60 protein-coding genes and 1 rRNA gene (1 of these 61 only partly in view) are annotated in these 54,069 nt (G+C 67.6%); 24 read left to right on the top strand and 37 right to left on the bottom strand.

The window, feature by feature from the left end:
- The 4 genes in view from fliP to E6A21_RS16610 are tightly spaced (each overlapping or abutting the next) and all read right to left on the bottom strand, a layout consistent with a single transcriptional unit that may run on beyond the window.
- Positions 1-69: the beginning of a flagellar type III secretion system pore protein FliP gene (gene fliP, locus E6A21_RS16625; RefSeq protein ID WP_138445279.1), read on the bottom strand. The gene continues 810 nt to the left of window position 1, outside the view; the window shows 69 of its 879 coding nt (coding positions 1-69); its start codon is at positions 67-69; the stop codon falls past the left edge of the window.
- Positions 66-557: a flagellar biosynthetic protein FliO gene (gene fliO, locus E6A21_RS16620; protein WP_138445278.1), complete on the bottom strand. Its 492-nt coding sequence runs from the start codon at positions 555-557 to the stop codon at positions 66-68. Before fliO ends, fliP begins: the two co-directional genes overlap by 4 nt.
- The gene (gene fliN / locus E6A21_RS16615; RefSeq protein WP_246036587.1) at positions 558-1,247 is read right to left on the bottom strand and encodes a flagellar motor switch protein FliN; all 690 of its coding nucleotides are present in this window, start codon (positions 1,245-1,247) and stop codon (positions 558-560) included.
- A complete protein-coding gene (locus E6A21_RS16610; protein ID WP_138445277.1) occupies positions 1,244-2,161 on the bottom strand; it encodes a flagellar motor switch protein FliM in 918 nt (305 codons plus the stop codon). Before E6A21_RS16610 ends, fliN begins: the two co-directional genes overlap by 4 nt.
- 183 nt (positions 2,162-2,344) lie before the next feature.
- On the opposite strand from E6A21_RS16610, the gene E6A21_RS16605 reads away from it, so the two are divergent.
- Positions 2,345-2,842 carry a DUF805 domain-containing protein gene (locus tag E6A21_RS16605; protein ID WP_138445276.1) on the top strand — a complete coding sequence of 166 codons (498 nt, stop codon included), beginning with the start codon at positions 2,345-2,347 and terminating at the stop codon, positions 2,840-2,842.
- An 88-nt stretch (positions 2,843-2,930) separates the two neighbouring features.
- On the opposite strand, the gene E6A21_RS16600 is transcribed toward E6A21_RS16605, so the two are convergent.
- The 5 genes from E6A21_RS16600 to E6A21_RS16580 all read right to left on the bottom strand — a co-directional run bounded on the left by E6A21_RS16600 (position 2,931) and on the right by E6A21_RS16580 (position 6,665).
- Positions 2,931-3,731: an OmpA/MotB family protein gene (locus E6A21_RS16600; RefSeq protein ID WP_138445275.1), complete on the bottom strand. Its 801-nt coding sequence runs from the start codon at positions 3,729-3,731 to the stop codon at positions 2,931-2,933.
- 10 nt (positions 3,732-3,741) lie between these two features.
- Positions 3,742-4,542, bottom strand: a complete 801-nt coding sequence (locus tag E6A21_RS16595) for a motility protein A (RefSeq protein WP_138445274.1) — start codon at positions 4,540-4,542, stop codon at positions 3,742-3,744.
- Between the two features lie 9 nt (positions 4,543-4,551).
- Positions 4,552-4,842 carry a flagellar FlbD family protein gene (locus E6A21_RS16590; RefSeq protein ID WP_138445273.1) on the bottom strand — a complete coding sequence of 97 codons (291 nt, stop codon included), beginning with the start codon at positions 4,840-4,842 and terminating at the stop codon, positions 4,552-4,554.
- Between the two features lie 114 nt (positions 4,843-4,956).
- A complete protein-coding gene (locus tag E6A21_RS16585; protein ID WP_138445272.1) occupies positions 4,957-5,199 on the bottom strand; it encodes a hypothetical protein in 243 nt (80 codons plus the stop codon).
- The gene (locus tag E6A21_RS16580) at positions 5,196-6,665 is read right to left on the bottom strand and encodes a glycosyltransferase family 2 protein (protein ID WP_138445271.1); all 1,470 of its coding nucleotides are present in this window, start codon (positions 6,663-6,665) and stop codon (positions 5,196-5,198) included. The genes E6A21_RS16585 and E6A21_RS16580 overlap by 4 nt, the downstream gene beginning before the upstream one ends.
- Before the next feature lie 69 nt (positions 6,666-6,734).
- Here E6A21_RS16580 and E6A21_RS16575 point away from each other — a divergent pair, with 69 nt between their 5' ends.
- From E6A21_RS16575 to E6A21_RS16560, 4 genes are all read left to right on the top strand, one after another.
- Positions 6,735-7,874: a GGDEF domain-containing protein gene (locus E6A21_RS16575; RefSeq protein WP_171041448.1), complete on the top strand. Its 1,140-nt coding sequence runs from the start codon at positions 6,735-6,737 to the stop codon at positions 7,872-7,874.
- The gene (locus tag E6A21_RS16570; protein ID WP_138445269.1) at positions 7,814-8,428 is read left to right on the top strand and encodes an EAL domain-containing protein; all 615 of its coding nucleotides are present in this window, start codon (positions 7,814-7,816) and stop codon (positions 8,426-8,428) included. Before E6A21_RS16575 ends, E6A21_RS16570 begins: the two co-directional genes overlap by 61 nt.
- An 84-nt stretch (positions 8,429-8,512) precedes the next feature.
- Positions 8,513-9,805, top strand: a complete 1,293-nt coding sequence (locus E6A21_RS16565; protein WP_138445268.1) for a putative bifunctional diguanylate cyclase/phosphodiesterase — start codon at positions 8,513-8,515, stop codon at positions 9,803-9,805.
- A gap of 74 nt (positions 9,806-9,879) precedes the next feature.
- Positions 9,880-11,766, top strand: coding sequence for a transketolase (locus E6A21_RS16560; RefSeq protein WP_212745968.1), 1,887 nt, complete (start codon positions 9,880-9,882; stop codon positions 11,764-11,766).
- Between the two features lie 25 nt (positions 11,767-11,791).
- Here E6A21_RS16560 and E6A21_RS16555 read toward each other — a convergent pair whose 3' ends face one another.
- Positions 11,792-12,673 (bottom strand): SDR family oxidoreductase, encoded by an 882-nt coding sequence (locus E6A21_RS16555; protein WP_138445267.1) that lies wholly within the window; start codon positions 12,671-12,673, stop codon positions 11,792-11,794.
- A gap of 86 nt (positions 12,674-12,759) precedes the next feature.
- Here E6A21_RS16555 and E6A21_RS16550 point away from each other — a divergent pair, with 86 nt between their 5' ends.
- Complete coding sequence (locus tag E6A21_RS16550) at positions 12,760-13,329, top strand: TetR family transcriptional regulator (protein WP_138445266.1); 570 nt, start codon at positions 12,760-12,762, stop codon at positions 13,327-13,329.
- A 20-nt stretch (positions 13,330-13,349) separates the two neighbouring features.
- Here the strand turns inward: E6A21_RS16550 and E6A21_RS16545 are convergent, their stop codons facing one another.
- A complete protein-coding gene (locus E6A21_RS16545) occupies positions 13,350-13,661 on the bottom strand; it encodes a sigma-70 family RNA polymerase sigma factor (protein ID WP_138445265.1) in 312 nt (103 codons plus the stop codon).
- Between the two features lie 772 nt (positions 13,662-14,433).
- Here E6A21_RS16545 and E6A21_RS16540 point away from each other — a divergent pair.
- Both E6A21_RS16540 and E6A21_RS16535 read left to right on the top strand, forming a co-directional pair.
- Complete coding sequence (locus E6A21_RS16540; RefSeq protein WP_138445264.1) at positions 14,434-16,503, top strand: MDR family MFS transporter; 2,070 nt, start codon at positions 14,434-14,436, stop codon at positions 16,501-16,503.
- Positions 16,504-16,568: 65 nt separating this feature from the next.
- Positions 16,569-17,165, top strand: coding sequence for a TetR/AcrR family transcriptional regulator (locus E6A21_RS16535; RefSeq protein ID WP_171041447.1), 597 nt, complete (start codon positions 16,569-16,571; stop codon positions 17,163-17,165).
- Here E6A21_RS16535 and E6A21_RS16530 read toward each other — a convergent pair.
- Positions 17,128-17,826, bottom strand: a complete 699-nt coding sequence (locus tag E6A21_RS16530) for a TetR/AcrR family transcriptional regulator (RefSeq protein WP_138445294.1) — start codon at positions 17,824-17,826, stop codon at positions 17,128-17,130. The two genes, E6A21_RS16535 and E6A21_RS16530, sit on opposite strands and share 38 nt — an antisense overlap.
- Before the next feature lie 197 nt (positions 17,827-18,023).
- Between E6A21_RS16530 and E6A21_RS16525 the strand changes: the two genes are divergently transcribed.
- Both E6A21_RS16525 and E6A21_RS16520 read left to right on the top strand, forming a co-directional pair.
- A complete protein-coding gene (locus E6A21_RS16525; protein WP_138445262.1) occupies positions 18,024-18,764 on the top strand; it encodes a sigma-70 family RNA polymerase sigma factor in 741 nt (246 codons plus the stop codon).
- Positions 18,765-18,828: 64 nt separating this feature from the next.
- Positions 18,829-19,131 (top strand): YciI family protein, encoded by a 303-nt coding sequence (locus tag E6A21_RS16520; protein ID WP_138445261.1) that lies wholly within the window; start codon positions 18,829-18,831, stop codon positions 19,129-19,131.
- Positions 19,132-19,852: 721 nt separating this feature from the next.
- Here E6A21_RS16520 and E6A21_RS16515 read toward each other — a convergent pair.
- Positions 19,853-21,628, bottom strand: coding sequence for an ATP-binding protein (locus E6A21_RS16515; RefSeq protein WP_138445260.1), 1,776 nt, complete (start codon positions 21,626-21,628; stop codon positions 19,853-19,855).
- A 728-nt stretch (positions 21,629-22,356) separates the two neighbouring features.
- Between E6A21_RS16515 and E6A21_RS16510 the strand changes: the two genes are divergently transcribed.
- From E6A21_RS16510 to E6A21_RS16500, 3 genes are all read left to right on the top strand, one after another.
- Positions 22,357-23,847, top strand: coding sequence for an AAA family ATPase (locus E6A21_RS16510; protein ID WP_138445259.1), 1,491 nt, complete (start codon positions 22,357-22,359; stop codon positions 23,845-23,847).
- 35 nt (positions 23,848-23,882) lie between these two features.
- Positions 23,883-24,488, top strand: coding sequence for an HNH endonuclease (locus tag E6A21_RS16505; RefSeq protein WP_138445258.1), 606 nt, complete (start codon positions 23,883-23,885; stop codon positions 24,486-24,488).
- A 640-nt stretch (positions 24,489-25,128) separates the two neighbouring features.
- Entirely contained in the window at positions 25,129-25,644 is a 516-nt protein-coding gene (locus tag E6A21_RS16500; RefSeq protein ID WP_138445257.1) for a hypothetical protein, read from the top strand.
- A gap of 111 nt (positions 25,645-25,755) precedes the next feature.
- Here E6A21_RS16500 and E6A21_RS16495 read toward each other — a convergent pair whose 3' ends face one another.
- The 14 genes from E6A21_RS16495 to E6A21_RS16430 form a co-directional block, all read right to left on the bottom strand.
- Positions 25,756-26,352 (bottom strand): recombinase family protein, encoded by a 597-nt coding sequence (locus tag E6A21_RS16495; protein ID WP_171041446.1) that lies wholly within the window; start codon positions 26,350-26,352, stop codon positions 25,756-25,758.
- A 698-nt stretch (positions 26,353-27,050) separates the two neighbouring features.
- Positions 27,051-27,674 (bottom strand): hypothetical protein, encoded by a 624-nt coding sequence (locus tag E6A21_RS16490; protein ID WP_138445256.1) that lies wholly within the window; start codon positions 27,672-27,674, stop codon positions 27,051-27,053.
- A gap of 222 nt (positions 27,675-27,896) precedes the next feature.
- Positions 27,897-29,072, bottom strand: coding sequence for a flagellar hook protein FlgE (locus E6A21_RS16485; protein ID WP_138445255.1), 1,176 nt, complete (start codon positions 29,070-29,072; stop codon positions 27,897-27,899).
- 42 nt (positions 29,073-29,114) lie between these two features.
- On the bottom strand, positions 29,115-29,561 hold the full coding sequence (locus E6A21_RS16480; protein ID WP_138445254.1) for a flagellar hook assembly protein FlgD: 447 nt from the start codon (positions 29,559-29,561) through the stop codon (positions 29,115-29,117).
- A gap of 12 nt (positions 29,562-29,573) precedes the next feature.
- Positions 29,574-30,794: a flagellar hook-length control protein FliK gene (locus tag E6A21_RS16475; protein WP_138445253.1), complete on the bottom strand. Its 1,221-nt coding sequence runs from the start codon at positions 30,792-30,794 to the stop codon at positions 29,574-29,576.
- Positions 30,794-31,924 carry a C40 family peptidase gene (locus E6A21_RS16470; protein WP_138445292.1) on the bottom strand — a complete coding sequence of 377 codons (1,131 nt, stop codon included), beginning with the start codon at positions 31,922-31,924 and terminating at the stop codon, positions 30,794-30,796. Before E6A21_RS16470 ends, E6A21_RS16475 begins: the two co-directional genes overlap by 1 nt.
- Positions 31,925-31,926: 2 nt before the next feature.
- Positions 31,927-32,382, bottom strand: a complete 456-nt coding sequence (locus E6A21_RS16465) for a flagellar export protein FliJ (protein WP_138445252.1) — start codon at positions 32,380-32,382, stop codon at positions 31,927-31,929.
- The gene (locus E6A21_RS16460) at positions 32,379-33,686 is read right to left on the bottom strand and encodes a FliI/YscN family ATPase (RefSeq protein ID WP_138445251.1); all 1,308 of its coding nucleotides are present in this window, start codon (positions 33,684-33,686) and stop codon (positions 32,379-32,381) included. Before E6A21_RS16460 ends, E6A21_RS16465 begins: the two co-directional genes overlap by 4 nt.
- Positions 33,683-34,393, bottom strand: coding sequence for a FliH/SctL family protein (locus tag E6A21_RS16455; protein ID WP_138445250.1), 711 nt, complete (start codon positions 34,391-34,393; stop codon positions 33,683-33,685). The genes E6A21_RS16460 and E6A21_RS16455 overlap by 4 nt, the downstream gene beginning before the upstream one ends.
- The gene (fliG, locus tag E6A21_RS16450) at positions 34,383-35,408 is read right to left on the bottom strand and encodes a flagellar motor switch protein FliG (RefSeq protein ID WP_138445249.1); all 1,026 of its coding nucleotides are present in this window, start codon (positions 35,406-35,408) and stop codon (positions 34,383-34,385) included. The genes E6A21_RS16455 and fliG overlap by 11 nt, the downstream gene beginning before the upstream one ends.
- A complete protein-coding gene (gene fliF, locus E6A21_RS16445) occupies positions 35,405-37,036 on the bottom strand; it encodes a flagellar basal-body MS-ring/collar protein FliF (protein ID WP_138445248.1) in 1,632 nt (543 codons plus the stop codon). The genes fliG and fliF overlap by 4 nt, the downstream gene beginning before the upstream one ends.
- Positions 37,036-37,332, bottom strand: a complete 297-nt coding sequence (fliE, locus tag E6A21_RS16440; protein WP_138445247.1) for a flagellar hook-basal body complex protein FliE — start codon at positions 37,330-37,332, stop codon at positions 37,036-37,038. Before fliE ends, fliF begins: the two co-directional genes overlap by 1 nt.
- Positions 37,329-37,724, bottom strand: coding sequence for a flagellar basal body rod protein FlgC (locus E6A21_RS16435; protein WP_138445246.1), 396 nt, complete (start codon positions 37,722-37,724; stop codon positions 37,329-37,331). Before E6A21_RS16435 ends, fliE begins: the two co-directional genes overlap by 4 nt.
- A gap of 11 nt (positions 37,725-37,735) precedes the next feature.
- Positions 37,736-38,077, bottom strand: a complete 342-nt coding sequence (locus E6A21_RS16430) for a flagellar basal body rod protein FlgB (protein WP_138445245.1) — start codon at positions 38,075-38,077, stop codon at positions 37,736-37,738.
- A gap of 217 nt (positions 38,078-38,294) precedes the next feature.
- On the opposite strand from E6A21_RS16430, the gene E6A21_RS16425 reads away from it, so the two are divergent.
- A complete protein-coding gene (locus E6A21_RS16425; RefSeq protein WP_138445244.1) occupies positions 38,295-39,941 on the top strand; it encodes a hypothetical protein in 1,647 nt (548 codons plus the stop codon).
- Positions 39,942-39,960: 19 nt separating this feature from the next.
- On the opposite strand, the gene E6A21_RS16420 is transcribed toward E6A21_RS16425, so the two are convergent.
- The 4 genes from E6A21_RS16420 to E6A21_RS16405 form a co-directional block, all read right to left on the bottom strand.
- A complete protein-coding gene (locus E6A21_RS16420; protein WP_138445243.1) occupies positions 39,961-40,257 on the bottom strand; it encodes a hypothetical protein in 297 nt (98 codons plus the stop codon).
- The gene (gene fliS / locus E6A21_RS16415) at positions 40,250-40,675 is read right to left on the bottom strand and encodes a flagellar export chaperone FliS (protein WP_138445242.1); all 426 of its coding nucleotides are present in this window, start codon (positions 40,673-40,675) and stop codon (positions 40,250-40,252) included. The genes E6A21_RS16420 and fliS overlap by 8 nt, the downstream gene beginning before the upstream one ends.
- Before the next feature lie 8 nt (positions 40,676-40,683).
- A complete protein-coding gene (gene fliD, locus E6A21_RS16410; protein ID WP_138445241.1) occupies positions 40,684-42,102 on the bottom strand; it encodes a flagellar filament capping protein FliD in 1,419 nt (472 codons plus the stop codon).
- A gap of 87 nt (positions 42,103-42,189) precedes the next feature.
- Complete coding sequence (locus E6A21_RS16405) at positions 42,190-43,053, bottom strand: flagellin N-terminal helical domain-containing protein (protein ID WP_138445240.1); 864 nt, start codon at positions 43,051-43,053, stop codon at positions 42,190-42,192.
- Positions 43,054-43,238: 185 nt separating this feature from the next.
- On the opposite strand from E6A21_RS16405, the gene E6A21_RS16400 reads away from it, so the two are divergent.
- The 6 genes from E6A21_RS16400 (at position 43,239) to E6A21_RS16375 (ending at position 47,597) form a co-directional block, all read left to right on the top strand.
- Entirely contained in the window at positions 43,239-43,679 is a 441-nt protein-coding gene (locus E6A21_RS16400; RefSeq protein WP_246036585.1) for a VOC family protein, read from the top strand.
- A gap of 39 nt (positions 43,680-43,718) precedes the next feature.
- Positions 43,719-44,282 carry a dihydrofolate reductase family protein gene (locus E6A21_RS16395; protein WP_138445239.1) on the top strand — a complete coding sequence of 188 codons (564 nt, stop codon included), beginning with the start codon at positions 43,719-43,721 and terminating at the stop codon, positions 44,280-44,282.
- A 146-nt stretch (positions 44,283-44,428) separates the two neighbouring features.
- The gene (locus tag E6A21_RS16390) at positions 44,429-44,911 is read left to right on the top strand and encodes a flagellar protein FlgN (protein ID WP_138445238.1); all 483 of its coding nucleotides are present in this window, start codon (positions 44,429-44,431) and stop codon (positions 44,909-44,911) included.
- A 13-nt stretch (positions 44,912-44,924) separates the two neighbouring features.
- Positions 44,925-46,349, top strand: a complete 1,425-nt coding sequence (gene flgK / locus E6A21_RS16385) for a flagellar hook-associated protein FlgK (protein WP_138445237.1) — start codon at positions 44,925-44,927, stop codon at positions 46,347-46,349.
- A 1-nt stretch (position 46,350) separates the two neighbouring features.
- A complete protein-coding gene (gene flgL, locus E6A21_RS16380; RefSeq protein ID WP_138445236.1) occupies positions 46,351-47,235 on the top strand; it encodes a flagellar hook-associated protein FlgL in 885 nt (294 codons plus the stop codon).
- On the top strand, positions 47,232-47,597 hold the full coding sequence (locus E6A21_RS16375; RefSeq protein WP_138445235.1) for a flagellar assembly protein FliW: 366 nt from the start codon (positions 47,232-47,234) through the stop codon (positions 47,595-47,597). The genes flgL and E6A21_RS16375 overlap by 4 nt, the downstream gene beginning before the upstream one ends.
- Here E6A21_RS16375 and E6A21_RS16370 read toward each other — a convergent pair whose 3' ends face one another.
- Positions 47,598-48,401, bottom strand: a complete 804-nt coding sequence (locus tag E6A21_RS16370; RefSeq protein WP_138445234.1) for a hypothetical protein — start codon at positions 48,399-48,401, stop codon at positions 47,598-47,600.
- 205 nt (positions 48,402-48,606) lie between these two features.
- Between E6A21_RS16370 and E6A21_RS16365 the strand changes: the two genes are divergently transcribed.
- From E6A21_RS16365 to E6A21_RS16355, 3 genes are read left to right on the top strand one after another with little or no spacing between them, the layout of a single operon-like run.
- A complete protein-coding gene (locus tag E6A21_RS16365) occupies positions 48,607-49,092 on the top strand; it encodes a hypothetical protein (protein WP_138445233.1) in 486 nt (161 codons plus the stop codon).
- Positions 49,089-50,075 carry a hypothetical protein gene (locus E6A21_RS16360; protein WP_138445232.1) on the top strand — a complete coding sequence of 329 codons (987 nt, stop codon included), beginning with the start codon at positions 49,089-49,091 and terminating at the stop codon, positions 50,073-50,075. The genes E6A21_RS16365 and E6A21_RS16360 overlap by 4 nt, the downstream gene beginning before the upstream one ends.
- Entirely contained in the window at positions 50,068-50,517 is a 450-nt protein-coding gene (locus E6A21_RS16355; protein ID WP_138445231.1) for a hypothetical protein, read from the top strand. Before E6A21_RS16360 ends, E6A21_RS16355 begins: the two co-directional genes overlap by 8 nt.
- 40 nt (positions 50,518-50,557) lie before the next feature.
- Here E6A21_RS16355 and E6A21_RS16350 read toward each other — a convergent pair whose 3' ends face one another.
- A complete protein-coding gene (locus E6A21_RS16350) occupies positions 50,558-51,019 on the bottom strand; it encodes a VOC family protein (RefSeq protein WP_138445230.1) in 462 nt (153 codons plus the stop codon).
- A gap of 90 nt (positions 51,020-51,109) precedes the next feature.
- On the bottom strand, positions 51,110-51,298 hold the full coding sequence (locus E6A21_RS16345; protein ID WP_138445229.1) for a YegP family protein: 189 nt from the start codon (positions 51,296-51,298) through the stop codon (positions 51,110-51,112).
- Between the two features lie 351 nt (positions 51,299-51,649).
- Between E6A21_RS16345 and E6A21_RS16340 the strand changes: the two genes are divergently transcribed.
- Positions 51,650-51,892: a hypothetical protein gene (locus E6A21_RS16340; RefSeq protein WP_138445228.1), complete on the top strand. Its 243-nt coding sequence runs from the start codon at positions 51,650-51,652 to the stop codon at positions 51,890-51,892.
- 2 nt (positions 51,893-51,894) lie between these two features.
- Here E6A21_RS16340 and E6A21_RS16335 read toward each other — a convergent pair whose 3' ends face one another.
- From E6A21_RS16335 to rrf, 3 genes are all read right to left on the bottom strand, one after another.
- On the bottom strand, positions 51,895-52,167 hold the full coding sequence (locus E6A21_RS16335; RefSeq protein WP_246036584.1) for a MoaD/ThiS family protein: 273 nt from the start codon (positions 52,165-52,167) through the stop codon (positions 51,895-51,897).
- A 7-nt stretch (positions 52,168-52,174) separates the two neighbouring features.
- On the bottom strand, positions 52,175-53,269 hold the full coding sequence (locus tag E6A21_RS16330) for a WD40/YVTN/BNR-like repeat-containing protein (RefSeq protein WP_138445226.1): 1,095 nt from the start codon (positions 53,267-53,269) through the stop codon (positions 52,175-52,177).
- 412 nt (positions 53,270-53,681) lie between these two features.
- Positions 53,682-53,798, bottom strand: a 5S ribosomal RNA gene (gene rrf, locus E6A21_RS16325).
- Between the last annotated feature and the right edge of the window lie 271 nt (positions 53,799-54,069).

Genomic DNA, 54,069 nt, shown 5'->3' with positions numbered 1-54,069 from the left:
CGTCACCGCGGCGAGGAGGACGACGACGGCGATCCGGCTGGCCCTGCGCGCGATGCCGCTGTGCGTCATGGCCTGCGACCGGCCCGGAGCACGCCGAGCGCTGCCCGCCACGTCGCCGGATCGAGGACCGAGCCCGCGAGCGGCTGCGCCGGAGCGCTCCCTGCCCCGAGCTGCCGCCGCAGCTCGCGGTCGAAGGCAGCGCCCCCTGCGGCCTGGCGTGCAGAGCGGCGCGTGAGCGGTTCCCCTGGCTCCGTGATGCCGAGGGGGGCGAGCGGCTCCCCGCGCCCCGAGATGACGAGGGGTTCGGCCGCGGGCGCGTCCCCGCTGTGCAGGACGCTGATCCCGTGCTCCGTGACGCCGAGCAGGAACCGGCGGCCGTCTGTGTCGACGAGCACGACCGAGGCCTTCGGCCCGACCGTCTGGCGCGAGACCACGGTCAGCGCCTTGGCCCTGCCGGGGGCCGACCCGCGCCGCAGCCGCCGGTGCAGGAGCCACATGAGACCGAGCACGGCGGCAAGCGAGACGAGGACCCGGAGCCCCAGGATGAGCGAGTCCATTCAGCGGGGAGCCTCGGCGACATCGAGGATGCGCGTGATCCGCACGCCATAGTCCTGGTCGACGACGACGACCTCGCCGAGGGCGATCTTCCGCCCGTTGAGCAGCACGTCGACCGGCGCTCCGGCGGATCGGTCCAGCTCGATGACCCGGCCGGGCTCCATCGCGAGCGCATCGCGGATGCTCATCCGCGTTCGGCCGATCTCCACCGTGAGGGCCATCTCGACGTCGTGGATTCGCCCCAGTCGCGCCACGAAGGAGGAATCGCTCTGATCGGACGGCGCCGCGACCCCTTCGTGCACGCGCACAGCGAACCACCCGAAGGGGGCCAGCCCGTCCGAGATCTCGTACACCGCCGTGGCGGGGTCCACGAAGAGCGCCGTGGCATCCCCCTCGAGGAGCTCGGAGAGGACTCCTCCCTCGAGTGCCTCGGCGGCGCGCTCGAAGGCAGGCCGCAGCACCGCCGTCGTCTGCGCCTCCGGGCCGCCGCCGGCCTCGGCGACGAAGTCAGTGCTGGCCAGGGCCAGCGCGAAGTCAGCGGTGAGCGCGCCTACGAACGACGCCGAGACCGCGAGCGCCGCGTGCGGAGCCGCGACGGCCGGCGCGACGGCTCCCGTGACCGCGAGACCCGGCACTGGGAGGGACGCGGCGAGACGGTCTGCGGCTGCGGCGTGGAGGGCCAGGTTGCTCAAAGGTGCTTCTCCTCAGCGGATAGGGGCGCGTTCTGGGGCGAGGGGACGATCCGGGCGGCGACGCGCGACCCTTTCCGCACGACCATCGCCTGGGCGAGGACCTTTCCGCCGACCGCGACATGGAAGGGGTGGTGCTCGGGGTGTGGAAGGGCGAGCGTGTCCCCGACCGCGAGGTTGAGGACCTGCGCCGGGGTGACGGCTGCGGGCTCGAGCCGGACCGCGACCTCGATCGGCACTTCGGCGATCTGGCCGCCGACGAGCTCGCGGGCGTTCGCGATGCTCGCCATGGGATTGACGGCGCCGAGCTGCGGGAGGAGCGCGTCCGCGGGGATCGCGAGCGTGACGGCGGCCGCCGAGTCGCCGACGTGCACCGTGAAGGCCACGACGATCATGAGGTCCGTGGTCGCAGCAGCCTGGGCGAACTGCGAGTTGTACTGGATGGCCTCGACCCGCGGGGGCACGGGAAGCAGCCCGCTCAGCGAGTAGGCCAGGACCTCGAGGGCTTCGTCGACCAGGCTCTTGATGAGCGCATATTCGAGCGGCGTGAATTTGCGCTCGACGCCGCTCCTGTCGCTGTGGCCGCCGAGCATCCGCGCGACCCACCCGAGCGCGGCCGGGGTCGGAAACTGGAGGACCGCCTTGGCGGGAGCGTCCTCGACAGCGCAGAGGACCATCGACGTCGTCGCGGGCAGCGATGCAACGTATTCGTCGTAGGTCTGCATGACGACCGATTCCGCGGTGACCGTCGACTTGGCGCGGACCTTCGCCGTCAGCTGCGTGCCCCATTGGCGGGAGAAGCTCTCGAAGCCCGCCTCGAGGATGCGGCTGTGCTCGCGTGCAAGGGTCGTGGGACGCCGGAAGTCGTAGGCCTCAACGAGTCTCGAGGCGATCGCTTCGCGGTCCTGCACCGTCACGGGGGCGACTATCGGCAGGGGCGGGCACGCGTTAAGCAAGGGCTTCGCCGTCCCCTGACCGCCGCGGCGACCGGCCCGAATTCGGTGGTTCGCGTCATAAACAAAAATTCATTCAGACGTCATGTTTTACATGTAAACCCGCCCATATGATGAGCGCGTCCGCAACCCGACCCTAGGGGAACCATGACCGCGCCGCAGTACCCCACATCTGCATCAACCACCACGACCGCTCCGCCGCTCGCGGCCCCCTACTACGGGGCCCCGTTCATGGAGGCCGTCAAGCGCTTCTTCAAGAAGTACGCGACCTTCTCGGGCCGCGCCAGCCGGAGCGAGTACTGGTGGTGGGTGCTGGCCAGCGTCATCATCACGCTTGTTCTTGAGATCCCGATCTGGACGGGCATGGTGACCACCACGGACGCCAACGGCGTCACGAGCACCGCCCCCGGCCCCCTCGCCGTGATCGGCTTCATCCTCATCGGAGTGTGGAGCCTGGCCATCATCGTCCCCACCCTCGCGCTGACCGTCCGTCGGCTTCACGATGTCAACCTGAGCGGTTGGATGATCCTCCTCGGGCTCGTCCCCTTCGTCGGAGGCATCATCGTCCTCATCATGACGCTTCTCGGCCCGAACCCGCAGGGGCAGCGCTTCGACCGTCCCACCGGTTCGGCCTACGGCGCCTGATACCGAGAACTGATCGGAAGGAACCCCCGGCCCGCTTCGGCGGCACCGGGGGTTCCTTCCGTCAGGGGGCGACGCCCCGCCGTCGGGCCTACTTCTGAGCCGCCCGCGCCTCGAGCGCCTCGGGAATGAGCGCCCGCACGGTCTCCGGCTGATCGGAGAGGACCACGATGTCCACGCGTCGGTTCTGCTCGTGCTCGGCCTCGGTCCTGTCGGCATTCACGGGACGGGACGAGCCGAATCCGGTCGCACCGACCCGGGGCCCAGGCAATCCGTCCTGCTCGACCATGTAGCGCAGGACCTTCGTGGCCCGCTCGGCTGAGAGCTCCCACACCGAGGGGTAGGCCGTGATGGCATTCGCGGCATGGCCTTCGATCGAGACGTCGAGGTTCGTCGGGACCATGACCGGTGTCAAGGCGTCGAGCACTTGGTGGGCGCGCTGGGTGAGCTCTGAACTGTCGGGCTGGAAGAAGGTCTCCGATCCCACGAGCTTGACGGTGAGGCCCCGCTGGTCGATCTGGAACTGCACGTCCTGCGCGAGTCCCCGAGCGGTCAGCCGGTCGTTCATCTGCTTCTCGAGCGCGCTCAGCCGATCGACCTCCTTCAACGCGAGGTCGAGGTTCGTGAAGCCCTGGGCATCCTTGTTCGCCTGGTCCGGCGGCACGACAGTGCCCGTTGCGGTGTCGATCTTCTGCGTGATGGTCGTCCCGAAGCCCGTCGCGAGCGAGTTCCGCAGTTTCTCGAACTTGTTCTGGTCGACCGTGGACATCGCGAACAGCACGACGAAAAGGCAGAAGAGGACCGTGATCATGTCCATGTAGGAGACGGCCCAGCGCTCGTCTGCGTGGAATTCGGCAGGCTTCCTGAGCGGACGACGGCGTCGGGGACTCATGCTGTCCCCCTCACGCCGCGGCCCTCACGTTCTCCTTCGCGTCCGCCTTCCCCTTGCCCTTGAAATGGTGGTCGGGGACCATCGCCCGGAGGCGGTCGGCGAGCAGCATCGGCTGGGCGCCTTCCTGCACCGCGAGAACGCCCTCCATGATGAGCGTCATCCGCTCGATCTCGAGTTCCGAGAGCCGCGTGATGCGGGAGGAGAAGGGCAGCCAGATGAAGTTGGCCGAGAGCAGGCCCCAGAGTGTCGCCACGAACGCACTCGCGATCATCGGGCCGAGGCTCGTCGGGTCCGAGAGGTTCTCGAGGACGTGGGTGAGCGAGACGACGGTGCCGATGATGCCGATCGTCGGGGCGTAGCCGCCGAGGGCCGCGAAGAACCGGGCGTTCGCGTGGTCGGCCCGCGAGCGCGTGCCGATCTCGTCCTCCATCATGACGCGGAGCTCCTCGCCGTCGGTGCCGTCCGCGACGTTCTGGAGTGCCCGTGCGAGGAACGGGTCGGTGGCATCTGTCGCCTCGGCTTCGAGCGAGAGGAGTCCCTCCGCACGGGCCTTCTCCGCAAGCCCGATGATCCGGTCGATGCTCTCCTGTGGTTTGGGAGCCTTGCCGAGGAGCGCTTTGGGCATGGCCTTGAACGCCTGCAGCGTGTCCTTGAGCGTGTTCCCTGCGAGGCCGACGGCGAGCGTTGCGCCGAACACGAGGATCATGGGCGGCGGCAGAAGGAGCGCCGAGACGCTCGCCCCCTCCATGGTCACGATCGCGACCACGGAGCCGAAGGCCAAGACCAGGCCGATGATGATTGAGGGATCCATGGGGCCTTCCTAGTGCTGTCCAGGCCGCAGGGGTGTGGCGGTCGAGGGGCCCGTCGCGCCGTCAGGAGGGGGCACGAGGCTCAGGTGCTGGCCTTCGACGGCGGGCAGGCCGCGGGCCGTCGCGAGAATGGTCGCGCGGTACCTCGCGACGAGGTCGATGACCTCGGCCAAGCTCTCCTGGACCACGTAGGTCGTCCCGCCGACCATCACGAGCGTGGTGTCGGGATTCTCCTGGACACGCTCGAGGAGGTCGGGGTTGACCGCGAAGCGGGACCCGTTGAGGCGGGTGACGACGATCATGTGGCCGTTTCTGGTGGGGCGGGTGGTGCAGTAGCGCTTTCCCCATCCCCTATCGGCCGGGACGGCCCCCCGGTAAGAGCTTCAAGGGAGCCCGGCCGGCGCACACGCGAACCGTCAGAGCGGCCCGTCGGGGTAGATGCTGCGGGTCTCCGAGCGCCGGTAGCGGCGGCGGAACGGGATCCGCACGCGCGGCAGCACCTTGAGGATCGAGAGCGCAACATACAGGAGCGTGTTGATCGCCACGAACGTCATGAGGACGTTGAACGTGTTCGTCTCGAGGATCGACTGCGGAAGGAGGACACCGAGCGGTGCTGTCACGCCCTGGGCGAGGGGCAGCTGCACGGGAGCAGTGATCATGCGATCTTCGCCTTCTCGTCTGTCGCCGTCGCGCGGGCGGCCGAGCCGGTCCCCTTGGCGAGGTGCTTCCACGTGGCCTGCCGCCCGCGGGTGATGTCCAGGATGCCCTTGACGTAGACGATGTTGAGGAACATGTCGAAGAGAAGTTCGGGCAGGATCGTCGCCGCGAGCAGGCGAGCGGCCCAGCCGCCCTTCCAGACGGTCACGACGCGCTCGACGATGAACAGCGATCCGAGTCCGATCCAGAACGGGAACCATACCCAGGAGTCCACGGCGAGGATCATGAGCGCGAACAGCACGAGGTACGCACCGAGCGCGATCACGCTGTAGCCGATCCCGACCTGCTGGGCCCAGTACCGGAGTGTCTGGGGCGTGACGCCGTACGCGCCGAGGTTCTCGAGTGCGCCGCGCTGCCACCGGAGCCGCTGCGCCCAGAGCATGCGCCACGTGGGCATGAGCTCGGTCGAGACGGTGCACTGCGACGGCGAGACCGTGAGGCCGCCGAGGGATTTGATAGCGAGCGTGAGCTCGTTGTCCTCCGTGAGGGCGGCGGTGTCGTAGACGTCGCCGTTGCGGCCGGGAAGCTGGACGCCCCGGCTCTCGGCCACGGCGCGCAGCGCGGCGGGACGGAAGACGGACGCCGTGCCGGTCAGCACGAAGACGCGCCCGCGCCGCCGCTGGATCTCCCTGCTGTACCGCGCGTACTCGTTGCGCTGGAACTGGCCGATGAGGCCGTGGCCGGGCTCCCCATAGAAGAGGCCGCCGACCGCCATGAGCGCACGATCGTCGGTGAAGTGACGCGATGCCTCGGCGAGGAAGCCGTCGTCGAGCGTGGTGTCGGCGTCCATGATCATGACGACGTCGTTGTCGCCCTGGGTGGGAAGCACCTCGCGGAGAGCCTGGTTCAGGGCCCCACCCTTCTTCGCAGTGTTGCCGGAAGTCTCGAAGACCTCCACGCCCGCGCTCCTCGCGACGTCGACCGTTCCGTCGGTGCAGTTGTCGGCGACGACGATGATGCGTTCAGGCGGCCGGTTCTGGGCGAGCAGCGATGCCAGGGTCGCCGGCAGCGACGCCTCTTCGTTGTGCGCCGGGATGAGGACCGTGAACGTCATGTGGCCTGCGAAGACCCCGCGGGTCGCAGCCATGATGGTCTTGGGCGCGATCGGGCGCGTCCTGACGTGGGCGGGAGTGCGCCGGGTGCGGTTCGCTATGAGGCGCTCCGTGAAGGCCACGGCGGCGCCGAGGAGGACGGCGACGGCGATCGCGGCGACGACGACGCGGGTGTCCGGCGCGTGGGCGTCGTACAGTATGGTCCAGGCTCCCGCGAGGGTGAGCTGAACGGGCGCCCAGAGGGTGGGTGGCTCGCTCGCGGCGACCCCCCACCAGAGGAGGGCGGCGGCGAGAGCCACGGCGGCCAGGATGAGAAGGCCGACGACGCGCTGGAACCATGGAGTGCGCACCACCATAATCTACCAGCGCGTAGCATTGAAGATGTACATGTCCAATTATCCGCCCAGTGGCAGGAGAGACGATACGTGGGCGCTGATCCCAGCGTTCCGAGCTGGCGAGCTACGCTCGAGAAGCGTCCTCCCGTCGATTGCATCGGGGAGCTCGGCGTACCGATCCCGGTCGTTCCGGCCGATGCCCCCGTCCAGTTCGTGGACGAGCTGTTCCGCCACGACCGGGGCCTCCGCGCGGTAGCCGTCTCGCGCTCCGAGGGAACTTGGGCGCTGCTCGCGCGGAGCCAAGTCGACTACCAGCTCTCGGGGCGCCTAGGCTACGGCCGGGCACTGAACGCGCGGAGCACCGTGGAGAAGCTCCTGCCGGAGTCCCAGCTCGTCGTGCAGGCCGACATCGGCCTCGATGCCGCAGCCGACCTCGCCCTCGCGCGCCCCGAGGCCGTCCGATACGACGACTTCCTGCTCGTGGACCAGGACGGCCCGCGCGCCGTCGCCGTATCCCGCGTCTTCGAAGAGCTCTCAGCGACGCTCCGCTACGCCGCCTGGCACGATGCGCTCACGGGTCTGCCGAACCGGCGCTGGCTCTCGGAGCAGGGGCCCTCGCTCCTGCAGATGTCCGATCCCGAGCGAACGGCCATCCTCTACGTCGACCTCGACAACTTCAAGACCGTCAACGACACCCACGGCCACGACGCGGGCAACGACATCCTGGTCCAGTTCAGCGAACGGCTGAAGGCCTCGCTGCGAACGAGTGACGTCGCGGTCCGGCTCGGCGGCGACGAGTTCATCGCCCTCCTGAGCGACATCTCCGAAGCCGACGCACAGAAGGTCGGCCAGAGGGTCCTCGACGCGATCCTCGAGCCGATGCCCTTCGGCGACCAGTCCCTCCAGCTCTCGGCCACCATCGGCTTGGCGATGGCGAAGGAGATCGACGACGACGACGAGCTCGGCCCACTCAACGCACTCCTGCGGCACGCGGACGGAGCCATGCTCGCCGGGAAGCAGCAGGGCAAGCAGCGCGTCCAGCGCCTCAATCGCCACGAGAGCGACCCCTTCGCGCGGCTCGCGCAGATCCGACGGCGCCTCGCCGAGGCGATCGAGGCCGACGCGTTCGACGTCTCCTTCGAACCGGTGCTCGACTTGGCCAGCGGCTCCTGCTCGAGCCTCCAGGCCCAGCTCAGCTGGGACGCCCCCGAGCTCGGCGCCCGAGCCTGATCGCGGTCAACGTCTCCCCCGCGTGGCTCTCAACCGGAAGCCTCGCGAAAGACGTCCTCGAGGCCCTCGAACGCCATGGCCTTCCCGGAACGTCCCTCCAGCTCTGCTTCGGCGGACGTGTCGCACTCGTGGACCCGGAGCATGCCGCTGCGCAGCTCAGGGAACTGCGCAGTGCGGGCGTCGCGATCGCCCTCGACTGCTACGGGAGCGAGCACGCCACGATGACGCTCCTCCGCAGCCTGCCCTTCAGCGTGCTCAACGCGGCCTCGTCGCTCACGGCCCGGATCGACGTCGATCCGACGGACGCCGTCATCCTGGGCGGCGTCGTCAACATGGGCCACGCCCTCGGAATGGCCGTGTGCGCGCCCGGGATCGAACGCCCGGGCCAGCTCGAGGTGCTCCGGGAGCTCGGCTGCGACAGGGCCCAGGGCACCCTCATCACGGACTCGCTCAACGTTTCCTTCACGCCGCTCACCCCCACGGACGGGCCCCAGACCCCTCTCGACACCGCCAGCGTTTGCATCGCTGGCGAGGACGCACCTAACGTGTCATAGCGGGTTGCCGGATTTGTGCGGCCTGTCGCGTGTCCCCGACAGCGTCGACCGTCGACTCAGCAAGTGAACGGAGAGAAGAGCGCCATGCCTCCGCTCGTCTGGCAGGACCGATCGCGCGAGGTGCTGCATGCTCTCGCCTCCGCCGTGGACGCGATCGGGCCCGGGCGCGAACCTCCGGCCATGCTGCTGGTGAGCCTCGACTCATTCAACTGGGTCACCTACAACCTCGGCCTCGGCGAAGGGGACCGGATCGTCGCCGAGGTCCTCCGCACACTTTCCGAGGCTGTAGGCCAGCGCGGTCTGGCCGCCCAACTCGACCGCGACGAGTTCGCCGTCCTCCTCGAGAACGCGACGGTCGCCGAAGCGCGGCGGCTCGCCGGAGCCATCCAGCGCGGGGTGCGCGGCATCGACGCCGGCCGCTCCGGCCCCATCCTGAGCGTGAGCATCGGGGTGCGGGGGGCCGAAGCCGGGCAGCCTGCCAACGAGATCATCCGTGAGGCGGGCGTCGCGCTCGACGCGGCGAAGGCCGAGGGCCGTGGGCTCATCAAGGTCTTCGAGCCCTTCATGCTCCACGCGCTCCAGATCCACCGGACGATCGTCACCGACCTCGCCGACGCGATCCGCGAGGGCAGGATCGGCGTTGTCTACCAGCCGATCGTCGACCTGCATTCGGGCCGCATCGAAGGCGTCGAAGTCCTCTCCCGGTGGACCCACCCGGCTCTTGGCCCCGTCCGCCCAGACGAGTTCATCCCCCTCGCCGAAAGCCTCGGCGTCGCCGGGGAGCTCGACCGGCATGTCCTGCGAAGGGCGCTTGCACAGCTCAAGGTCTGGCAGGAAAGCCTCGACCTGCCCGACGACTTCACGGTGAGCGTCAACATCACGCCCGCCGAACTGCAGCATTTCGAGTTCATCGAGCAGGTCCGGCACGCACTCGACGACGCGGGGGTCCAGCCGAAGAACCTGACCCTCGAGCTCACCGAGGCTTCGTTCGTCGCGGGCGACGACGTCGACGCCTACTCGCTCCACGGACTCCGAAGGCTCGGCGTGGGGCTCGACATCGACGACTTCGGGACCGGTTACTCCTCGATCAGCTACCTGCGTCGCCTTCCCGTCACCCGCGCGAAGATCGACCGCTCGCTCCTCGGGGATCTCGTCGAGGACGTGGGGCAGCGGAGGTTCCTCAACGCCGTCGTCAACCTCGTCGCGGCGTGCGGCCTGACGACCGTCATCGAAGGAATCGAGACGGCGGAGCAGGCCCAGATCCTGAGGCGCCTCGGGGCCACATCGGGCCAGGGCTACTACTTCAGCCGCCCTATCCCGGGCGAGGCCATGACCCAGCTCCTCGTCTCGGGGCTGCCCCCCGACCTGCTCGTCTGATCGGCGGCCCTTGCTTGCCGCGGCGGCCTGGAGGGTAATGGTCCTACCGGTATCGTCGAGAACGCAAAGGTCGCATGATGACAGAGACACTCACGAAGCCCGACCTCGAGACCGTCGCCGAAGTAGCCGCACAATTGCGCGTCGACTCCGTGCGTTCCAGCACGAGCGCTGGGTCCGGCCACCCGACGTCGTCCATGTCCGCCGCGGACCTGCTGGCCGTGCTCGTCAGCCGGCACCTCAGGTACGACTGGGACAATCCTGACGACGCCCGGAACGATCATCTGGTCTTCTCGAAGGGCCATGCCTCGCCGCTCGTGTACTCGGTCTTCCGGGCAGTCGGCGTCGTCTCGGAGGACGAGCTGCTCAACGGCTACCGCCGCTTCGGCGAGCGGCTCGAAGGCCATCCGACCCCCATCCTGCCGTGGGTCGACGTCGCCACAGGCTCGCTCGGGCAGGGCCTGCCCGACGGGGTCGGCATTGCCCTCGCCGGCAAGTACCTCGACAAGCTCCCGTACCGGGTGTGGGTGCTGTGCGGCGACAGCGAATTCGCGGAGGGCTCGATCTGGGAGGCCCTCGACAAGGCCTCGCACTACAAACTCTCGAACCTCGTCGCGATCGTCGACGTGAATCGCCTCGGCCAGCGCGGGGAAACCGACCTCGGCTGGGACACCGCCGCCTACGCGCGCCGCGCCGAGTCGTTCGGGGCGCGCGTCCTCGTGATCGACGGGCATGACCTCGCCGCGATCGACGAGGCGCTCACGACGGCGGAGGACACCTCGGGCGAGCAGCCCACCGTCATCATCGCGAAGACGGTCAAGGGCAAGGGCTTCTCCGAAGTCGAGGACAGCCCCGACTGGCATGGCAAACCGTTCCCCGAGGACATGGCCGAGAGGGCCATCAAGGAGCTCGGGGGCGAACGGGACGTACGGGTGCGGGGTCCCGTTCCCGAGGGCAGCGGCGGGGAAGGCGGCGTGGCGTCCGCCCGCGGGCAGGCAGGGAAGGCAGAGCTGCCGCAGTTCGACGTCGGCGAGAAGGTTGCGACGCGCAAGGCCTATGGCCAGGCCCTCGCCGCACTGGGGGCCGCAAACCCGGCTGTCGTCGCGCTCGATGCCGAGGTGAGCAACTCGACGTACGCCAACCAGTTCGCCCACGAGATCCCCGACCGCTACTTCGAGATGTACATCGCCGAGCAGCAGCTCATCGCCGCCGCGACGGGCATCAGCGTGCGCGGCTACACGGCGTTCGCCTCGACCTTTGCTGCGTTCCTCACCCGCGCCTACGACTTCATCCGCATGGGGGCGATCTCGAAGGCGGACCTGAGGCTCGTCGGCTCCCACGCCGGGATCGAGATCGGCGCGGACGGCCCCTCCCAGATGGCGCTCGAGGACCTCTCCATGATGCGCTCCGTGCACGGCTCGACCGTCCTGTACCCGAGCGACGCGACCAGCACGGCGGCGCTGGTGGAGCGCATGGCCGAGACGAGCGGCATCAGCTACCTTCGGACGACGCGCGGTGCCTACCCGGTGCTCTACGGGGCGGACGAGGACTTCGCCGTCGGCGGCTCGAAGACGCTCAAGGAGGGCGACGACGTCACCCTGGTCGGTGCTGGCGTCACGCTGCACGAGTGCCTCAAGGCCGCGGAGGCGCTGGAGAAGGACGGCATCCACGCCAGGGTCATCGACTGCTACTCGCTGAAGCCGATCGACGAGGGCGCCCTGCAGGCCGCCTGCGACGCGACCGGGGGTCGATTCGTCATCGTGGAGGACCATCATCCCGAGGGCGGCCTCGGCTCCGCCGTCGTCGAGGGTCTCCTCTCCCGCCGTCGCACGAGCCTCGAGGTCGAGCACCTTGCCGTGCGGGGCATGCCTGGCTCCGGCACCGGCGAGGAGCTCATGGCCTGGGCCCGGATCGATGCAGATGCGATCGCCGAAGCTGCACGGAGGCTCGTGGGCCGCAGCTGATGTCCGGGCCCTCGCCTGCACGGGCTCACGCGAAATAGTGGCCCTTGGCGAGGTCTTCGAGCAGTCCGGGCTGGACCGGCTCCCACGGGAGCACGTTTCGGGTGAGCGCGTTCGAGGCGGGCTGGTCCTGGGCTAGGATCCGGCCCAGGAAGCCGAACTGCTCGGCGGGGACGGACGCCGTCGGAAGCTCCAGACGGCGTCCGATCTCGGCGGCGATGTCACGGATCGCCACGCCCTCGTCCCCCACGGCGTGGAGGACCGACCCCGCTGGAGCCTGTTCCACGGCGAGTCGGAACAGGTGGGCCGCGTCGAGCACGTGGACGGCCGGCCAGCGGTTGGACCCGTCTCCGACGTAGCCCGCGACCCCCCGCTCACGGGCGATCGCGACGAGGCGGGCCACGAAACCGTGCGCGTCGCCTGCCCCGTGAACCGTCCGGGGAAGCCGCACGACGACGGGCCGCACGCCTCGCTCCGACATCCCCAGGAGCGCCCGGGCGTTGTTCTCCCGGCCCGCTGCGGGTGAGTCTGCGGCATTAGTGTCGCGTTCGGTGGCAGCCCGACCTGGGACCACAGGGGTTCCGGAGGCAATGACGAGCGGCCGGCCGGAGCCTTCGAGCGCGGCTCCGAGCGCCTCGATCGCGTTTGCGTCGGCCTGTACCGCAGCAGCGAAGTCAGAGAAGTCATGGATGAACGCGAGGTGTATGACGCCGTCGGAGGCCTCGGCGCCCGCGCGGAGGGCCCCGAGGTCGGACAGCTCGCCGCGAAGGGCTTGCCCGCCCAGTCGTTCAATGGTGGCGGCCGACTCCTCCGACCTCGCAAGGCCGACCACCTCGTGTCCGGCGCCGACAAGCTCGGGCACCACGTTCGAGCCGATCCACCCCGACGCTCCTGTGACGAAAACGCGCATGACGTCCCTCCCATTCGATCTGATGTCAGTTGCTGCCATCAGTGTAGGGCGGATGTCAGGCGCTGTCATCACCTATGATCTAGTACATGGGTCGATGGGAGCCGAACGCGAGAGGACGCCTTGCGCAGGCGGCTCTCGCGCTCTACGTCGAGCAGGGCTTCGACGAGACGACCGTCGCGCAGATCGCGGGAAAGGCGGGGCTGAGCGAGCGGACCTTCTTCCGTCATTTCCAGGACAAGCGCGAGGTCCTCTTCTACGGCACCGAGCACGCTCAGGAACTGCTGAAGAAGGCAGTCGCGGGGGCACCGCCGTCGGCCACTCCCATGAGCGCAGTCGGAACGGCGCTCGAGGCGGTGGGCGCGATGCTCGAGGAGGACCCCGAACGGGTCCGGCTGCGGGACGCCGTCGTCTCCTCGAAGGCGGAGCTGAGGGAGCGCGAGCTCATCAAGCTCGCAGCCTTCGCCGCGGCGGTGGCCGAGGCGCTGCGCGAGCGCGGGGTGCGTGAACCGGCCGCGAGCCTCGCGGCTGAGCAAGGCGTCGCCATCTTCAAGGTCGCCTTCACGCTCTGGGTCCGCGGCCGTGGGCAGAGCCTGGTGGAGATCCTCCGCCAGTCCATGCGCGACGCGAAGGCCGTCATCGCCGACCGGAGCCGCTGAGCGTCAGTCGCCTCGGAAGGTCAGACCGTGGACGCCGAAGGGACCTGGCTGGCCGCTTCCACCTGGGCCGCCTCCCCCTCCAGCCGGAGGGCCTCGGCGACTTCTTCGATCGATGGCTCGCGGCCCAGCATCTGCACGAGAGCCTCGCGGAGGCCGAGCGCCTGCATCCGGATCTCGTCCAAGCTCCGCGGCGGGCAGGTTGCCCACGCGCGGTCGCGATAGCGTTCGACGGCGAACCGCCCGGCTGCGGCCGCGTAGACGACCGTCTCGGGCGACGCGCCGACCGGCGGGTCGCCTCCGAGGGCCTCGGGGCAGTATCCGCTCTCGTCCATGGCTGGCTCCTCTCGGCGGGGGCTGGAGCCTCGCACTCGCAACGCTAGGGGTAGACAGACCGTTCTGTCCAGATCCTGCGTCCACCTCGGAGGAAAGCGGAACGGACCCGGCGAGCCGCGCCCGCTGGGTCCGTTCTGCCGGTTCACGAATGGGGGACCGGCGAATCCCCTGCCTGTCAGTTGGCCGGTTCGAGGGCGTCGGCCCAACCCGAACTTCGCGTCCAGCGCGAGGGCGGCGCCGTGGCTGGCCCCACGAGCATTGCCTCGTCGCCATGCGGCCCCTTGAAGCGGTCTTGCCTGATAATGCACTCCGCGAGCGTTCTGGCCGAGGAGAGATCCCTCGCCATGAAGCTGATTTCCGGAGCCGGTGACTTCCCAGGCGCGGAGCCTGCAGAGCGCAGAACTGTCAAGTGAAACTCTGGCACGTCCGAGTACCTCCTTCTTCCCCGAATGTTTACCCACCGTTCTCCAAGCGAATCAAGCAGCCCCCCTGGATCGCCGGCAGAAGCAGTCGCCATGCGACGGCGAGCCGCGAGAAGGCGGCCCGGGGAGAGAGATGCGTGGGAGCGGCGAGCGCGGGTAGTGGGTGCAGGTCCAAGGCCCGAGTGGAGTCTTCGTTGCAGAGTGTGTAAACTTGCAGGGTCTGCAAGTTTGAGGCGCATTCGCGACGCCTCGCTTAGTCCCCTTTGAGAGATTCGGATTGCCCTCCATGTCCAATGCAGCAGCCAGCCCCGGCTCAAGCACCGGTAGCGCCGCTCACCCCAACCCGGTGATGACGCACCGTCAGATCCTCCTCGTCATCTACGGCCTGATGGCCGGGATGTTCCTCTCCTCGCTGGACCAGACGATTGTCGGCACCGCGATCCGCACCATCGGAGACGATCTGCACGGCCTCGACCAGCAGGCGTGGGTGACGACGGCCTACCTCATCACGTCGACCATCGCCACGCCGATCTACGGCAAGCTCTCCGACCTGTTCGGGCGGCGCCCGCTCTACATCTTCGGCCTCGCCGTCTTCATCCTCGGCTCGATGATGTCGTCCTTCTCGACCTCGATGATCATGCTCGCGGCCTTCCGCGCGTTCCAGGGCATCGGCGCGGGCGCCCTCATGTCGCTTCCGCTCGCAATCATGGGCGACATCCTCGCCCCGCGCGAACGCGCCAAGTACCAGGGCTACTTCCTGGCCGTCTTCGCCGTTTCCTCCGTGGTCGGCCCGCTCATCGGCGGCCTCTTCTCCGGCGCGAGCCAGATCCTCTTCATCTCCGGCTGGCGCTGGGTCTTCCTAGTGAACGTGCCGATCGGCCTCATCGCGCTCGGCATGGTGCTCGCATTCCTGCATCTGCCGAAGTTCCACGACCGGTCCACGGCACGCATCGACTGGTGGGGCGCCACCGCCGTCATCGCGACGCTCGTCCCGCTGCTCCTCGTCGCGGAGCAGGGCCGCGGCTGGGGCTGGACCTCCGCCGCCTCGATCACGTGCTACGTCATCGGTTTCGTCGGCCTCGTCTCGTTCATCTTCGTCGAGCGGGCCATGGGGACCAATGCCATCATTCCGCTCCGCCTGTTCCACTCGGGCACGTTCTCGATGGCGACCGTCCTCGGCTTCCTCGTCGGCTTCGCGATGTTCGGCGCCATGCTGACGCTGCCGCTGTACCTTCAGCTCGTGACCGGCCTGACTCCTACGGAATCCGGCTTCGCCACGCTTCCCATGGTCGGCGGCCTCATGATCGCGTCGATCATCTCCGGCCAGATCGTCTCGCGGACGGGAAGGTACCGCATCTTCCCGATCACGGGCACGCTCGTCACCGCGGGCGGCTACCTCGTGCTGACGTTCATGTCGATCGACAAGCCGCTGTGGTTCCTCATGATCGCGATGTTCCTCATCGGCCTCGGCCTCGGCCAGCTCATGCAGTCGCTCACGCTCGCGTCCCAGAACTCGGTGCCGCCGCAGGACATGGGCGTCGCCACGAGCTCGGCAACGTTCTTCCGCCAGATCGGCGGCACCCTCGGAACGGCCGTCCTGCTCTCGGTCCTGTTCGCCCTCATGCCCAACAACATCACGACCGCGATGTCGAACAAGGCTGATCTGACGAATGCCCTCGATGCGGCCCTCACGCCGTCCGTCGCGAGCGACCCCTCGAACGCCGGAGTGATGCAGCAGCTCTGGAACCCGATCGTGACGCCCATCAAGACCCAGATGCAGTCCGGGCTCGACCAGGGCACCGCCGCGGCCAAGCAGGCGGCTGACCAGGCCGTCACCCAGAAGGTGACCGCGGCTGTGCAGCAGCAGGTGTCCGCCGGCGTCGTTCCTGCCGCCGCAGCGCCGTCGATCATCGACCAGCAGGTCGCCGCGGCCAAGCCGGCCGCGGAGCAGCAGGCGCTGACTATGGCAGCTCAGAAGGCGGGCGTCTCCGTCGTCGACGGCCACCTGGCGGTGGACTTCTCGAACCAGGCCCAGCGCACCGCGGTCGTCGACAAGGTGGTGCCGACGATGATCAGCCAGCTCCAGAACGCGAAGCAGTCGCAGTCCTCCAACTCGTCGACCACGTCGGACACGTCCTTCCTCAAGGGGGCTGACGCTCGCCTGACGCGGCCGTTCATGGTGGGCTTCAACTCATCGGCTGTGAGCATCTACTGGGTCGGACTCGGAGTGATCCTGCTCGCGTTCGTCCTCAGCTGGTTCTTCAAGGTCCCGCCGCTGCGCCAGCGCTCTGCCCTTCAGGAGCAGGCCGACAAGCAGCAGTCGGCCGAGGATCTCGAGGTGTACGTCGGCGCTGCCGCGGCCGAGACGGGCGCGCAGGCTGCGCCAGCAACCGGAACCATCCGCGTCCACCGTCCGTAGTCTCTCGCCGGGGTCCCGCGCTCAGCGCGGGGCCCCGGCACCCGTCGCACTTCTCAGGAATTCCCGTGACAACGAACCCGTCCCTCGACGACAAGCAGTGCTCGCTCCGCGAGCGCAAGAAGCAGAGGACGTGGCACGCCATCCATGACGCAGCCTTCGATCTCGTGACGCAACGCGGACTCGCGCACGTCACGATCGCCGACATCTGCGCGAGTGCCACGATCTCCGAGCGGACGTTCTTCAACTACTTCCCCTCGAAGGCCGCCGCCGCGCTCGGCCTGCCCGCGACCGCCATTGCCGAGGATGACGAACGCCGTTTCCTCGAGGGCCGGGGGCCCTTGCTGGACGACCTGTGCGAGCTCATCGCAAGCGTCTCGAGCGGACATGACAATCTCCCCCGCGTGCGGGAGCTCATCCGGCTCGAGCCGGACCTGCTTGCCGCCCTCCATCAGTGGACGTCAGGTCTACGCAAGCAGGTCATCCAACTTGCAGAGAAGCGGACCTCAGAGCCCGTCCGGGCCCACCTCGCCGTAGCGCTCGTTTTCGCAGCGCTGTTCCTGCACGCGGACAGCGGCTACACCAACAGGCCCGGAAAGGCCAGGGCGAGCGCGGCAGACCTACGGGCTACCGTGTCCCGGCTCGGCGAACTCGCTGCGGAGTAACCGTCCGCTGCTGCTTCCTCGGGTGGGTCGATGCGAGGTTCTCGTTGATCTCGTCCGGATCCTTCCACGCCGTGAAATGGCGTGGGGCCGGAGAGGGCTTCTTCTCGTGGTGCTCCTCGATGAGGAGCCGTGCCATCGTGAGGGCACGTGCGGCGGCCTGCGTGTCGCCTTCGGAGTCGGCCACCATCGCACCCTTGATGAGGATGTGGCACGACCAGGCGAACCCCTCGGGGTCCGAGAGGCCGGCGGCTGCCGCGAGGTCCGCGAGCTGCTCCCGCGTGCGCGTGAGGTACTCGATGCTCGCCTGGCCCAGCGGGTGGTCCGGACCCATCTCAATCATGACGTGCAGGAAGGCACTGGCCTCCGCCGTCCCGTGCCTGAACCAGTCGTTGAGGACTCCGAAGACGGCCAGCACGGCCTCGTCGGTGCTCTCAATCCCCTTGGTCGCTGCTTCGATCGCGGCACTCCGCGCGGTGAACCAGCGGTCCAGATAGGCGAGGACAAGGGCGTCCTTGGACGGGAAATGGCGGTAGAAAGTGGCCTTGGCCACACCTGACCGCGAGATGATCTCGTCCACTCCAACGTCTCGGATGCCGCGATGAGCGAACAGCTCATACGACGTATCCAGAATCTTGTCGCGCGCACCGGGCCGGAGACTCACGGTCGCGCGAGTCTCAACTCGGGCTTCCACGAAGTTGATCTTAACGCGTGCAGACAGCCCTTTCTGTCTTTCTCAGATCCTCCGTTACCAATTTGTAATCCTCCGATGTGGACAGACCGGTCTGTTCACTTGTAATAATCGAGAACAAGACAGACTTGTCTGTCTCATGGACGGATAGGCACGAGAAGGGCACGGCGATGACTGATCTCTATGATCTAGCAGCAGACGAACCCGTCGAGCTGCAGTCCACAGCGGACGAGCGCGGCGAGGAAGACTTGGCCCTCAAGTACCTAGGCGTGGCGGACGCGCTGGCGAACCGGCACCGGTACCCCGGACACGATCCGGAGGACCTGCGCCAGGTCGCGCGGCTGGGCCTCATGGTGGCCATCCGCCGCTACCGTGAGGGCGCTGGGCAGGGCTTCGTCCCCTACGCGGTGCCCACGATTACGGGAACCATCAAGCGCTACATCCGTGACCACTCGTGGGCCGTCCGGCCCCCGCGCTCGGTCCAGGAGCTTCGTCTCGACGTCAATGCAGCGAGGCGGCAGCTCATCCAGGAGCTGGGACGCGAACCGAGCGCTGCCGAGCTCGCTGAGGTGGCCGGCGTCCCGGAGGAGAAGATCGCCGAAGCCCAGCTCGCCGACGCCGCCATGGTCGGCGTTTCGATCGAACCGCCGAGCGCCGAGGATTCGCGGCCCGATCCGGCCGCGCGGGCACTCTCCGTCGTCGAACCCGGCTTCGAGGAAGTCGAGTCCCACCAGCTCCTCGCCGCCGCCCTCGAGGGCGTCACCGAAGAAGAGCGCCGCCTGCTCCACCTGCGCTTCGTCGAGGAGATGAGCCAGAGCGAAATCGCCGAGATCCTTGGCGTAAGCCAGATGCAGGTCTCACGGCTCCTCAAGCGCCTCCTCGACCGCATGCGCCGGAAGGTGGCTGCCTGAGGGGCCTTCGCACGGCTGCTGGGGAGGCGTACGGTTAGCCACACCAGCGGCCGGAAGGACAGCAATGTCGCGCTTCCTCATCACCTACCATGGCATGCCCTACCCGCAGACCGACGTCATCACCGCAACTCGGAATACGCTCCGGAAGTGGGCTGAGAGATCGCTCGGCGAAGCCCTCGTCGATTTCGGGGCCCCGGTTCTCCTCGGCGGCCAGATAGCCTCGAGCCAGCCCGTGGACGCCGTGGAGATCGACGGCTACACGATCATCGACGCACCCTCCCTGGCCGAGGCTCGGAGCCTGCTCTCCGACCACCCCTACATCGCCCTCGGCGGGACGATCCAGATCAACGAATGCCTCGAGCTGTGATCGCGCGCCCGGGGCAGAAGCAGTCGACGACGGCGGAAGCTGCCTTCCGCCGTCGTCCGCGCCCGGGTCGGGATTACTGCTTCTGGAGCGAAGGTGGGGTGTCTCCTCTTGTTTCATAAGAAACAGCCGTCTCCTCGGAATGAATCAATTCAATTCGTCATAGTCGGCGAGACTGTCTCCTCTGGGAAGAGGGTGCGAGTTCGAAGTCGGGTGCATCCCGCCGAGGGGTGGGGGCCGCCTAGATTTTGCGGGCCTTCTAGGGCGACGGTCGGTTGAGTGGTTGGGCAGACGCGGGCGTTCATCGCCGATCGGGACCAGTTATCCGCGAACTTCTCGCCTGAACACCCGGAAAGTCCTTTCTCGCTCCCATCGCGACCCGTGTCTACTCTGGTGCTGTGCGGTCTCTGACGCTGCGGGACCTGAGCGAACACGACAGGGGCACTTCACGCCGTGTTCGTTGCGGCGCCACCGGAATGGGGCTTCGCGAAGGACCAGCTAGCGGGGCGAGGGCGATGAGAGCCTGGTTGCGCCGTTGTACTGCGCTCCTGGCGGTCGCGAAGGAGCAGAGCCCGGTGTGAGGCGAGAGGCTCCACGCGAAGTTCGTAGTGTTGACGCCGTGTGTGGCCGCGCTGCCCCAAGTGGAGTAGTTCCTCTCGCTCGAGCCCCGGGGCTTAGGGAATTCCAGCGTGTTCCGCTCTTGCCGCTGACCCTTCTGGCTAGACTAGACGTCGAAATCGAGAGTGGCCTGTTGCTGGTTCCCGTATGTCTGTATCGTCCTGCGGTATTGCACATTCTTGCTCTGGGGGCTGGCTGCTCCAGTGAATTCCACGTAGCCCTCGTCCCTCAGAATGCGCAGCCAGCGTCGGACCACTTGGTCGCCTAGTCCTGTTCGCTCCACCAGAGCGGCCCGGGACAGTGTCTCATCCGGTTGGAATGCGGCGAGGATCTCGTCGCGGCGGTCCGCGGGCGGTAGGCGCTCACCTTTGGGGAGCGCGACGTTGGCGTCATGGAGCCGGGGCGCCAGACGGTAAGTCGCCCCGCGGCCCTTGCCGTCTTGCTCGGTCAACTCGCGTGCTACGAGGTCCTGCAGTTCCTGGGTGGCAACACGAGAGTCGACGGCCGCGATCTCCCGATAATGCCCGTTGTCCAGTGCGTCGCCATCTCGCAGGTGGGCCAGGGCAAGGATCTGCGACTCCGTCAGACCGGGCTCGTTCAGGGAGGCGATCCACTCCACGAGGTCCGAGTTCAAAAGGCTGTGGTTGGGGAAGGTCACGGAGAAGGAGGAGACGTTGTCGCGGAAGATCGGGGTGGACATCCCGGCGGCGCGCAGGGCGCTGATCATCGTCCGGATCCCAGATCCTCGGTTTTCGCAGACGGTCCTGTCCTCGCCGGGGATCTGGACATCTTCGAGCATTCGGAGGAGAGCGGCGTTGCGGGAGGAGGACAGCGGGTCGGTCCCGAGAGCGTTGACATGCACGGGACCGAAGAGGCCCCCCGGGTTGCGGATCTCCAGACGGTCCGGGTACATCTCCACCTGCACCTGAGTGCCATGGCTCTCAGGAGAGAGGTCCCTGTGGACGAGTGCGTTGACTATTGCTTCCCGGAGCGCGGGCTCGGGGTAGTCCCAGAGGTCTCGCCTCCCGGCGCCGGAAACGACCGCCCTGCGGCTCATGTTGCGGCGGATTACCTTGAGGGCCTCCGTGACCATTTCAGGGATGGGTCCCTCGATCGAGACGTTGTCAAGGAACCGGGTGCCTTCGGGTTCCGGCCCCTCGACTGTCGGGTAGCTGACGAAGGTGAGCATGAGCTGGGGATACCGCTGCTGCGGGAACCGCCCGAGGGCCAGGAGCCCGGCGAGGCTTGGAACTAGCTTCCCGTTCGCTTCCACCAGAACGTTGGAGAGCCGAAGGACCTCCTTGGATTCCAGGCTTCCGAACACGTTGGGACGCAGAGTGCGCAGACGGTTCACGTAGACGCTCACCCCTTCCGGCCTCAGGTCCTCGATGTTCGAACCGTCTGCTGGGGCTACGTCGTCGCGGGGCTGGCCCTGATTGGCGAGCATGAGCTGGATCTCGTAGCTGGTCATCTTCTGATCCGCGTCGTTGACGCGGATATAGCTGCCGCGGTTCATGCCGACGGAACGGATGTAGCATGGTTTGGAGCGACGGTCGGCTTCCGGGATCTCCGCCACGATGATCGGCTTGCCTTCGAGTTCGGCAACCTTGATGTCCGCCCGGAGGGGAGGCTCCATCTCGGCGCAGGCGGAAGCCAGGTCGGCGGCCATTTTCCCAGGATCGGCAATGTCGACCACTGTGAAGCCGGACTGCTCGTCCAGGCCGAGCAGCAGAAGGCCGCCGTGAGTGTTGGCGAACGCCGAAAGGGTCTCCCTGACGCTCTTGGGCAGGCCGCCGTCGGCTCTCTTGGCCTCGACGTCTTCGAGATCGCTGCCCACTCGCCTGAGGGTGAAAGCCACCTCGCGCAGTTCTTCGACGTCCAATGCCGCTCCTGTGATTCATCCGGGAGGGCTGGAGGGCGGTCAGGTGCCTGTCCTCGTGCTGGTCTCCCACCCATGATCATGTTTATCGCGAGATGATCATGATCATAGCGACATGATCATGATGACGCACGCCAGAGACCAGTGACGGCAGGGCCCGAGCACCAGGCGCTAAGGAGCGCGGTCAGTCCCAGACCCCAAGCGGCCGGGGCGGGGGTCGCGGATCCCCAGCCCGTGCACGACGGTACGCCAGCCGGCGACTGCGCCGGCAGGGGTCTGGGGAATGAGAGGCGTCGACGAGGAGGGCGGCCTGAAATCCCGGCTGCCTGGGACGCGCTCTTACCGCAGGATGTCAGATCTTCAGTGACCTGAACTGTGTTGTTGCCTGGGCGCGGCGCATGGCTCGGTCAACCTCAACGAGGCCAGGACCACGGGGACGCCTTGTCTGTGACTCTGATGTTGCCGTTGTCGTACGTTCAAGGGGCATTCCATCGTGCTGGGTAAACGCACCTCGGGCTATCCCGAGCCCTCGGACGAGGCCGGACGGTGCTGAGTGGCACGTTGTCCGGCCGGCTTACGGGCATACGCAATGGGTCCCCCTGTGGAGCCCGGAATCCCATTCCGTCACGGCAGCGACAGCCTCGAAGGGCAGGAAGTCACGCGCGAGCCGAGCTCACGGACCACATATGGTTAGTTTCTAGACGAAATTTTCACGCCAGGGAGTAGCTTCAATGACCTCAACGCGACCTTTTCGACTCCTCCGCGCCGAGTTGTGGGATCAAGAGGCCGTAGACGTCGAGGTCGATGTCGACGTCGCACCGCCGGCAGGCAAAGGCTCTTGGACAACGCTCGTCACGGGTCGGAACGGATCTGGGAAGTCACGGCTTCTTTCAGCAATCGCAGGGGCTTTCGATGCGCTAGACGGCAGACATATTCGCAATAGGCAGCCGATCGCACTGGAGTATCTACTCGGTGAGCGGGAGTGCGCCTTCCGAGCGTCAGGCACGAAGGTCGCGGCGTTCATCGATGGTAGGCCTGCGGCGGCGGAGGAGTTGCCTCGCCCGGGCGCCGTGGTCGCCGCGACTGCAAGCGCATTCGACAAGTTCCACTTGCCTCGAGAGGCGCGATTGCTTGATGCCAACGTAACCGAGTCGAGCTATCGATACCTGGGATTGAAGGATGGGCGAGGGCGTGTATCCGCCCGCGCAGGCGTCTTCAGGGCACTAGAGCAACTGTTCGACGCCAGCGACGAGGAGCTATACCGTCGCCAACGAGTCGCAGATGTCTTCCGATATCTCGGCTACAGCCCGACCGTGGAGGTCACCTACGCCTGGACTTATCGCGGAAAGGACCTCGCGAGGGAAGCTGGGACCGATTCGACACGTGCAGTCGGGCGCTATCTTGAGGATGCAAAAAGTCGAGGGATTGGTGCCGTCCGAGCCGCGATCCCTAAATATTTCTTTGAGGACGATCGGGCTGCGGGGGAACTCGCGGCATCTATTGATTTATTGCGAGGGTTTAGCGACGGTCGCAAGGTGCGATTGGTGGCCGACTACAGGAGGCAGAACTCTGGGGTCGAAGACCAGTTGCGAATGGCGAGGCAGCTCACGCGCGCAGGAATCATCCAGATGGTGGAGGTGACTCTGCGGCAAGAGACTTCGGGTCGCCGCGTTGAGATCACCGACGCCAGCTCCGGCGAACTGTCCTTGGTCGTAACGCTACTCGGCCTCGCTTCATCGATCGAGGATGGCAGCCTGATACTCATCGACGAGCCTGAGATCAGCCTCCATCCACAATGGCAGTCTGAGTACCTCGGTCGACTGACGGAAGCATTTTCAGCTTTTCGAGGCTGCCATTTCATGATTGCCACGCACTCTCCAACACTCGTGGCTGGCGCGGGTCATGAGCTGACAAATATTGTCGATCTTGAAAAGCCGGCCGCAGGTACGAGTGAACCATCGTCCGGTCGATCGGTCGATGAAGTGCTGTTCAGCACCTTTGGGGTCGTAACGAAAAATAGTCTGCACCTCAGAGATCTCCTAGTAACCGCCTTGCGGGGTGCCGAGGACGGCGAACTCGCCCTGGCCAAGTACGACGAAGAAATGGCCGCACTGCAAGAAGCCCGACCCGAACTGCCTGTGGACGACCCGACTGGCAAAGTCATCGACAGCCTTGTCCGCATGCGACGCCAACTCGCCCAGAAGAGCATGCCGTGGTCTTGAACCCAGTCGTGTACTGCGAATCGTCTGCTGCACTCGTGGCGCGGTACGACGCTGAGCCTGACAAGGTCTCAACGTATTGGAGTGATGAGGAGGTGAATCCCGTCCGCCTGGAGATCAAGGCGCACTATATCAAGGAGCAACAGCATCTTTGTTGCTACTGCCGTTTACCAGACCCGTCAACTCATGGGCTCGATTGGGATGTCGAACACGTCGTGTCGAAGAAACGGCGCCCGGAATTTATGTTCACGCAGGTGAACCTCGGAGTCGCCTGCAAGGAATGTAACGGAAGTAAGCGCGACAAAGAAACTCTCGTAGATCCTTCGGCCGCCACATATCCATCATCGTCGGATGCGTTTCTTGTCGTTCATCCGCACTTTGACGAGTGGTCGGATCACATCCTGCGTGACGATCTCACGTACGCTTCGTTCACAGTTAAGGGGAAGTGGACGATCGAAGCATGCAGGCTCAACCGCTTCAATGAGCGAGTAATCGGCCTACGGTTTCCGCTCTCAGACAGTCGTTACGAGGACCAAGTGCGAAGTCTCCTGGCTGACGGTTCTACCCTGCAAGAGATCGCCAACCACATCCAGCTCTCAGTTCCCACCGACACTGCAGAGGGTTCTGACCACCTCGCAAGCTGACTTAACCCTTATGACTTCGGCTTCGCGCCTGACGAAAGTCAACAACTCGCTCAAATGCCGGTGGCATTGGTGGCCGCAAACCTTAGTCTGGACGCTCCTCGGGCCCAGCCGCCGGTAGAGGATCCCCCAGCGGGGCTGGAGGTTCGAACGATGATCGCCGATACTGTCATCTTGCGAGAATTCGCAAGGAGGACAGATGGGAATCAGTGCCGGAGCCTTAGTCGCGGTCTTCAGAGCACTGTTCGTTGTCCTGGTCGTAGTGTTCCTGATCGCTCGGCGCAAGCGGTAGATTCCTCGGCGTTCGCAAGCCGATCGTTCATCGGACATTGTTGAGGGATATTGGCGACTGAATCGCTGGTGTGTCGACGGCCTTCTTACTTTTTCGCAGGGATCGGCCCCTGCACGCTGCACCCCTTGACCGTGAAAGTTCCGACGACGGTCACCCCGTCTTGGGCGAAGAGAGGGACTTCCTTGTCGCCGACTCTCCCGGTTCGATCGCTACGTCCCGACCCGCTGCGTCCTCGATAACAAGCTCTGCGGCGCCTGATGAGCCATCCCTCCAGAGTCAGGGGCTCGACCACGGTCTGCACGTCGCTTGCGTATCGATTTGCTGTCTCATGAAGAGCACTACGCTCTCACCATGAGTGATCCTGATATTTGGGGAGCCGTGGTCCCGGCGTGGATCGGAGGCGTAGGCAGCCTGATCGCAGCAGCAGTGAGTGCCGTCGCGCTCATCAAATCCCTCAAGACACAGGGAGGGGTGGAGACCCTAAAGGGTGCAGCGAACGCGGGGATCACCGCTGGGACAGGGCAAGGTTCTCAAAAGGAACCCTTCGACGGAACGGGAACGGCGACCCCGGCGGACACCCAGAGCCCCGTGAGTTGGACCGCCTGGCACGAGGCTCGCAGCCAATACAGGCTTCGCAATGATTCAACGCACACCGGCGCCTCAGCAAAGCTGACCCAACTTAAGGACGTCACACCTGGCGGCGATGGAGCGGCGAGCTTCCACGGCACCTTGCCGGTTCAACTCGCGCCCAACGAATCAATCCCGTTCACGATCGACAAGTCCTTGGTGAGTCCGAGCGTGACTGCAATCGAGCTGGGATGGGAAGACAGCGATGGCACCGAGCGCACACGCACGCTCTACATCTAGGCCCCGGCTCGCGAACCCGCTGTCGCAACCTCCGAGAGCCTGTGCCCGTTAGCGAACGCTTCGCACCTAAACCGGAGCGTCCGGAAATGGATCCGCCCATGGGCCTTGGGATCACGGCCGGATCTTGGGCATGGGTTTGGTGCGGCGGTGTTCTTCACGGTAGATCGTCGTGCGGGAGACGCTGAAGAGTTCGGCGAGTTCGGCCTGGGTGAAGCGGTGACTGTCCACAAGCTCGTACAGGTGCGCCCGCTGGGTGCGGCTGAGTTTGGGCTGCTTGCCCTTCAGCTTGCCCTTCGCACGTGCCACGGCCATGCCCTCCCTGGTGCGCATCCGGATCAGGTCTGTTTCGAACTCGGCAACCATGCCCAGGACGTTGAACAGCAGCTTCCCGACCGGGTCGCTCGGGTCGTAGAGACTGCCGCCCAGACTGAGCACGACACCTTTGGCTGTGAGCTCGTCCGCGATGTCCCTCGCGTCCCGCAGTGATCGGGCGAGCCGGTCGAGCTTAGTGACCACGAAGGTGTCACCAGCCCTGACCGATGCCAGCGCCTCCCGCAGCCCTGGCCGGGCTCGGTTTGTGCCCGTGAGACCGTGGTCCACGAAGATCCGTTCCTCTTCGACGCCGAGCCGCACGAGGGCGTCGCGCTGGGCGGTCAGGTCCTGCTCGGCGGTCGAGACCCGCGCATAGCCGACCTTGATGTCATTCATCGTTGCCTCCAAAGAGTTGTTGCCAGCGGCCTTCTATGACCGCACGACGAGCTTCTGCCCACGCCTCAGCCGTTTGAGCCGAGCCCGGCCGAGGTGGCGAACAGGAGGGGTGTGCGCTGCCGGGTCCGGCTGGACCGTCGGTCGATCCTTTGCTGCAACAACCCATTCGCCTCGTGAAGCCGTCTCCAGCTTTCTGTGTCGGCTATCCTCGGCCCAGGCCGCAGTACATCGGCTGCGCCTCACTGGCCATTCAGAACGGGTAGGGTGTTCCCCGACCCGGCGAAGGCGGAGGAACGCGGAGCAAGGCTATGGCAACGAACTTGGTTCACGCTCTTGTGGACGACATCCGAGACCTCTTGCGCACCTCAGCCGTTGGACTCTACGAATTCATCTGGCCTCTCCAAGCCAGGGACGCCAGCTTGAGTCTCGAAGCCAAGCGCGAGCAGGCGTCTTTGGCGTTGGAGTGCCTGCTCGCCGACGGGCAAGGCCGGCTAGTGCTCCTCATGTTGCCATTTGAAGACGCCGTTGAGACCTACCCGACTAAACTGCGTGGGACCACACAGTTGGAAAGACCCTGTCCTGGCGGAGCCGTACATTGCGATCACTCGTAACTAATGCGCCTCCATGCCGCGGCCGCCTTCCGCTGCACAGAGGTGGATCCTCCACCGGTCAGCTGTCGTTTTCGATCCGAGTGGGCCTCATCTGAGGGCCGCCGACCGTACCCTCTCGAGTTGGCGTTTCGCTTCGTCGAATTCGGCGCCGGCCAGAATCGAGGCGTCGTCGGCGCAGAGGTACAGTTCGAGGCGATCGGGAAGATCGGTTCCCTGGGAGTCCAAGTCGAGGGCGAGCACCTTCGTTCCAGGCTTGTCCGCCGCCCCCTTAGAAGGGACGTCCCCCACCGAACGAACGCTGCCCCACGGCAACTGTCCGGCAAGGACGTACCCCTTGCGGAACCGCTGGCGGTGAACAGCCAGATGCTGTTCATGGGCCACTAGGAGAAAGGCGAGGTAGCCCCTAGGCTCGACGGGCTTGTTCGGCCACGAGCGCAGCGGGGGCACCATGAACGATGCCCAGCCGGCGGGCAGGACCAGCAACCCGGGAAACGCTGCTCGAGTCCGGGCCATGTGGGACCTGTTGAAGCGCTTGGTGCCGACAGCCAGCGCCCAGATAAGAAGTGGGAGGAAGACGAACACGGCAACTCCGGAGATGTTCGCTCCGGTCAGACCATGCTGCATGATGTCGCGAACGAGCCGATAGAGCGCGAACCCCGCGTAGACCAAGAAGAGGAACGCGAAGGCGACGACCTTACCCCAGCCCTTCATAGATCCCCTCGCAGTCGAGATGAGCGCTCTCGCACAAGAAGCAGCCTACGAGCAACCGGGCCCAATCCCCACGCCCCCATAATTCGGAAGGCTACCCGACCGGCGGAGAGACAGACTGCATCAGTCGAACACCCCGCTGGATGATCCGTTATGGTCGGCATGGCGGGAACCATGGGAGGGGGTGGCGGCGTGGCAGGCATTCATGAGCCGAACCTGATTGATCTACTGCTTGATGTCGATCAGGCTCTGCAGCACCTGATCGCTCGTCGTGATGACGCGCGCGTTCGCCTGGAAGCCTCGCTGCGCGACGATCAGGTTCGTGAATTCCTGCGAAAGATCCACGTTCGACATCTCCAGAGCGCCGCCCGCCAGAGTGCCGAACCCCGGGTCCCCAGCCTGACCGATCTGCGGGCTCCCTGAGTTCGCCGTGGTCGTGTAGGAGGAGTCGCCGGACTTCTCGAGGCCAGCCGGGTTGGTGAACTTCGCGAGGGCTACACGGCCCACGACCTGCTTCAGCCCGTTGCTGAAGGCCCCGACGAGCGAGCCGTCGTTGCCGAGGCTGAACGATTCGAGGGTTCCGGCGGCCGCACCGTTCTGCCCGCTCGCCGCGACTGTCGTCATCCCTGCGTACCCGGTGACTTTGCCCAGATCGACCGTGATCCCGCCGACGTTCACGGAGCCGCCCGAGGTGAGCTTCCCGTTCGTGAAGCCGAGCGAACCGGTCCCTGTGGTCCCGTCGGCGTCCGCGGCGGCAACGTCCCAGCCCGTCGCCGAACGGGTGAACGTCAGCGCGAGGTTGCGCGCCACCCCATTGCCGTCGAAGACCTGGAGGTCGCGTTCGAGCGACGTTCCGGTCCCGGCGTCGGACGGCAGGTTCCCGTCCACGGTCGCCTGGGTCGTCGCGACGGCGGGGATCGTCGTCGTCGGCGAAAGGGTGATGTTCCCGATTGCCGACCCGGTGTTGACGACTCCGGCGGCGTTCGCCGTCCAGCCTTGGAGGAGCGCGCCGTCGGGCGTCACGAGCCGCCCCGAAGCGTCGAAGTCGAAGGAGCCCGCACGGGTGTAGAGCTGCTGCCCGCCTCTGCTCGTGACGAAGAAGCCGTCACCCGAGATCATCATGTCGGTGGCCTTGCCCGTCGATTCCGCCGAGCCCTGGTTGAAGTTGGTGGTGATCGCCGCGACCTTGACGCCGAGGCCCACCTGGGCGGGGTTGGTGCCGCCAGTCTGGCCCTGCGGCCCCGAGGCGCCCTGGGTCAACTGCGAGAGCGTGTCCTCGAACTCGGTGGACGAGCCCTTGAAGCCGACCGTGTTCACGTTCGCGATGTTGTTACCCGTGACGTCGAGCATGGTCTGGTGGGCGCGGAGGCCCGAGATGCCGGAGTAGAGGGAGCGGAGCATGGTGGCTTCCCTTTCTTGTTCTTGGTTTCGTGCGTTCGGGCGCTAGGCGCCGGTGACGCCGGTGATCGAGCCGAGCGGGACGGATGCGCCGCCGACGGTGACGGTAGGAGCCGAGCCGCTGTAGGAGACGGAACTTGCAGTGCCGCTGCCGGTCGTCCCGTCCGCGGCGAGGTACGTGACGGCCTTCCCGATCAGGTCGGCCGCGGCAGCGCGCTGCTGGACGCTGAGGCCTTGGCCGCTGTCCGTCGCGAGCTGCGTGAGCTGCTCGACCATGGAGAGCTGGCTCGTCTGCTGGATCATCGCGTTGGTGTCCATGGGCGAGCTGGGGTCCTGGTTCTTGAGCTGCGTGACGAGGAGGTCCATGAAGACACTCGAATCGAGAGTCTTCTGCGGTGCGCGCGTGGGGGCGGACGAAGTCAAGGCCGTGCCGCCGACGGCGGTGCTTGCGTCCACGGTGCCGACGGGGCTGCTGACGGGGCTGATGGTCATGGTCTGCTTTCTCTAGGCGAGGATGTCGAGGCGGGCGTTGGTGCCGGGAAGGCCGGGCGATGCCCGTGAGATCGGGCGTGCGGCGTCGAGGCCGGCGGTGGGCGGAGTCCGCTTTCCGCGCCCGGGGGCCTCACCGCTGCCGCCCCCCTCGGGGCTGTTCCTGCCACCGGCTCCCCCGCCGTCCTGCGGCGCGCTGCGCGCCGAGAGGTCGAGGCTCGCCCCGAGCCCCGAGGCTGCAAGGTCGCGCCGCAGCTCGGGCAGGGCGGCCTGCACGGCGGCTCGGCCGGCGTCGGTGGGCGCGAAGAGCTCGACCTTGACGCCGTCCGCTGCAATGTGCGCCTGCACCGTGACCGGGCCCAGGTCTTCCGGGGTGACCTTGACCGTCAGGACGTGTTCCCCCGGCCCGGCCGCGGCGAGCGTGAACACCGGTTTCGCAAGCTGCGCGGAGAAGGGCTGCCGAGAGCTGGGGGTGGGGGCGTCCGGGGCTGCAGCCCTCGCCGGGTACGGCACCGGCGTGACGGCGGACGACGACGGCACGACTGCGAGCGCGGGATCGGCCGTTTTCGGGGCACGCGCGCCCGGGACGACGGAATCCGCTGGCCCCGAAGGAGCCGCGGAAGGCGCAGGACTCCGCCCTGGGCGAGCTGGCCCCGGTGTTGGAATCCCAGCGGTGGACGGCGTGGGCGCTGCCAGCGCGGTCGGAGCACTCGCGTGGGAGGGCGCGGCCGGTGAACCCGCCACGAGCGGGCCAGCCGACGGACTGGCGGCGGCTGGTACATTCGCCGGACGGCCGTCGGGCGCCGCAGCTGCGGGGCTCGCAGCGCCTGCCACCGTCATCGGGCGCCCTTCGGACGCAACGTCACCCGGCGGATCTTGGTCGGCCGAGGCCTCCCCCCGCCCGGCGAACGGGACGACAAGCGCCGGTACGACGCCGACTGCAAGCGGGTTGAGCGTCGCGGTGGAGCTGGCGTCGCCCTTCGGATCGGTTTCGGTGCCGCGTTCTGCGTCAGCCTTTGCGCGGGCCTTGGGGTCGGCCCCTGCAGCCAGCGCCGTGGCAGGCGCGGCCGGCACCGACACGTTGGCTCCCGGCGACGCGGCCGCAAGCGCGGCCGCGAACAGTTCGGGCGCGGCGGCCTTGAGGCCCGTCGGGTCAGAGGCGTTCCCTGTGGCGGCTGCGATGGCCTTCCCGGGGGCGGGCTGCGCAGTGGGAAGCGGCAAGAGGAGGGCTGTCATCAAGCTCCCATCGGTGAGAGTGCAGAGACGATGTGGCGGGCCTCCGCCTCCCATTTCGCGTACGCGTCGGGGTAGGCGGAGCCTTGGACTGCCTGGTCTGCCGCGGTGACGGGCATGCTCTGCCAGCCCGGGTTGGCCGTGAGCCGGTTGAGGAACGCGTCCGTGGACGCGACCGGGTCCATCGCATCGGAGACGGTGCCCCACGAGAACGCGTTCCCGTTGACCTGCTGCTGGAAGAGGCCCACCGAGTATCCATCGGTTCCCTCGGCCGACTGGTCGGGGGCGAGGGCCTTCGACCCCGCGACCTTCGGGTTCCAGTACATGCGCAGGGATGATTCCTGGAGCGCGGTCGAGATCGCGTCCACCGCGGCCTGGGTCGGAAGCCCGCGCTCGGCCACCCGGTTCACAATGGCCTGGGCGTACTGCTGTTGGGATGCGTCGAGTCCCGCCACGCCCGTCCCGCCTGAGGCGCTGGCCGTGGAGATCGATCCGCCCGCGGATACAGCCGGAGCCACCGTAGAGTCGGCCATCGTGCCGTCCGGCACGACGCGCCGTATCGCGGTCAGGTTCCCGTACTTCTCCCACGCGTCGCGGACCTGGATCGTCTGCCCGGGCACGGGCGCATCGATCGCCTTGCCGTTCCCGAGGTAGATCGCCACGTGCTCTCCGCCGAAGCTGATCAGCAGATCGCCGGGCTTGGCGTCCGCGAGCGAGGACACCGGCGTCCCTGCCTGCATCTGGTCGTGCACGACGCGCGGAAGCGAGATCCCGAGGTCCTGGTACACGCGCTGGACGAAGCCCGAACAGTCGAGGCCCTTCGACGGGTCTGTTCCGCCCCACAGGTAGGGGACGCCGACGTACTTCTGCGCGTCGGCAGCGATCTGGTCGCCAGTGGTGACCCCGCTCGTTGCGAGGAGCGTGCCAGCCGAGGGCGGCGCCGTCGTCGGCGTCGAGCCGAGCGCCCCGGCGAGCGCCTGCCCGAATGATGCGAGGGCAGCCGAAGTCGAGCCGGAGGCGCCCGCCGTGGAAGCGGAAGACGTCGGCGAGGCCGCCGAGGCGGCGAGCCTCGGGTGGACGAGCTGGACGAGGGTCGTCTGGATCTCCTGCACGCGGCCGAGGGCGGCGTCCATGCTCACGTCGTCGACCCTCCTCGCCCCGCCGCGGCGGCCGGGGCCTGGCGAAGCCGCGCGGACGAACCGAGGTCGTCGAGGACGCCCTGCTCGGCGGCGAGTTCGGCCGCGTCCACGAGCGCATCGTGCCGCGCCTCGAGCTTCTCGAGCCCCACGGTCCGGGCCCGCGCGGAGGTGAGGTCGTGCTGCGCCTTGCCGCGCTCGGCCTCGGCAGCGGCCGCGAGAGCGTCCAGCTCCGCGAGGAGGCTCGCCGAGGCGGCGCGGGCCGCGGCAACTGCGAGGAGCGCTGCCGAGCTGTCGACGTCGGACGGGATCTCCTCGGCGTCTGCCCGGGCCGAGGCCTGCTGCGCGCCGACGGCTCGGAGCTGCGCATTGACGGCGCCGAACCTGGCCGCGGCCTGGTCCTGCTCGAGCCGGCGCAGCCGCAGGAGCCCGGCGAGGGGAAACTGACGGTTCATCGTGGACCTCCGAGGGTCGCGGCGAGCCCAGCGAGGTGCGCCCACGCCTCCGGACCCGGGGTCTGATCGTCGAGGTCCTGCCGCAGGAACCCCTCGATCTCCTGCTCATGGGCGAGTGCGGCGTCGACGAGCGGGTTGCTTCCCCGCTGGTAGGCACCGACGTCGATGAGGTCCTGGGCCGCTTTTCGAGCCGCGAGGACGCGTCGCAGCTCGGCCGCGAGCGCGGTGCGCTCGGCTGGGTTCACCTTCGACGCGACCCGGGACACCGAACCGAGGACGTCGATGGGCGGGTAGTGCCCGCTCACAGCAAGCCGACGGTCCAGGACAACGTGGCCGTCGAGGATCGAACGGGCGGCGTCGGCGACGGGCTCGTTGTGATCGTCGCCGTCGACGAGCACCGTGTAGATGCCCGTCACGGAACCGGTTTCCCCAGTCCCAGCGCGTTCGAGGAGGCGCGCGAGGAGGGCGAAGGTCGACGGCGGGTAGCCGCGGGTCGCCGGGGGCTCCCCGGCCGAAAGGCCGATCTCTCTCTGGGCCATCGCGACGCGCGTCAGCGAGTCCATCATGAGCAGGACGTGGGCACCCTGTTCGCGGAACGACTCGGCGATCCGGGTGGCCGTGAACGCGGCGCGGAGCCGCACGAGCGCGGGTTCGTCCGAGGTCGCGACGACGACGATCGAACGGGCGAGACCTTGCGGCCCGAGGTCGTCGTCGAGGAACTCGCGGACCTCTCGGCCACGCTCCCCCACGAGGGCGATGACGGATACTTCGGCCTCGGTGCCGCGTGCAACCATCGACAGGAGCGAAGACTTGCCGACACCCGAGCCGGCGAAGAGGCCGAGGCGCTGCCCCCGCCCCACCGTGGTGAGCGTGTCGAGGACGCGGACGCCGGTCTGGAGCGGGGTGTCGATGCGGGCGCGCTGCATGGCCGAGGGGGCTGCGTGCTCGAGGGGAACACGGTTGCCGCCGAGGGGTCCCCGCCCGTCGATCGGCCGGCCGAGGCCGTCGAGGACGCGGCCGAAGAGCTGCGGGCCAGTGGGAACCGTACTGCCGCCGCGGCGCGAGCGGACGGACTGGCCTGGGCGGACCCCGGCGATGCGCCCGAGCGGCATGCAGCGCAGGGTCCCCCGCGCCGTGGCGACGACTTCGGCCTCGCTCGTGCCGCCGTCGTCGGTCGTCACCGCCACGGTGTCGCCGACGGCGCACGCGAGCCCGGCCACCTCGAGCGCGAGCCCGAGCACGGAGGTCACGACGCCGACGCGTTCGGGTGCCGCCGCCTCGACCGCCGCCGCGACGTCCATCATGCCTCCTCGCCGGCGAGCGCGGCGGCAGCGCGGGCGAGCGCGGTGGAGATGCGCGCGTCGAGCTCGCCGTCCGGATAGTCCGCGACGGCGTCGCCCGGTTCGAGTCCCGGATCGGCGACGAGGTCGACGCCAGCCGGCGCGGCTCCCGCAACGAGCGCAAGGTCGGAGGGGTGGAGGCGGACGGCGACGACGGGCGCGGAATCCGGGCCGGAGAACGCCCTGGCGAGGGCAGCCTTGGCGCCGACCTCGGCGTCCGAGAGCTCGCGCCCGAGGACTGCCCCGGCGATCGCGAGGGCCGCGGCCGCGAGCTCCGTCTCGGCCTCGGCGAGGACCGGGGCCGTGCGCTGGTGCAGGGCACGGGCGGCCGCTTCCAGGACGGCGACTCCCCTCTCGATGCGGTGCCGGCCTTCCTCGAGGGCAGCCGCGCGCTCGGCCTCGCACTCCGCGCGGCGCGTCCGCACCTCGGCCTCGGCCTTCCTCAGTCCGGCCGCGTAGCCCGCGGCGTGGCCTCGCGTGAAACCCTCGGCGTCGCCCGGGTTCTGGAGTGACGGGAACACGACGCGCCGTGGGGCCAAGGGCTCGGCGGGCGCCTCAGTGGTCCGCGCCTCAGTGGTCCGCGCTTCAGTGGTCCGCGCCTCAGTGGTCCACGCTTCAGTGGTCCGCGCCTCAGTGGTCCGCGCCTCAGTGGTCCGCGCCTCAATAGACAAGGTCGTCCTCCTCGCCGCGGCGCACGGTGATGTCGCCCGACGCTTCGAGCTCGCGGATCGTGCGGACGATCGAGGCGCGCGCCTCCTGGACCTCGGATGCCCGTACGGGCCCGACGGCGGCGATCTCGGACTGCAGGATCTCCCGGTTGCGGTCCGAGACGTTGCTGTTGATGGCCTCGAGCACCGGGGCCGCGGCGCCCTTCATGGCGCGGGCGAGCACCCCGGCGTCGATGCCGCGCAGGATCTGCTGGATGTCGCGGCGCTCGAGCTTCACGATGTCCGCGAAGGTGAGCATCTTCGAGCGGACCTCTTCGGCGAGCTCGGGATCCCGTTCCTGCAGTCCGTCCAGGACGGTGCGCTCCGTCGTGATGTCGGAGCGGTTGATGATGTCCACGAGCGGCTGGATCCCGCCGATGACCTCTGCCTGCCTGCGCCCCGACGGAACGGCGGCGCTCGTGCGCGCTTTGAGGCTCTCGGCGATGATCGTCACGGCCTCGGGGGTCGCGGAACCCATGGTCGCGAGCGCTTGCGCGACGTCGATCGCCTGGGATTCGCCGAGGCCCGCCATTACCTCGGAGGCCTTCGCCGGGCGCAGGTGCGCGAGCACGAGGGCAATGGTCTCGGGGAGCTCGCCGTCGAGCAGGGTCATGAGCTGGGACGCGTCGACGGTGTCGAGGAATTCGAAGGACTTTCCGGCCATCGTCGAGGCGAGGCGGTCCATGACCCCGGCGGCGCGGTCAGGCCCGAACGAGGACTCGAGGAGGCCGACGGCGAGATCCCGGCCGCCGCGCGTCGTGCGTCGCCCGGACACCGCGATCTCGTGGAACTCGGCGATGACCTGTTCCGAAACGGCCGCTTCGACGCGGCTGAGCCGCACGATCTCCGCGGCGACCTCCTCGGCCTCCGACTCGCTGAAGTGCGTCATGACCCTCGAGGCGTTCTCGGGGCTCATCTGCATGAGCACGATTGCGACCTTCTGAGTGCCAGTGAGCGCGGAGGTGAGCGCCGGCGTCATACTCCTGCCCTCGTCTCGTCCATGAGGCCCCGCAGGAATTCCGCAGTCTTCTGCGGCTCAGTTGCTCCGAGCCGGTCCACCTGCGCCCGCCGGCGCTCGGCGTCGAGCACTTCGGCGCCGGGATCGGGCAGCGCGGGGAGCGGCTCGGGGACCGCCGGGAGCGCGACGGTGGCCGGGGCCTCGATGACCGCGGGCTCGGGCAGCTCGTCGAACATGATGCTCCCGCCGAGGTCGAGCGGCTCCCGCACCGCGCGGCGCCGTGCTCGCATCCACACGAACAGCGCGACGGCGATGAGCGCGAGGAGCGCGATTCCGGCCCACATGATGTTGGTCCACATGGCCTGCTGCGCCTTGGCAGCGTCATCCGCCTGCTGCTGGGCGAGCGCGGCCTTGGCCTGGTCTGCCGCCGCGGTGCTGAAGGGCACGACCTGCACGGAGAGGACGTCGCCGCGCTTCGCGTCGATCCCGGCGGCCGCAGAGACGAGCGAGTTGATGTTCTGGAGGTTGAGGCCCTGTGCCGCCGCCTGGTTGATCGCGACGGACACCGACTGCTTCTTGAGCGCGCCGGCCGGAATCGTCCGGTTCTCCGTGACCTTGTCGACCGCGTTGTCCTTGGTGTCGGTGCTCGAGTCGTACGTGCCGTTGCCCCCCGCGCCGGCGGCCGAGGTGCTCGTCCCCGACGGAACGGCGATGTTGTCCGGCCCGAGTACCCCTGAGACTCCCGACGCTCCGGTGCCCGTGTACTTCTCGGTGGTCGTCGACTGGCTCAGCGGCGCGGTGTTGTTGGCGCTCGAGAACGTCTCGGACGTCTGCTGTGCGGACTGCTGGTCGACGTCGGGGATGACGGCGACGGTCGCGTTCCCGGGTCCGAGGACCCGGTCGAGGACGGCCTGCACGGCGGCTTGGGTCTGCTGCTGGTAGCCGGAGGCGAGCTTCGTGCTGGTGCCCGTGGTCCCGGTCCCGACGGCGGAGAGCACGTTGCCCTGCGCATCCACCACTGAGACGTCGGTTGCCTTCATGCCCGGCATCGACGCGGACGTGAGGTGGACGATCGCGTCCACCTTGTCGCTCGTGAGAGTCACGCCCGGCTGCGTCTGGACGAACACCGAGGCGGTCGGGTCGGTCTGCTGGGAGGTGAACACCGTCTTGTCCGGGATGCCGAGCTGGACGCTTGCCGACTTGACGCCGTCGAGGTGGGAGATCGTCGTCGCCAGCTCGCCCTCGATCGCACGCTTGTAGGTCACGTCCTGCTGGAACTGCGACGAGGTCACGCCCATCTTGTCGAGCAGCGAGTAGCCGGTTGCCGGGGCAGACGGGAGCCCCGCCGATGCCGCCTTGAGCCGCTCGTCGTACACCTTGTCCTGCGGCACGAGGATCGTCGAGCCCCCGTCGGTGAGCTGGTAGGGGACGTTGTCCTTGCCGAGCTGCTGGACGACGGCGCTCGCGTCCGAGCTCTGCAGGCCCGTGAAGAGCGGGGTGTAGCTGGGCTTCGTGAGCCACGAGGCGAGCGCGAACGCGCCGAGGGCGAGCACCGCGAGTCCGATGATCGCGATGGTGCGCTGCCCGACCGTGAAGCCCTTCACGGTATCGGAGAAGCGGCGGAAGGCGAGGGCGACGAACGGGGGCATCAGGCCTGCATCCTCATGATCTCGTTGAACGCGTCGACACCCTGGTTGCGGATCGTGGACGCGAGCTCGAGCGTGACCTGGGCACGCGCCGCGGCAATGGTCGCGCTGTGGATGTCGTCAAGGCTGCCCGTGACGGCCTTGACGGCGAGCTGGTTCGACGTCGACTGGAGCTGCTGGAGATTGTCGACGGCTCCGGCGAGGCTCGCTGCGAAGCCCGAGCCACCCGTAGTGGCGGGCTGGGAGACGGGGGTGACGTAGCCAGTGCCCGTGACGGCCTGGACAGGGGGAATGATCATGACGACTTTCCGATCTGCAGCGCGGCCTCGTAGATGTCCTTCGCCCGGTTCACGACCTCGGTGTTCGCCTGATAGCCCCTCTGGGCCATGATGAGCGAGCCCATCTGCTCACTGAGGTCGATGTCGGGGTAGCGCACGTACCCGTTCTTGTCCGCGATCGGATTGTCCGGCTGGTAGACGAGGCGCCCTGTCGCACTGCCCTCGGGCGTGCCCGTGACGTAGACGCCGGTGTTCCCGGGACCGGCCTGTGCCTCGATGTAGCGGGCCTGGAAGGCGGGCCCGCTTGTCGGGGCCGCGGTGTTGATGTTCGCGAGGTTGTCGGAGACGGCGTCGAGCCATTTCCGGTTCACGGTGAGGGCCGTGCCCGCGATTCCGATCGTGTCGAAGGTCATAGCCAGCTTCCCTATGCCGTCTTCATCGCCGTGCGGAGTTCCGTGAACTCGCTGTTGAGTGCCTGGGACGCGAACTGGTAGCGGAGCACGGTGTCGACGTTCGAGAGCGTCTCGCTGTCGAGGTTCACGTTGTTCCCGTTGAGCTGCGTCGGCTCCTCGGAGATCGACGTCGTCGCCTGCACGTTGCCGTTCCCGGCCGCGACGGACGCGGCGAGGGCGTTCTCGAACTGGACGCGCTTCGCGTGGTAGCCGGGCGTGTTGACGTTCGCGATGTTGTCCGCGATGGCCTGCTGACGCAGCGAGAGTCCGTTGAGCGCGCTTGTGAGCGCGGCAGAGGTCACGGAATCGAGCACACTGTCCTGCCTGGGTAGGGGATGGTGAGGCCGATCCGTGGCCGGGTCACAACGAGCAGTCCGTGCTCGCTGTTGCCTATCGGCAGCGTGCAGCGAGGCGTTAGCACGGCTTTCCCTGTCGGCGCGGCTTTCCCATAAGCGCAGGCTTTCGCAAGGAAGGCCCAAGGATCTGCTGAGAAGCAATGTGCGGCGCTGCGTGTCTTGGAACGATGGTAGGGTGATCGATTCTGTGGTGCAGGCTGACGCGGCGCCCCGGCTCCTGCCGACTGCTGACGCGACCTCCCGTCCCGTGGGGCGCATCCGGCGGTGGTGGCTGGCCGAGTCCATCGGGCTGCTCGTCGCGGTGGCCTTCGCCCTGGTGACCGTGTGGCACATCGACGCCACGGACCGTTCCTGGCTGCTGTACTACGACGGCGACTCGGTGCTGCCCGCGCTCGTTCGCGGGTCCGTCCTGTCAGGGCAGCCGCAGGACTGGGCCCTCTCCGCCGTGCTCTTCATCCCCGAGATGGGCCTGTATTTCGCTCTTTCGGTGCTGGGCCTCGGCTTCAAGGGCACCTTCGCCCTGAACGCCGTCGTCAATCTCCTGCTGTTCTACGGAGTGCTCAGATTCCTGAGCGGAGTCGTGCAGCGCGAGCGGCCGCGAGCGCACCGCGTCGTCGGCGCACTCGTCGCCTTCGGCACGATGACGGGCTTTGCGCTCTTGGAGAGCTCCTCGGGCTACAACGACTTCCAACTCGCCTCGCTCCTCGCGACCACGACGTACTACAGCATGACCGTGCTCGCGTCGATCGCCACGACGGCGCTCACGGTGCGGCTCCTGAAGGCCCGAGGTCTGAGCCGCTGGCGCTGGCTGGAACTCGTCCTCGTGGGGGTAGCTGCGCTCTCGAGCCTCACGAACCCACTGTTCCTTGCTTGGGAGGTACTGCCGCTCGGCGTCGTGCTCGCCTTGGTCGCGTGGAAGCGTGTCATCCGCTGGCGACGCTCTGCACTTGCGGCTGCTCTCCTGGCCCTCGGCAGCTGCCTCGGCCTCCTGGCGAGGATTCCGTTCGGGTCCCTCATCCTCAGGGACGGTCCTTCCTACGTCAACCCCGGGAAGGCCAGCGTGGCGGCCATCTTCTACCCGCACATGCTGGCAGAAAGAGCCTCGACGATCGAGGGCGCCGTGTCTCTGACAGCTGTCATCGCACTGATCCTCATCTCGGTGATCGTGTTCCGCGGTTCCCTCGCCACCCGAGACGCCGGGACCGCCGTCCTCAGCGGGTTGGCCTGGCTCGCTCCGTTGGCAGTCATGGGCGGAATGATCCTCCTCGGCCAATTCTGGGTCCGCTACCTCCAGCCCCTGTACTTCGCTCCCGTGTGCACCCTGGTGCTGGCCCCGAGACTCTTCACCCAGGGCGGCGCACTGTTCCGCCGGCTTCCCGACAAGGCCGTCAAGGGGCTACTCGCGGGCCTCGTCGTCGCCTGCCTCGCCGTATCGACGGCGGCAGCCGGAGCGCTCGGCAGGTCTGCAGCCGCCGTCGACCCGGATCTCACTTGCGTAAAAGCCTGGGTCAGCGCGAGCCACGAGACCGGGGCGGGGAGGTTCTGGGCGGTCCGTGCCGCCAAGGCCCTTCTCCCCGAACCCAGTCAGCTGGTGCAGGTGGACAGCCAGTTCGGTGAGTACGCATGGCTCACCAACCGCACGGACTACTCGAGCACGAAGGTCTCGTTCGTGGTGACCGACGCCGAGCCCACACCGCTCGTCCTGCCCTCGGCAGCCCGCACCGCCCCATCAAGCAACGTCCACTGCGGCCGGTACACCATCACCGACTTCGGTGCGCCGATCCTTCCGATCGGGCCGTCCTCTCCCGACCCGGTGCCGTGATGCGGCGTCCGTTCGGACTTCAGCCCTTGAGATCCAGGTAGATCGGGGCTCCCTCGGCCCTGGGGGACGGGACCGAGCGGACGACGGCGAGGTGCCGCGCGGACTTGGCCTTCGCCTCTTCGAGGAGATTGGCGAGGACCTCCTGGCGGTCGCTCAGCGCGAGCGCCCGCCGGACCAGTCGCTCCGGGATCGGCCCGAGCCCGAGGGGGAGCGGCCATGCCTCGACGGCGCCCGCGGCGGGGTCCTTGAGCTGGTGCTCGACGGCGTCCAGGTCTGCCTCAAGGCGACCGAGCACTTCGTCCCACGAGTCAGCCAACGTAGCCCCCGAGTGCTGCGGTTGCCTCCGGGCGTTCGGCAGGAAGCGAGGCCGCTGCCTGGTGCCACGATTGGCGCAGCGGCTCGACGAGGGCGATGGCCTCGCGGGTGAGCGAGGGATTGCGGTTGATGTTCGCGTTGACGAGCGCGCGGCGCACGTAGTCGTAGAGGCTGCGGAGACTCTCCGCTCCGTCCCAGATGCCGGACTTGAGGGTCGCGCTGAGCTCCGCGATGATGTCCTGCGCGTGCAGGAGGGAGTCGCTCGCAGCCTGCCAGTCCGCGGCCTCCTGTGCCTTCTCGGCGCGGTGGAGGTCGAGCATGAGCCGGTCGTAGATCATCGTGAGGAGCCGGACAGGGCTCGCGGAGAGGATCGCGTCACGGTTGTACAGCTGCCGCGCGCGGGCTGGCTGGAGGGTCATGGGAGTTCCTAACCTTTGGAGCTGCTGGACGAGTAGGTGGGCAGGCCGGCGATCTGGCTCGTGAGCCAGGACTGCTGGGACTTGAGCGTGCCCATCGACGTGTCCATCGCGTTGTAGAGGGCGGTCAGCGTGGCCTTGCGGTCCGCGAGGCGTGTCCCCCAGTCGCTGATCTGGTTGGCCAGGTCGGCAACGTCGGCCTGCTGGCCTGAGATGAGGGACGTGATCGACCCTGTGACGGGGTCGGACGCGTTCTTCGCTGCAGTGGAGACCCGCGAGGCGATCTCCTGGAGTGCCGACTGCGTGCCCGCCGGATCCGCGGTGAGCGCTGCTTGGAGCTTGGTCGAGTCGAAGACGAAGCTGCCGTCCTGCTGGATGCTGATGCCGAATTCCGACGGTGAGTGGCCGTTGCTCGTCGGCATGTAGAGGGCGTCCGTGATGGCGTCCGCGACCCCCCTCACGGCCGAGTCCCCCGTGAACAGGCCCCCGGCGGCTGACGAGCCGCTCGTGGCGTTGATGGTCGTGGTGACCTTCGTGTTGTCCGCGATGTTGCCCAGCAGGTCGTTGATCGAGCTCACGAGATCGCTGGCCTGCTTCGTGATGCCCGCGTTGTCGCTCGCGACGGTGATGGTCGCCGTCGTGCCGGCCGCCGCAGACGTCGCGGTGACGTCGACCCCCGGGAAGAGGTTCTTGAAGGTGTTCGACGACGACGTGATGGTCTGCTGCGCGGCCGTTCCCGCGTAGAGGGTCGCCGAGGCGTCCTGCGCTGCGGTGACGACGGCGGCACCTGACTGGGACATGAGGTCCGTCGCGGTGCCGGCGGTGACCGCGGACGACGACCCTTGGTAGACCTTGAATGCACCCGTGGCCCCAGACTGCGCGGCCGTCAGCTGGAGGCGGTACAGCGGGTTGCCGCTTGCATCAGTCCCAGCGGCGACCTTCATGGCCGTTGCCGGGCCGCCGGCCGCGTTGACCGCGCTCACGACGTCGTCGAGCGAGGTGCTCGCGGGGGTGATCTGGGTCTGCTTGCCGGTCGAGTCGACCAGAGTGAGGGCCGACGGCGCCCCGGTGGAGTCCGTCGGCCAGCCCGACATGGGCGCAGTGACGTCGACCTGGGTCTGGGCGGTCTGGTTGATCTGCACGCTGAAGGTGCCCGCGGTCGCCGTCGTGCCCGCCGTCGCCGTGACGGCGGTGCTGCTCGACGACGCGGTGAAGAGATTGAGCGCCCCAGGGAACGCCATCTTGTCGGCGAGCGTGGCGAGCGACGAGGCCTTCCCGTTGACCGCCTGCAGCGCGCTGATCATGCTCTGATCGTTGGCCTGCGTCTGCTGGAGCTGCTGCTGCGGCAGGGCTTCGACCTGCATGAGGGAATTGATGATCGACGTGATGTCGAGCCCGCTGCCGAGCCCGTTGATCGACACTCCGGTCATGCTCTGACTCCTTAGCGTCAGTCAGACGCCAATGGCGGTCAGGAGCAGGTTGGCCACCCTGACCGCCATCAGCGTTTGATCGGTTTTCTAGCCGAGGAGCTTGAGGATGCCCTGGCCGGACTGGTTGGCCTGCGCGAGCATCGCCGTGCCAGCCTGCGACAGGATGGAGTCCTTGGTGTAGTTGACCATCTCGGACGCCATGTCGGTGTCGGTGATGTGCGACTTCGCCGCGGTGAGGTTCTGAGCCGAGGTGTTCAGCACGTTGACCGCGTGGCCCAGGCGGTTCTGCGCAGCGCCGAGGCCCGACCGCTGGGCGGAGACCGCCGCGATCGCCGTGTCGAGGTTCGTGATCGTGGTCGCGGCGTTCGCAGCCGTGTCCACGAGGAACCCGCTCGCACCCGTCGTACCGGAGAAGCTGTTCGCACCTGCCGCCAAAGAGGTCGTCAGGTTGCCGAAGTCGACCTTGATCTGGCTGTTGGCGGAGCCGTCGGCGCCGACCTGGAAGCTGAGGGCCGTTGCGCCCGAAGCGGAACCGTCGAGGAGCTTGATGCCGTTGAAGTTGGTGGAGTTCGTGATGCGGTTGAGCTCCTGGCCGAGGGCGTCGCCTTCGGACTTGATCGCCGTGCGGGAGGCGGGGTTGTTCGAGTCGTTGCCCGCCTGGACCGCGAGGTCGCGCATGCGCTGGAGGATCGAGTGGACCTCGCCGAGGGCGCCGTCGGCCGTCTGGATGACGTTGATGCCGTCCTGCGCGTTGCGGGAGGCGATCTGGGAGCCGTCGACCTGGGACTGCAGGCCCTGGGAGATCGAGAGGCCGGCGGCGTCGTCCGCCGCGGTGTTGATCCGCAGGCCGCTCGAGAGCTTCGCCATCGAGCTGGCCATATCAGCCGAGGTCTTGTTGAGGTTGAGGTAGGCCTGCTGGGCCATGAGGTTGGTGTTGACGCTGAGAGCCATCTGAGTCCTCCGTGAATGAGTTGTGGTTCATGCTCCGGGCCCGTCCGTGGGCCCTCACTGCCACCAATCGGCCGCTGCGGGTTGCACGTAAGTGACCGAGGAAGAATTCTTCTCGGGACCTCAACACCAAGTGGTGGTCGGATCGAGAATTGGCAGCGGACCCTACGCCGCAAGAAGGGAGCGCTGTGGCAATCCAGCGGATGGACCATGTAGGCGTCGTCGTCGACGACCTTGAGGCCGCTGTCACGTTCTTCGTCGAGCTCGGTATGGAGCTCGAGGGCGAGGCGCCGGTCGAGGGACCCTGGGTCGACCGCGTCGTCGGCCTCGACGGTGTCCGGGTCGACATCGCGATGATGCGCACCCCGGACGGCCACGGCCGGCTCGAACTGACGAAGTTCCACACCCCGGCAGCGGTTGGCGGCGGGCAGCAGAACCCACCCGGAAACACGCTCGGCCTCCGCAGCGTCATGTTCGCCGTCGACGACCTCGACGTGGCCGTCGCGGGCCTGCGGGCGCGCGGCGTGGAACTCGTCGCAGAGGTCTCGCAGTACCAGGACAGCTACCGACTGTGCTACGTCCGCGGCCCGGAGGGGATCATCGTTGCGCTGGCGGAGGAGCTCGGCTGATATGGGGTGCTCATGGGTGTACGGCGAGGAGGAATTCCGATGCGGAGGGTGACCTATTCGATGGCGGTCTCCCTCGACGGCTACATCGTCGGCCCAGATGGAGGCGTCGGGTGGACTGCTCCCGACGAGGAGGTCTTCCGCCTCGCGACCGACGAAGTCCGTGGCACGGGCGTCCACCTGCTGGGACGGAAGCTGTACGAGACGATGCTGTACTGGGAGACTGCCGAGCAGAATCCCTCGCTCGGCTTCTCGACGGTCGAGTTCGCGGCGATCTGGAGGGCGCTCCCCAAGGTGGTGTTCTCCACCACGCTGTCGGGGCTCCAGGGCAACGCCCGGCTTGCCTCGGGCGGCCTGGCTGAGGAGATCGAGCGGTTGCGAGTGCAGCCGGGGAACGGGGACATCGCGATCGGCGGGGCGGCTCTCGCTGCCGAGGCCGCCGATCTGGGTCTCATCGACGAGTACCGGGCCCGGGTCTACCCGGTGCTGCTCGGCGGTGGCATCCCTTACTTTCCGCGACACGAGCTCCGGGTGGATCTCGAACTCGTCGAGACCCGCACCATGAGCTCAAATGTGGTCTACCTCCGCTACCGCGTTCTGCGATAGCCCGATCGGTCGCCGGCCCGGGGAAGGCGGCTCCGGGAGGCGGCGTGCTTACGAAGGCCCCCGCCGCGCCGATAAGGGTCTACAACGTGGCGCCGATCGCCGCGTACGCGTCCTGCAAGGCCCACGGATGAGGAGTTGGCCACTGAATGGCGATCCATGACCTCTCGGCCCAGCTCTGGCATGAGCGCGAGCTGCTGGACCTCCTGACCTTCAAGCTCGAGGAGGAGCAGCTCCTCCTCACGGCAGGCAAGACCCGCTGGATCTCCCACGCGACCCGCGAGGTCGAGCAGGTCCTCGAACGCCTGTCCGCGGCAGGGCTCGCCCGCGCGGTGACTGCCGCCGCCACAGCCAAGGAATGGGGCCTGCCCGAGGAGGCAACGCTGCGGGAGCTCGCGGCTGGCGCGCCGGAGGGGCCGTGGGGCGAGATCCTCACCGCGCACCTCAAGGCGATGACGGAACAGACCGCCGTCATCCGCCAGCTCCGCGACGCCAACGCCCAGTTCCTCCGCGCCGCCTCGCGCTCCACGCAGGAGACGCTCGCGGACGTCACGTCGATGGCCAAGACCTACGACGACCACGGCCGGGCCGCTGGCACGAACGAGTCCCGGTTCTTCGCCCGAGACCTCTGACCGAAGGACGACTGTGAGCACATTCGGCGCCCTCAACGCGGCCTACCGCGGCCTCTCGGCCGCGCAGCAGGCCATCGACGTCGCGGGCCAGAACATCGACAACGTCGGGACCGACGGCTATACCCGGCAGCGCCTCGAGCAGTCCGCCATGGGGCCGCTCGCCAGGACAATGGGCTCGGCCGCGGTATCTCAGGTCGGCCAGGGCGTCTCCGTAGACTCGATTGCCCGGCTCGGCAACGCGCTGCTCGACGCCTCGGTGAGGTCGACGTCGTCGTCCGCCGGCTACGCAGCTCAGCGCTCGACGGCGTACCAAGCCATCGAGACGACCCTCCAGGAGCCCGGGGCGAACGGGATCTCAGCGCAGCTGCAGTCGTTCTGGTCGTCCTGGCAGGACCTCGCGAACCAGCCGAACGACGCCTCGGCCGCAGCAACGGTGGTCCAGAACGGCAAGCAGCTCGCGGCCGAACTCTCAAGCGGGTACTCGGCGCTTGCCGCCCAGTGGTCCTCCACGCAGTCGGAGGCGCAGGGCATGGTCACCTCGCTCAACGACGCCGCAGCCCAGGTCGCGAAACTGAACACGAGCATCCGCTCGACCTTGGCCGCGGGCGGCAACGCGAACGAGCTCATCGACCAGCGGTCGAAGCTCACCGAGACGATTGCATCGCTCGCCGGCGGATCCGTCCGCCAGCAGTCCGACGGAACGGTCGCCGTCTTCCTCGGAGGCAACGCGCTTGTCACAGGGGGCACCTCACGCGCCGTCCAGCTCACGGGTCCTCAGAGCCTGGCTGACACGTCGTCGGGTGCCCCGACCCTCGTGTGGGCGGACCGCCCGAGCGTCCCGGTGGGGCTCGACGGCGGGACGGTCGCCGGCGACCTCTCCGTCCTGGCTCCCGCTAATGCCTCCGGGACCGGCGGACCCATCGCCGAGGCCGCCGCGCAGTACAACGAGTTCACGGTATCCCTCGCGCAGGCGGTCAATAGCGTGCACAGCCAGGGCAAGACGCCGTCCGGCGCGACTGGCCTGGACTTCTTCGCCATCAACCCCTCCCTCCCTGCGGCCCAGGGCCTGAGCGTGGTGCCCGGCGACGCGAGCGGAATCGCCTCCGGAGCATTGAGCACCGGGACGAACGACGGCTCGAACGCGGATGCAGTCGCCCAGCTCAGCACTCAGGCAGGCTCCCCCGACAGCAAGTGGGCCGCTTTCGTCTCGCGCGTCGGCAGCTCGTCCCAGACCGCACAGCAGCAGGAGACGATGACGGCGACCGCGGCGACGACGGCGAAAACGGCCCAGACGTCCGGCGCCTCGGTCAGCCTCGACGAGGAGAACGTGAACCTGCTTGCGGGCCAGCACGCGTATCAGGCGGCAGCGCGCGTCCTGACGGCGCTCGACCAGACCCTCGACACCCTCATCAACCACATGGGAACGGTAGGACTCTGAGATGCTCCGCGTGACCGACCAGACCATGCTGAGCGCGGCCGAGCGCCGGCTCGGCGCGAGCCAAGCCCGCCTCTCGTCGGCCCAGGACGCCGCGAGCTCGGGTCAGAGGATCACGCGGCCTTCCGACGATCCGGTCGGAACGGCCGCTTCCCTGGGCATCCGCGCCCAGATTGCCGCCAACGCCCAGTACAAGCGGAACATCGACGACGGGACGGCGTGGCTCACGACGCTCGACTCGACGCTGGGCAACGTGACCGATTACCTCCGCAAGGCGCGCGACCTCGCCGTCCAGGGCGGTAACGGCTCCCTCAACCAGGACGGGAAGAACGCACTCGCCACGCAGATCGACTCCCTGCGGGGCGATCTGCTGGCCGCCGCGAACACGAAGTACCTCGGCCGCAACGTCTTCGCAGGGACATCCGACGCCGCCGCGGCCTTCACCGACGGCACGCCGCCCTCCTTCAACGGGATGACGGGCGACACTGTCCAACGCCGGATCGGCCCAGACCAGACCGTCCAAGTGGACGCCAACGGCGCCGCGATCTTCGGCACGGGCTCAAACTCGGTCTTCAGCATCATCGACGCGATATCCTCCGACCTACGGAAGGGCAGCGATCCCTCGCCGCGGCTGCAATCGCTCGACACGGCGATGAGTGCCGTGGTCAGTGGGCGCGCCGACGTCGGGACCCGGCTCGCCCAACTCCAACGCGCAGGATCGGAGAACATGACAGAGCAGAATGCGCTCGAGACGAGGCGTTCGGGCATAGAGGACCTGGACCTCGGCAAGGCCGCCCTGGACCTGCAGCTCCAGCAGACGAATTACCAGGCGGCCCTCGCAGTCACCGCGCGGACGCTCCAGCCGAGCCTCATGGACTTCCTCAAGTGAGCACGCTGACCTTCGCCGAGCCGCTGCCCGGGCTCGCCCCGCACACCGACTTCACGCTCGAAGCGGTCGACGGCGCCGCCGGCCTTTTCAGCCTCCGCCCCGACGCGGCTCCCGACATCCGGCTCTTCCTGCTCGACGCCGCCGTGTACGTCCCCGGCTATGAGCCGGAGATCTCCGCACCATGCCGCAGCCTTGGACTCGGTTCCCCGGAGGAAGCCCGCGTGCTGGTCGTCGCAACCCCGGGCGAAGGTGGCACCACGGTGAACCTCATGGCTCCCGTGATCGTGAACGAGGCGACGGGCCAGAGCGCGCAGGCGATCCTCGACGGACAGGGCTGGCCGCTCCGCATGCCCCTGGGCTAGCTACCCGCCTGCGGAGCCCGCCTGCCCTTGCGAGGCTCTGCCCGCCAAACCGTGGCCCTGGCCTTGGCCCTTCCCATCGCCATGAGCGGTCAGGCCGAGCCATCTGCTGAGGTCCTGGCTCAGCTGCTCCTCCCTCGCTGAGGCGGCCGCACCGGCGGACGCGGCCGCCGAGGAGAGACCACTTGAGAGAGCGCCGCCGGCCCCAGGAAGACCACCGTCCGAAGCCGACGCGGCAGCCCCGGCTTGGTTCGAAGACCCGAGGCCTCGGGTTCCGCGGGCCTCGTCGGCGGAACCGGCCACAGCGCCGACTTGACCCGCAGCAGCCTGCACCACGCCAGCCTGCGAGCCGCTTCCCTGGGCAGCGCCGTCCTGAGAGCCGGAATCTTGGCTTCCGGCGTTCTCGCTCCCGTGCCCTTGACCGCTCACGCCACTCTGGCCGCTTCCGCCGGCGCCGGCCTCGGCCAGTGCTCCCCCTGTCCCCGCGCCGCCATCGGCCTTGGGCGACGACGAGCCGCCGTCGCTCGTTGCCTGGGGCTGCGGCGAAGGAGTGACCAGGGCACCCGCGGCCTCAACGCTCGTCGGCTCGGCGCTGGCCTCGGCGCCCGAGGAGGCATGGACGGGTGCGCCCGCCGCGACGGAGAGGGCGCCCGCGCTGGGCGAAGCGCTCGCTCGGGCTGCCTCAACGCTCGCGCCGAAGGCGTGGAGCGGACCGTTCATGCTGGCTTGGAGTGCGGTTACGCCACAGAATGTCAGCAGCGCAGTCCCGCTGATGACAGCGGGGAACTGCCACAACCGTTTGATCACTTGCCAGCCTTGACGACACAGGGGAAATCGACCGGCCGAGCGGCCGTCACGCGAGTGACTCTACTGAGCGGGACGAGGGTGTGTCCATCACTTTCGTGCATATAGTGTGTGCTTCTTGTGACATTTTGGACGAGTCGTGATAAATGGACGTGTCCAAGCCCTGATATTCTGGGCTCAGTCCGCAGGTGAGACCGAGGATGGCGTCATGGACATGGAACAGCTTCGCGGCCAAGCGGCCGCGGCGTTTCGCGACCTCGACGTCCCCGAGCGCCTCACGCTCGAAGCCCTCCGCCAGCTCCTCGAGGACGATCGCGGCAAGGAAATCGTGATCCGCGAGGTCAGCGAACTCGGGCGCAACCAGATTTCCGGGCTCTGGCTGTCGTTCCCTGCCACTGACCTCATCCTGCACGCCGAGACGGCGTCGCCGCTGCACCGCGAGCAGATCATCCTCCACGAATTCGCACACATGGCGCTCAACCACGAGCGGCTCATGGACGAGGAAGATCACCTCGCTACCCTCCTGCCCGACCTGAGCCCGGACCTCGTCTCCAAGTGCCTCGCCCGCTGCCAGCGTCACACGGAACCCGAGATCGTCGCGGAGTCGCTCGCCGACCTCTTCGCGGATGCCCTGGCGCGGACCCGGCGCGCCGGTCGCGTCGAGCCGCGGAACTTCCGAGGGATCTTCGGATGAGCATCACGATTGCGTCGACCGTGGCTCTGTGGCTGCTCGTGCTCTCCCGCCTGCCCTCCTGTGTACGGCAGCGAGGGGATCTCGTCTTCTTCGTCGCGCTGCCCGCCGCTCTGGCGACGACCATCAGCGGCGTTCCGGTCTCCCATGCGATCGATGCGGGCCTCCGCTTCCCGGGCATCGCGAGCCTCATGAGCGGCTGCCTTGTCATGCTCTCCTTCGGCTTGTTCCGCACCGCAATCGTGAAGGCCGTCGTCGCCCCCGCGGAGCAGGAACCCGTCCTGCGCCGCGGCCTCCTGCAGACGACGGCGGCCATGACGGTGTACTGCGTGGCGTTCGCATGCGCGTCAATGGCCGGCGCCGTTAGCTCGGACCAGCCGCTCGGTCGCCTGGCGCTCGATGCCGGGTCGCAGAGCGACGTCGGCGTCTTCGTCTTCATGGCGACTCTCTGCGCATTCCTCGCGGCGGTGTCCGTCGAAGTGACGATCGTCTGCCTGCGCTATCTCCCACAGATGGCTTCCGCGATGTTCCGCACGGGCTTCAGTGCGGTCGCCCTGGGCTGCGTCGTCACCGTGGTCGCGTTCGCCGCGAAGTTCGCGCGGCAGATCATCGTCCTGACCTATGTCGGCCTGGACTACGAGCCGGTGCTGCAGAACGCGTTCCACGCCCTCGAGGGAATCGCGGCGCTCCTGCTCTCCTTCGGGCTCATGCTGCCTTCGGTTTCCGAGCGCGTGGCACAGTGGCAGCTCAACGAGCGCTACCACCTCGTGCGGCTCCACCCCGTGTGGCGCCGCACGGCCCACGCCAGTGTCGTCATAGACTCGGTATCCGTTCCTCTCAAGGGCGTACTCAGCCGCAACCCACGCGCGCGGCTTCATCGCGCTCTCGTGGAAATTCTCGACAGCGATCTCGCCGCTGGCGGGAACCTGCTGAGCGAGTCGGAAACGAAGCTTGTCCAGAAATCGGAGGGGGCCCTCTATGCCTGAGCACGAATCCCAGAAGCCCGAGGAGGTTCTGGCTGAGCGTCTCAACACGCTTCTCGACGTAGTCGCGGCCGAGGGGGGCCGCCGGTACACGTTCCCGGACATCAAGAAGGCCGTCGAGGGCCGCGGCCTTCACATCTCCCGGCAGCGGTGGCACTACATGCGCGCTGGTACGGGACCGATGACGCCCGACACGGACCTCCTCGAAGCCCTCGCGGACTTCTTCGGAGTTCCGTCGGCGTTCCTCACGAACGCCGACGCCGAAACGCCTGCCCGCGTGGCCGCCCAGCTCGATCTTCTCCGCGCCATGCGGGAGGCCGAGGTGAAGAGCTTCGCAGCCCGCAGCCTTACGAGCGATCTGTCGCCGGAACTGCTGCTGGAGATCCGCAACATCATCGACGAGACGCTGACGAAGCAGAAGCGCGAGGACCGCCCCGCCTCGTAAGCGCCCCGCCGAGGGCGGCCGCAGCGAACCAGGTGGCGGGCTACACCTGGGGGGTTGCGGCGGCGGCCGATCCCTCGCCCGACTGGTCCTCAGGCTGCCCAGCGACGTTCACGAGCCACGGGATCCCGAACTTGTCGACGAGCATGCCGAACGTGTCGCCCCATACGGCCTTCTCGAGCGGCATCGTGATGGTGGCGCCATCGGTGAGCTTGTCCCAATAGCCCCGCAGCTCTTCCTCGTCGTCCCCGCTGAGCGAGATCGAGAAGTTGGTGCCCGGCTGGTACTCCATTCGCTCCGGAGTATCAGAGGCCATGAGCGTGATCCCGCTTGGGGTCGTCAGCATCGAGTGCATGACGAGCTGGCCCTCGGACTCGTCCTGAGCCGCGTGCAAGTCCTCGAAGGTAGAGATGGTGAGGTCACCGCCGAGCACGGACTGGTAGAAGTTCATCGCGTCGCGGGCGTTGTCCTTGAAGCTGAGGTAAGGGTTGAGAATCGTTGGCATGACAGATCTCCTTGGTCAGGCGGGGAACCCGGATGCTTCTAACATCTGGAGCCTACGTTCCGGCACCGTCAGAACTCCAGACCCCCAGCGTCAGATGGGCTTCGTCATGTCGACAACGAGCCCCATTGCGGCGCTCTCCCGCACGCAGGCAATCACACGCTTGACGGCATCAAGGGACTGGAGTCCCTGGGCGACCGCAACTACCACCCCTTCGGCCGACCTCAGCTGGACCCGGTAGAGCCTCGCCTCGTCCTTGAGCACCTCGAACCTTGCTGCCACAGCACGCCCCTTCACCTGTCGACCAGGCAACTGCTCCTGTACCCAGCCTCGTTGCTGGGTCCGGTGACAGACGCTATCGTCCACGGCTGGCTCTTGGTACCCCTACTCGAGAGTACTGGGAGCACTCACAGCTTAATTTCACATTGTGACTACCGGTTTAGCGGCAATCTGCCTCCAAGGACGGCTTGCCGCGCGACGTACGTGAGAGTGACGGGCATTACGTCGCTGATCTGCGGAAACGCTGACGCCACTGGATCCTTACTGCCCGCTCATGCCGTCGAAACGGGCCGGAAACGCCCGTGACAGAGACTGAAGCAGTCGGAACACCACTGACGCTTGAAGGAGCACCAGATGACCAGCGAGACCCACCGCCGCATCCGGAAGCTCAGCGAACTCCGCCGCGGGGACCTCATCGAGGCCCGCAGCGGCGTCACTGTCCTCCGGGGAACCGTCTACGACACTGCGCCAGGCATCGGCCTCGTCTGGATCCGGGACGAGGACACCCGTTACCGCCGCGCCATCCAGGAGGAGGACTTCTCCCTCTGGCACGTGCAGGCGGATGTCACGTACAAGGGCGGAGATCTGGTCGCCTGACCTCAGCCTCCAGCGACCGACTGGATGACGAGGATCTCCTGCCCTTCCGTGACGGCGGTGTCGAGCCCTTGGCGCCGCCGCACATCGTCACCGTCTACATACACGTTGACGTACCGCCGGAGCTGACCCCGCTCGTCGCGCAGCCTGCGCCCGAGGATGGGGTATCGGTCGGCCAGATTGTCGAAGGCGGCCCGCACGGAGGTCACCCCATCCAGGGCGAACTCCGTGCGGCCGCCTGCCACCTCTGCCAAGATCGTGGGCAGCAAGAGCGTCACCACTGCTTCAGGCCTCCGCTCCCAGCACGGTCGCGCGCACGCAGAGGACGTCGGGCAACCGCGAGGCCACCTCGACGAAGGTCTCTCCCTCGTCCCCGCTCGCATATACAGAGCCGCCACGCGTCCCGAAGTACACGCCGACCGGGTCACCCCCGTCGACCGCAGCGGCGTCACGCAGCACCGCATTGAAGTCGGACGCCGGCAGGCCGCCGTCGTACTTGTGCCACGTCGTGCCGGCATCGTCGGTCCGGTGTACGGCGAGATGCCCCTCCGGGGCGATCCGCTCGTAGTCCGAGACCAGCGGAATGACCCACGCCGTACCGCCCCTGCGCGGATGCGTCAGCATCACGAAGCCGAAGTCCGCCGGGAGACCCTCCGCGATCGAGACCCATTGATCGCCCTGATTGTCGCTGCGGAAGACCCCTCTGTGATTCTGCGCGTACAGCCGTCCGTCCGCGTCGGCTGCGATCTTGTGGACGCACTGCCCCATCTCGGGTTCCGGATCGGGCAGGAAATACGCAGAGATCCCCCTGCTTGCCCGCTCCCAGCTGTCGCCGCCGTTCCTGCTGCGGTAGACCCCACCCGTGCTCATCGCGACGTGGACAAGCTGCGGGTCCCGCCGGTCCGGCACGATGGAATGCGCGGCAGCGCCACCATAGCCAGCCCCCCAGTCGCCCTTGTCGGGATGCTCCCAGAGGGCCCGGTTGAGCTCGAACGTCGCGCCGCCGTCCGTCGACTTCCAGACGGAGATGGGCTGAACACCTGCCCAGACGACCCCGGGGCGGTCCTCGGCGTCCGGGAGAATCTGCCAGATGCGTTCGACGGCGGCGTCGTCACCTTCCCCGAAGGCGATTGACGCGCGCTCCGGTTCAGTCCAGGTCGAGCCCAGATCGTCGGAGTGGACGACAGTGGGCCCGAAATGCTCAGACCGTACTCCGACGAGCAGGCGCGTACGTCCATCGCGGGTGTCGATGCCGATGGCAGGGATCTCCTGCATCAGAAAGTGCGGTTCGGAAAGCTCCCAGGTCCGCCGATCGGTGCTCGTCGCCAGCCACAGGCCCTTCTTCGTGCCGATGGCCAAGAGGTATCGAGGGGTGTCCATGAGCAATATCGGAGCACGGCACGAAGAGCTGGGCAAGGGGACGGCACGAGGAAGCGTTCAGGAGACATTTCTGGGCCCTTCGACCCATGGCGTAGGAGTCGGCTCCCGGCTGCTTGACCGAAAACGATGGTCAATCCACGGCTCCTGTCTACGCTGGGCTGCAGACCTCGCGCTGGACTCCTGCCTTGGCGAGGTATCGAGAACCGCCCCGGAGCGCGCACCCCCTCATCGTCGCTCCGGGGCTTTTTCGTGTGGCGGCGGCGCACTGTCGGCCGAGGGGCCGTGCGCGGTGCGGCGGTCCGGTGCTGATGGTGTTGGCGGCGCGGTGCTCGCGTTGCGGTGCTCGCGTTGAAATGCTGTTAAATGCGTCGAGGGCCCCACGGTCGTTGTGGGGCCCTCGGCGGGTGGTGTTGTCCGGCGGTGTCCTACTCTCCCACACCCTCGCGGGTGCAGTACCATCGGCGCTGTGGGGCTTAGCTTCCGGGTTCGGGATGGGTCCGGGCGTTTCCCCCACGCTATGGCCGCCGTAACCTTCTCTCCTCGCGCCCCCGGGTGGCGGGGGTGGGGAAGCGTGTCGGGTTGCGGTGGGCCGGCCCTGGGGGCCGGCGCGCGGTGCTGTATTCGGTTGTGGTGTTCCCCGGTGGCCCCGCCCGGTCCCCGGCCCCGTGGGGGGGTGGGGGTGGGGTGGGGTTTGTTGTCTGGGGACCGTAGAGTGGACGCGGGCAGTGTTCCGTGTGTGTGTGAGGCTGTCGGCCTATTAGTACCGGTCGGCTTCGCAGGTCTTCAGTCCCTGCTTCCAC

This window comes from Sinomonas susongensis (genome assembly GCF_005877005.1).
GTDB lineage: Bacteria > Actinomycetota > Actinomycetes > Actinomycetales > Micrococcaceae > Sinomonas > Sinomonas susongensis.
Note: the sequence above shows the minus strand (reverse complement) of the source record. Positions and strands in the feature narration are given on the sequence as shown.

What these genes read in the sequence shown, in the direction of transcription:
- E6A21_RS16350 (WP_138445230.1), bottom strand. Translation starts at nt 51,019, where the DNA reads ATGCCAACGATTCTCAACCCTTACCTCAGCTTCAAGGACAACGCCCGC.
- flgL (WP_138445236.1), top strand. Translation starts at nt 46,351, where the DNA reads ATGCTCCGCGTGACCGACCAGACCATGCTGAGCGCGGCCGAGCGCCGG.
- E6A21_RS16595 (WP_138445274.1), bottom strand. Translation starts at nt 4,542, where the DNA reads ATGGATCCCTCAATCATCATCGGCCTGGTCTTGGCCTTCGGCTCCGTG.
- fliS (WP_138445242.1), bottom strand. Translation starts at nt 40,675, where the DNA reads ATGACCCTCCAGCCAGCCCGCGCGCGGCAGCTGTACAACCGTGACGCG.
- E6A21_RS16485 (WP_138445255.1), bottom strand. Translation starts at nt 29,072, where the DNA reads ATGCTCCGCTCCCTCTACTCCGGCATCTCGGGCCTCCGCGCCCACCAG.
- E6A21_RS16460 (WP_138445251.1), bottom strand. Translation starts at nt 33,686, where the DNA reads ATGATGGACGTCGCGGCGGCGGTCGAGGCGGCGGCACCCGAACGCGTC.
- E6A21_RS16480 (WP_138445254.1), bottom strand. Translation starts at nt 29,561, where the DNA reads ATGACCATCAGCCCCGTCAGCAGCCCCGTCGGCACCGTGGACGCAAGC.
- E6A21_RS16365 (WP_138445233.1), top strand. Translation starts at nt 48,607, where the DNA reads ATGGACATGGAACAGCTTCGCGGCCAAGCGGCCGCGGCGTTTCGCGAC.
- E6A21_RS16600 (WP_138445275.1), bottom strand. Translation starts at nt 3,731, where the DNA reads ATGAGTCCCCGACGCCGTCGTCCGCTCAGGAAGCCTGCCGAATTCCAC.
- E6A21_RS16585 (WP_138445272.1), bottom strand. Translation starts at nt 5,199, where the DNA reads ATGATCACTGCTCCCGTGCAGCTGCCCCTCGCCCAGGGCGTGACAGCA.
- fliG (WP_138445249.1), bottom strand. Translation starts at nt 35,408, where the DNA reads ATGACGCCGGCGCTCACCTCCGCGCTCACTGGCACTCAGAAGGTCGCA.
- E6A21_RS16545 (WP_138445265.1), bottom strand. Translation starts at nt 13,661, where the DNA reads ATGGACGAGAGCGGATACTGCCCCGAGGCCCTCGGAGGCGACCCGCCG.
- E6A21_RS16520 (WP_138445261.1), top strand. Translation starts at nt 18,829, where the DNA reads ATGTCGCGCTTCCTCATCACCTACCATGGCATGCCCTACCCGCAGACC.
- E6A21_RS16490 (WP_138445256.1), bottom strand. Translation starts at nt 27,674, where the DNA reads ATGAAGGGCTGGGGTAAGGTCGTCGCCTTCGCGTTCCTCTTCTTGGTC.
- E6A21_RS16405 (WP_138445240.1), bottom strand. Translation starts at nt 43,053, where the DNA reads ATGGCTCTCAGCGTCAACACCAACCTCATGGCCCAGCAGGCCTACCTC.
- E6A21_RS16395 (WP_138445239.1), top strand. Translation starts at nt 43,719, where the DNA reads ATGCGGAGGGTGACCTATTCGATGGCGGTCTCCCTCGACGGCTACATC.
- E6A21_RS16495 (WP_171041446.1), bottom strand. Translation starts at nt 26,352, where the DNA reads ATGAATGACATCAAGGTCGGCTATGCGCGGGTCTCGACCGCCGAGCAG.
- E6A21_RS16465 (WP_138445252.1), bottom strand. Translation starts at nt 32,382, where the DNA reads ATGAACCGTCAGTTTCCCCTCGCCGGGCTCCTGCGGCTGCGCCGGCTC.
- E6A21_RS16435 (WP_138445246.1), bottom strand. Translation starts at nt 37,724, where the DNA reads ATGACCTTCGACACGATCGGAATCGCGGGCACGGCCCTCACCGTGAAC.
- fliO (WP_138445278.1), bottom strand. Translation starts at nt 557, where the DNA reads ATGGACTCGCTCATCCTGGGGCTCCGGGTCCTCGTCTCGCTTGCCGCC.
- fliF (WP_138445248.1), bottom strand. Translation starts at nt 37,036, where the DNA reads ATGCCCCCGTTCGTCGCCCTCGCCTTCCGCCGCTTCTCCGATACCGTG.
- E6A21_RS16355 (WP_138445231.1), top strand. Translation starts at nt 50,068, where the DNA reads ATGCCTGAGCACGAATCCCAGAAGCCCGAGGAGGTTCTGGCTGAGCGT.
- E6A21_RS16525 (WP_138445262.1), top strand. Translation starts at nt 18,024, where the DNA reads ATGACTGATCTCTATGATCTAGCAGCAGACGAACCCGTCGAGCTGCAG.
- E6A21_RS16560 (WP_212745968.1), top strand. Translation starts at nt 9,880, where the DNA reads ATGATGACAGAGACACTCACGAAGCCCGACCTCGAGACCGTCGCCGAA.
- E6A21_RS16340 (WP_138445228.1), top strand. Translation starts at nt 51,650, where the DNA reads ATGACCAGCGAGACCCACCGCCGCATCCGGAAGCTCAGCGAACTCCGC.
- E6A21_RS16510 (WP_138445259.1), top strand. Translation starts at nt 22,357, where the DNA reads ATGACCTCAACGCGACCTTTTCGACTCCTCCGCGCCGAGTTGTGGGAT.
- fliE (WP_138445247.1), bottom strand. Translation starts at nt 37,332, where the DNA reads ATGATCATTCCCCCTGTCCAGGCCGTCACGGGCACTGGCTACGTCACC.
- E6A21_RS16555 (WP_138445267.1), bottom strand. Translation starts at nt 12,673, where the DNA reads ATGCGCGTTTTCGTCACAGGAGCGTCGGGGTGGATCGGCTCGAACGTG.
- fliD (WP_138445241.1), bottom strand. Translation starts at nt 42,102, where the DNA reads ATGACCGGAGTGTCGATCAACGGGCTCGGCAGCGGGCTCGACATCACG.
- E6A21_RS16565 (WP_138445268.1), top strand. Translation starts at nt 8,513, where the DNA reads ATGCCTCCGCTCGTCTGGCAGGACCGATCGCGCGAGGTGCTGCATGCT.
- E6A21_RS16550 (WP_138445266.1), top strand. Translation starts at nt 12,760, where the DNA reads ATGGGTCGATGGGAGCCGAACGCGAGAGGACGCCTTGCGCAGGCGGCT.
- E6A21_RS16540 (WP_138445264.1), top strand. Translation starts at nt 14,434, where the DNA reads ATGACGCACCGTCAGATCCTCCTCGTCATCTACGGCCTGATGGCCGGG.
- E6A21_RS16475 (WP_138445253.1), bottom strand. Translation starts at nt 30,794, where the DNA reads ATGACAGCCCTCCTCTTGCCGCTTCCCACTGCGCAGCCCGCCCCCGGG.
- E6A21_RS16605 (WP_138445276.1), top strand. Translation starts at nt 2,345, where the DNA reads ATGACCGCGCCGCAGTACCCCACATCTGCATCAACCACCACGACCGCT.
- E6A21_RS16390 (WP_138445238.1), top strand. Translation starts at nt 44,429, where the DNA reads ATGGCGATCCATGACCTCTCGGCCCAGCTCTGGCATGAGCGCGAGCTG.
- E6A21_RS16360 (WP_138445232.1), top strand. Translation starts at nt 49,089, where the DNA reads ATGAGCATCACGATTGCGTCGACCGTGGCTCTGTGGCTGCTCGTGCTC.
- E6A21_RS16330 (WP_138445226.1), bottom strand. Translation starts at nt 53,269, where the DNA reads ATGGACACCCCTCGATACCTCTTGGCCATCGGCACGAAGAAGGGCCTG.
- E6A21_RS16580 (WP_138445271.1), bottom strand. Translation starts at nt 6,665, where the DNA reads ATGGTGGTGCGCACTCCATGGTTCCAGCGCGTCGTCGGCCTTCTCATC.
- E6A21_RS16590 (WP_138445273.1), bottom strand. Translation starts at nt 4,842, where the DNA reads ATGATCGTCGTCACCCGCCTCAACGGGTCCCGCTTCGCGGTCAACCCC.
- E6A21_RS16500 (WP_138445257.1), top strand. Translation starts at nt 25,129, where the DNA reads ATGAGTGATCCTGATATTTGGGGAGCCGTGGTCCCGGCGTGGATCGGA.
- E6A21_RS16470 (WP_138445292.1), bottom strand. Translation starts at nt 31,924, where the DNA reads ATGGACGCCGCCCTCGGCCGCGTGCAGGAGATCCAGACGACCCTCGTC.